We start from the raw sequence: 57671 nt of genomic DNA, 5'->3' as shown, positions 1-57671 counted from the left end.
ATGTTCGCCCACGCTGCTACCGCCCTCAAAGAGGCGCGGGCCTTGAGCGAGAGTCTGGTGGTGGACGCGGCCCGCATGCAGGCCAACCTGCGGGCCTCCAGGGGCCTGATGCTGGCCGAGGCCTTGCAGTTTGCCCTGGCCCCCCATCTGGGAATGGAAGCGGCCAAGGCTCTTCTGAAGGAGGCCGCCAGGGAGGCCCTGGCCAGCGGGGCGCACCTGCTCGAGGTGGTGCGCCGTAAGGTAGAGATCCCTCTGGCCTGGGATTCTTTTCGGGAAGAAAACTACCTGGGCTCGAGCCAGCGCTTTGCTGAAGGGGTGCTGGCCTGGGCCGAGATGCAACTCAGGGAGGAAGCTTGAAGAAGGTTCCGCAGATTACCCCCGAAGAGGCCGCCGCTTTGGTCAAGGACGGCGACGTGCTCCTGGTGGGCGGCTTTGGTATGACCGGCAACCCGGTGCACCTTTTGCACGCCCTGGCCGAGCGGCCGGTCAAAAACCTCACCTACGTAGGCAACAACGTGGGCGAGCCGGGCCTGGGTGGGGGCAGGCTGTTGCGCAACGGCCAGATCAAAAAGGCCATCGGCTCTTACTTCACCTCCAACCCCGAGGCGGTGCAGGCCGCTTTGCAGGGCCGGATCGAGGTAGAGCTGCTACCCCAGGGCTCTTTGGCTGAGGCCCTGCGGGCCGGGGGAGCTGGCCTGGGCGGCTTCTATACCCCTACCGCCGCGGGCACCCTGCTGGCCAAGGGCCGGGAGACCCGGGTTATCGGTGGGCGGGAGTACGTCCTGGTGGAGCCCATCCGGGGCAACGTGGCCTTTATCCGGGCCTGGAAGGCCGATACCGCCGGGAATTTGGTCTACCGCATGACCGAGCAGAACTTCAACAAGGCCATGGCCACCGCCGCCGACCTGGTGGTGGCCGAGGTGGAGCAGATCGTGCCGGTAGGGGCGCTCGAGCCCAACCAGATCCACACCCCCGGCTGCTACGTGGACTACCTGGTGGAGGCCAGGATGACCCCGGAGTTCTTGGGCTCCTCGGCCTCGGTGGAGGGCGGCAAAAAGGCCGATCCCAGGCGGCTGGCGATGGCGCGCCGGGCTCTACAGGAGCTGAAGCCGGGTGACGTGGTCAATCTGGGCATCGGCATTCCTACCCTGGTGGCCGACCTGATCACCCCCGAGATGGGAATCATCCTGCACACCGAGAACGGGATGCTGGGGGTGGGCCCGGCCCCCGAGGAGGGGGGGGCCATGGACTACCCGGTCAACGCGGGCAAGATTCCCGTTACCGCCCTGCCCGGGGCCAGTTACTTCGACAGCGCCGACTCCTTCGCTATGATCCGCGGGGGGCATGTGGACGTGGCCATCATGGGCGGCCTCCAGGTGGACGAAGAGGCCAATCTGGCCAACTGGGCCGTGCCCGGCAAGCCCCTTCTGGGGGTGGGGGGGGCCATGGATCTGGCCAGTGGGGCCCGGCGGCTCATCATCACCATGACCCACACCAACCCCGACGGCTCGCCCAAGATTGTACCCCGCTGCGACCTGCCCCTGACCGCCCAGGGGGCGGTGGATCTGGTCATCACCGAGCTGGCGGTCTTCGGTTATCCCGGGGGCCGGCTCACCCTGCTGGAATTGATGCCGGGGGCCACCCTGGAAGAGGTGCGGGCCAGAACCCAGGCCCGGTTTGCGGAAGCCCTGCGGGGCTGAGGCATCCACAACCTCCACCGGGGCAAGGGGAAGGGCCTGGAGCGGTAACAGGCCTGGCCGTGTTTTTTGCCATTGTGGGGGTGCTGGGTTATCGCCTGGCCATCAGCAAAACACCCCGAAGCATTGCCCAGTCGCCAGAGCAGCGCATCCTGGCCCTGGCCAAACAGCTCCAGGGTCGGGTGACCCTGGCCGAAGTGGTGTTGCACTGCCAGCTCGAGGTCGAGCGGGGCCGCAGTTTGCTGAAAGAGATGGTACGCAAGGGGCTGGCCGAGCTCCACCTGAGCGATCAGGGCGACGAGGTGTTCATGTTTGGCGGATTTGCCCCCGAGACCAAGGAAACCGCCAAAGACCCGCTGGATTGAGGAACAACCAGGCCGGTGGCTGATAGCCGAAAGCCCAGGGCTGAAGGCCAAAAGCCTATACGGATCACACTTCAGGTTGACAACGGGACTGGCCTCCATCACCAAGGGCCGGTTTATTTGCCCTTGCAAAAATCTGATGTTTGTATTATGTAATATACATAATCACTGAACCACCTCAGTGAGCACATCCCCTGCACCCCGGAGGTTTCTATGGGCATCCGCTACCTGTTCCTGGACATGAATTCCTACTTTGCCTCGGTGGAGCAACAGCTCAGGCCCGAGCTGCGCGGCAAGCCGGTAGCGGTGGCGCCCATGCTGGCCGAGACCACCTGCTGCATTGCCGCGAGCTACGAGGCCAAGCGCTACGGCATCAAGACCGGGACGCTGGTACAGGATGCCCGGCTTCTGTGCCCTGGGCTCGAGGTGGTCGAGGCCCGCCCCAAGGAGTACATCCGCATCCATCACCAGATTCTGCGGGCGGTAGACACGGTCTTGCCCGTGGAGGCCGTGCTCTCGATTGACGAGCTGGTCTGCAAGCTGATGGGCCGGGAACAGGAGCCCGCCGAGGCCCTGCGACTGGGGGAGCAGGTCAAACAGGCCATCTACCGGCACGTGGGGGAGCAGCTTCGCTGTTCGGTGGGCCTGGGGCCCAATCGGTTTTTGGCCAAGGTGGCCGCCGAGATGCACAAACCCGATGGTCTTACCCTGTTGCGGCTAGCCGACCTGCCCCATCGGCTCTACCCCCTGGCGCTGCGCGACCTGCCCGGCATTGGCCCCTGTATGGAGCAGCGCCTGTTCAAACACGGCGTAACCACAGTGGAGCAGCTCTACCAGCTTTCCGTGTTGCAACTCTCGCAGGTCTGGGGCAGCCGGGTACATGGCTTTGCCTGGTGGCATCGCCTGCGGGGGGCCGACCTGCCCGAAGCCCCCACCAGGCGGCGTAGCCTGAGCCATTCCCACGTGCTGCCACCGGTGTTTCGCAGCGAGGCCGGGGCTCGAGCCGTACTGTCCAGGCTGGTGCACCGGGCCTCGGCCCGCCTGCGCCACGAAGGCTACTGGGCCGGTTCCGTAGCCCTGTTCGTGCGCCTTCTGGACGGCAGCGAAAAGCGCAAATGGGACAGCTTTATGCGCATCCAGCCCAGCCAGGACACCCTGACCCTTCTGCGCGTGACCTTGCGGCTCTGGGAGCAAAAGCCGGAGGGCACCCCCTTCAAGGTGGGCATTGCCCTGGGCAGCCTGATCCCCGAGCAGGAGCTGGGCTGGCCCCTCTTTGAGTCCGAGCAGAAGCTGGTGCGGCTGGCCCAGGCCATGGATCAGGCCAACGGCAAGTACGGCCCCCAGGCCCTCTACTTTTTGGGCATGCACCGCACCGAGCAAAGTGCCGTCACCCGCATCGCCTTCAACCGCATCCCCGATCTGGATCTGCCGGATATTTAGAGCAAGTGCAGCAATGTTCATACCGACATTCTCGCTCCTCGAAGAGGCGCTCGGCTCTGGCTTTGCGCTTTAGGCTATGGGCCTTAAGCTAGAACCCGTGAGTGCCCTTTACCGCCAGGCCCGCCCCACCACCTTCGACGAGATGGTGGGCCAGGAGCACGTCAAAGAAGTGCTGCTGAACGCCCTGCGTTCAGGAAGGCTGGCCCAGGCCTACCTCTTTTCCGGGCCGCGGGGGGTGGGCAAAACCAGCAGTGCCCGCCTGATTGCCCAGGCCGTGAACTGTAGCCAGAACCCCAAGCCCTGTGGGGTCTGCGAGGGCTGCCGCCTGGTACGGGAGGGGCGGCACCCGGATGTGCTGGAAATTGACGCTGCTTCGAATAACTCGGTGGAGGACGTGCGCGACCTGCGCGAGCGGATTCTGCTGGCCCCCATCATGGGTCAAAACAAGGTGGTCATCCTCGACGAGGCCCACATGATGTCCAAAAGCGCCTTCAACGCGCTTTTGAAGACGCTCGAGGAGCCCCCTCCGCACGTGGTTTTCATCTTTGCCACCACCGAGCCCGAGCGAATGCCCCCCACCATCCTCTCGCGCACCCAGCACTTCCGCTTCCGGCGCCTTTCCGAGGCCGAGATTGTCGAGAAGTTGCAGCGCATCCTAGCCGGTCTGGGCCGCGAGGCGGAGCAAGAGGCCCTGCAACTGGTAGCACGGCTGGCCGACGGGGCCATGCGCGATGCCGAGAGCCTGCTGGACAGGCTCCTGACCCTCGAGGGCCCCCTCACCCTCCAGCAAACCGAAGACGCCCTGGGCCTGCCCCCCCAGGAGGCTTTGTTTGCGGTGGCCGAGGCGCTGGACAAAGGGCAGATTCGGCAGGCTTTGGAACAGGCCCAGCACCTTTACACCCAGGGGTTTGCGGCGCGTACCCTGGCCCAGGGGCTCCTGGAAGCGCTGCGAGCCGGACTGTACGGGCGTATGGGGTTGGGCACCGGCCCCCACCTGAACCAGCCCGAGGAGCGCATAGTGGCCGCCATGACCGCCCTGGACGAAGCCCTCGAGCGCCTCCTCAAGCGCTCCGATGCCCTGTCGCTGGAGCTGGCCCTCCTGAGCGCCTACCAGGCCCTCCACGCAGCCCCAGTGGCCTCTGCCGCACCTGCTGCAACCCCGGCCATTCCCGACTTTGACCCCAGGCCCAAAAAGGTAGAGGGTCGAGGGCCGAGGGTCGAGGGTCAGGAAAGGAGTTCCATACCCCCTAGCGCCCCTGTATCGAGTGTGGCCGACCTGGCCTCGGAGTGGCGGCGGGTCATGAACGCGCTCAAGATGACCATACGGGGCTTTGTACGCGAGGCCGAACCCCGCTTTGAAGAGGATCGGCTGGTATTGCTTTTCCCCGAGCGGGCCAGCTTCCACCACCAGGGGGCGCAAAAGCACCTCGAGGACATCCAGAAGGCCGTGCGGGAAGTGCTGGGCCTCCAGCAGGTCGAACTGCGGCTGGGTGGGAAAAAAAAACTAGCGGATGAGCCTTCGGCCCGTCCCTTCTCGCCTCCAGGCAAGCCCATCTCTCCAGCGGCCGCCAGCATAGCGCCCGCTGTACCCCCAGCCGAGCCTACCCCTGCGGCTCCAGAACACCCACAGCCACTACCCCCTGAAACCCTTCCGATACCCTCTCCAAGCAGCGCTGCCCCTGCCGACACGCCCTGGGAAGAACCCGATCCATCGCTGCTGCACCCCCCGGTGGCCGGGCCGCCCGAACCCGAGCCCTGGAACCCCGAAGCCTCGCTTTTGGACGAAACCCCGCCCGAGGAGAACGAAGCCAGGCCCGCCAACGAGGCCAGCCTGCTGGAAGACCCACGTTTTCAAAAACTGGTACAGCTATTTGGCGGAAGGCTGCGCAAGTTTTACCCGGATGCCCCGCGCGAAGCCGCCCTCGAGGCGCCGTCTGCCGACGCCGAGGGGGAGCTGGACTGACGTTTTGGGCTGAAGTTGTGAAAGAGGGGGCTCGAGGCCACCCTTCTTCTCACACTCAGAGAATACTGGTATAGACTTGGCCCTATGAACACCACCGATCTCAACGGGGAAACCCTGGACAGCATCCTCAAGCGCCTGCGCCGCATCGAAGGGCAGGTGCGGGGTTTGCAGAAAATGGTGGAGGAGGGCCGCCCCTGCGAGGAAGTGCTCACCCAGATGACCGCCACCAAGAAAGCCATGGAGTCCGCCTCTACTCTGATCCTTCAGGAATTCTTGACCCTCTGCGCTACCGATATCGCCAAAGGCGACAGCCAAAAACCCGCCCAAATTGCAGCGATGCTGCGCAAGTTTGCCGGATAAAACGATTGGTCTGGCAACAAAGTAACCAGCAAGTCTCAAATGAGCCCGAGCTCCTCGCTTGATTACTAGCGGTCATTCCGAGGCGCACGCAGTGCAACGAGGAATCACGTACAGCACAGAAATGGTGAATACAGGGGACTGAAGCGCATCGGATTCCTCACTTCGCTTCGCTCCGTTCGGAATGACAAAAAATAAACTTACCAGACCACTATCGCTTGAACAGGATGGAATCGGCAATCTCCAAACAGGCCTTTTCGACTTTCTGGGTCAGCAATGCACGCTCGGCCTGGGAAGCCACCACCCGGTCAATGGCATTTCGCCAGACCTGATCGCGCCAGCTCGCAATCAGGCGCGAAATCAACCATTCGTCCAGCGAACCCATCAGCTTGTCTACCAGATCCATCTCGGGGTCGTAGCGCTCGATCACCTGATCCTGCACGCTATCCATGGTTCGGGCAATAATTACGTTCACCTTGCAATGATCGGCATAGCGCACCTCGCGCTGCTGGGGGCTCAGGGCCTCCCATTCGTCTTGCAGCACGTCGCTCACGGCCAGCACCAAATCGTAGTTGATGTGGGCATTAACCCCCAACAACAGGTTTTGTAGGGCTTTCAGCCGGGGGCTCTTGCAGCAGTCGTGGGCAATCTGCCATACGGGCGGGGCTGTGGCCGGGTCTTGCTCGTAGGCTTCCAGCGCCACAAAGTAGTAGTCGGCAAAGTGGTGCAGAAGATTATTCACCCATACCGGATCCTGAAATTCGCCCCTGGCAACTGCGGTTAGCATGTTCTCGGTCATCATCGAATAACAGCGCAGAAACACCGCCCGGCGGTCACCAGCTTCTTCCCACCGGCGAAGGTGGGCTTGCATGCGTTGGATGATGGGCGCAGAGGACATGGGTTTACTCATCTTATGCCAACTCTGCGCGTGAGCGGCGCTAAACGCGCCCCTCACTTGCCGCGCCAGGGGGCGCGTCCGAGGGACTTATAAATCGCTTTTGGGTCACTGCTGAGCAGATTTGGTATTAGGGCGGTGAGGAGCGTTTTGTCATGTGCTACTTCGGCAAGCCGATTTCACGAATCTTGGCCACCACCCACTGCATGGCATCGCTATTGCGGGCCGTAACGCCGCTATGATCTTCGCGTGACCGGAAGCGGAAAAGGTTGGCCTGCGAACCATCGAGGCGGTAGTCGGGGTCGTCGTCGTAAATGAAGTTGAGCGAGGCCAGGTTGGCCGGGCTGCGGCTGACCACCTCGAGGCCCACCCGCACATTGGGTGGAACCACATCGTTCAGGTCTTGTCTAGCACTCTGGCCCGGCACCGCAATAACCTTGCAGGGGTTGCCCCCCTCATCGTCGTTGAGCGGAAAGGGGCGGCGCAGGCCCCGGACGTCGTAGTAATCCTGAATGATGCGGTTGTTACGCAGGTTGTCGGCATCCCAGAAGCTGCAAATGGCATCCAGGTAGATGAAGTAGTCGAAGCGCACCTCGGGGTGGTTCCAGGCCAGCAGGCTGGCCCAGACGGTGCCGTGGGAGTGGGCCAGCAGTACCACCCTGGTAGGGTTCTCGAATCCCTTGATCCAGTAATCGTAGACCCGCCGCAGGTAGCCTTGGGCCTCGAGGTAGCCGTTCTCCTGCTGCCTGGAGATGCCGCTGGTGTGGGCATACAGAAAAGCCGATACATCAAAATACTCCGTGCTATACCCCAGATTACGAAAAGCCCCAACCACAGCTTGGGCGGTCTGGCGCGAGGTACTGCTGCGGGGAAATACCTCGTCGTCCAGGTAGCCGTAGTTGTCAAACGGCGGGTTGCAGCCATCCCCCACCACCGGCAACGAAGCGCAGCGTCCTGCGAATCCGATCACCACCACGTCGGGGCTCCCGGCCGGGCGCAGGTTGCGCTGGGGTGGGGCCGGTATACAGGCTGCCAGCAGGAGAACCAGCCACAGTAAATGGCGCATGACCCCAGGGTACAATCCTTCTTCGCATTGAGGCTGCTTTTACGCTGCCACCAGGCTTTTGTCGTTTTCCCCTTTCCCTCTCCCCTTGCGGGAGAGGGTGGCGACACCAACGGCTAGTTGGATACCCATTTTGCCGAATAAAACTGCTCCGACGGCAACCCGGGGTCGCCGGGTGAGGGGTTGCACCGACCATGTTGATGCTAATGACAAGAGCCTGCGCTTCCACGAGAGGTGTTGTGGCGTTGCCTGCGGAAGGAATGCCGGGTAGGCCTGGTGATGACCCCAGCGGGGCTTGCAGAGTGTGGGCCGTCATGATTACGTTGGAAAACGTTTACATTACGTACTGGAGAAGTTCTCCTTTGGGCGAGTAGTTCTATGCCTGGCCACAAGCCCTCTTCCCTGGCTGGAGCCTGCGGAAATCGCGGCCCTGGTACAACAAGCCCTGGATCATGGGGGCAGGGTCAACTACAAAGACACCCCGGAGGGCCCGGTGCCCTATGAACTGTGCCTGACCCTGTTCGATGCCCTGAACCATCCCCACTCGGACGAGAGCGAAGACCTCAAAATAGACCGCTTCATGGCAGCCAACGCCATCCTCCTGAGCCTGCAAGGGGTGCCGGGCATCTACTTCCATAGCCTCCTGGGCTCCCCCTCCGACCACGTGGGCCTGGAAGAAAGCGGGATCAACCGACGCCTCAACCGTCACAAGTTCAGCGGGCCGGAGCTGGAAGGATTGCTGAGCAGCCCAAACACCCGCGCTCACAAGGTGCTGGCCCGCTATACCCACCTCCTCAAGGTGCGGGCCTCTCACCCGGCGTTTCATCCCGGTGCTCCCCAGGTGGTGATGGAGTCCAGAGAAGTGCTGCGCATCATCCGGGGCTACCGCGACCGGCAGGTGGGCTGCTATATCAACGTGACCCCCAGGCCCCAGCCCATCAACCGCGTAGGGCGCGACCTGATCAGTGGCAAATACTTTGCAGGCCAGATACCGCCGTATGGCGTGCTGTGGCTGGTTTGATACGGGCGCTGATCGTGGGGGCCCCGTCTCGTAACCCCAGACACCAGACCTGTGTTGGCTACTCTACCGCACCGCCCCGGCCAGCAAGTACTGGGCCGCGTAGTACAGCGGCAGCCCCAGCAAGGGGTTCAGGGGTTCTTGCACCACAAAGCGCTCCCGGGCCACAAACAGGTCGGACAGGTAAAAAAGCAGCGCCCCCAGCCAGACCTGGGGCAAGGGCACCCCCAGACCCACCCAGAGCATCAGGCTGATGATAGCCCCGTAGGCCAGCACCGGCCCCCGCCAGCCCGCCAGGTGCGGCCACAGCCAGCGCAACCAGAAATACCCCCCCAGCAACACCAACAGCAGGCCCCACAGGCTCGGCGAACCCACCTGTACAAAGGCCCCCAGGTAGGCCAGATGAGCCAGCAAAAAGGCCACCAGACCCGCCAGAAAGGCCCGGTTCGACCTGAACAGCAAGAGCACATCCCCCACCGCCGACAGCAGCAACCCCGTAAAAACAAACTGTGCGAACAAACCCTCGAGGCCCAGGCTAAGGGCGAAGAACAAGAACCCCAGCGAGCAGAGCACCTTAAAGAAGGCCCTAAAGCTGCGCCGCTGCCACCACTCGGCCCAGAGCAGCCCCCCCAGGCTCAAACCGCCCCATCCCAGCCAAAGCCCACTCCATTCATTCATCGCGTTCCACACCTACTTGAGACAGCCCTTATGCCAAATCTACATCATTCCTCTTGCCTTCTCCCCCAAGTGGGAGAAGGTGGCGACACCCAACCTGCTTAGGGCACAAAAACTTGACGGTTGCGCAATTTGTCAGGCCTGGGGGTGTCGCCGAATGAGGGGGCACCCCTGCACCTCAATGGTGGGTTAACTACAAAGTTGATTGAGGGCGACCCCTAGCTTACTTCGGCTCGCGCTACAATCGAAGTAGCCATGCGGCAAGGGGGCAATGTGCAGTGGGTGGGGCGACTCCTCGGATGGGTGGCGTTGGGGTTTTGCGGTTTGGTGCTGGCCGCATCCCTCAGCCCGGCCCGGCCCGACCTCTCCGACCTCGACCAGGACGGCTACCCCGACCTCGCCGAGTTCCACAGCACCGCCCAGCGCGAGGCTTTTCTGGAGTGGTTTGCGGCCATTGCCGAGGCGCAGTTCACCGCCCCCTCGCCTGCCTGGCGCCCCGAGGCGCAGGACTGTTCCGGCCTGCTGCGCTTTGCCTATGTGGAGGCCCTCAAGCCCAAGACCCCGGACTGGTTTCAGCAGTTCCCCTACCTGCCCAGGGTGCAGGCCCCGCCCCTGAGCGCTTTTCCCCTGCCGCAGATTGGCCGTGCAGTCTTCCGGGTGGCCCCCGGCCCCTACCGCCCCGACGATGTAAGGGAGGGCCGATTGGTGGGGTGGGCCAGCGCCATGTACCTGATGCGGTACTCGAGCGTCCTCCTGGGCCGCACCCCGGACAAGGCCCGGCGCGGCGACCTGCTTTTTTTCGTGCGCCCGTTGGCCAGGGGCTCGGCCTACCACAGCATGGTCTACCTGGGGAACGGCCTGGTGGTCTACCACACCGGCTACGCCCCCTCAGAAGGCGGAGAGGTACGGCTGGTAAGCCTCAAGACCCTGAACCAGCACCCCCAGAAATACTGGCACCCCAGGCCCGATAACCCCTATTTTCTGGGGTTTTATCGTTGGAAAATCGTGCATTAGCTCACCCCATCCGGAGGCCCCATGAGACCCCATCCCCAGTCCGCACTCGCTCCTCCTGCCGAACCACTACCCACGAAACAGTACCGGTGGCAAGCCAAAGATCAGGAAATGGCATCCCAGTGAGGTGGTATGAAAAGCAACGATTGGCAGGGTCTGAAGCGTATTATTCAAGCCGGGATAGGGTGGCTGGGGCTGGTCTTGATGGGCCTGATTCCCAGCTCGGCCCAGCGCCAGGAGCCCCAGTTGTATGGGGGCGGCACCTATAGCCCCACCCAGCAGGTACGGCTGGAGTATTACCTGCCGGGGGGCGGCAGCAGCCAGATCCGCCTCCTGCGGATAGAGAACCCCGAGAAGGTGGTGGAGCTGGGAGGGCCGCGCGATTTTCAGCGTACCCGCGAGCTCAGTCTGTCGCCGGTGCGAACCGTACCGGTCTTTCGCACCCGGAATAGTCCCTATGGCAGCGTGACGATTGGGCGCTTGCCCGAAGGGTTGTACCTGGCCCAGATTGGCACCCCACGCCCCACCTCGGCCACCCTGGTTCTGGTGACCAGCCTGGGGCTGGTGGTCAAGTCTGACCCGGAGAGCTTGCTGGTCTACACCGCCGGCCTGAACAACGGACAGCCCCGCACCGCCCAAATTTTTGTTTCCCAGGACAAGCGCATCGTGCAGCGGGTGCGGGCCGAGGGTGGGCTGGCTCAGTTTAGAAGCAACTTGAAAAGGGACGACAATCTATTTGTGGCCGCCCGCTCGGGCAGCTCCTGGGCTTTCAGCAGCGCCTACTGGCGAAGCTGGAACCAGGAGAAAAACCGGGTCTACCTGATCACCGACCGCCCCGTCTATCGCCCCGGCCATACGGTGTTTTTCAAGGGAACCGCCCGCAGCGCGAGCGGTTTGAGGCCGGTGGCAGGCCAGCCGGTGGATGTGGTGGTGCGCGACTACGACGATACCGAGGTGTTTTCGGGCCGCTTCACCACCGACGCCTACGGCAGCTTTAGCGGGCAGTTCCGCATCGGGCTGGATGCGCGGCTAGGCACATATACCCTGGTGGCCCGGCTGGGGGGTGAGGAGCATTCGGGCGAGTTCGAGGTACAGGAGTATGTCAAGCCCGAGTACCGGGTCAGCGTAAGCGCGGAGAAAAAGGTAGCGGTGCAGGGGGAGAAGGCCCGCTTTGTGGTGAAGGGAGAGTATCTGTTTGGTGGGCCGGTCTCGGGGGGCAGGGTGAGTTACTCCATCATCCAGCGGCCCTACTACCGCTTTGCGTACACCTCGAGCTACGGCTTCTACCAGAACTACGAGTTCGAGGACAGCTACGAGGGCAAGATTATCGAGCGGGGCGAGGGACGGCTCAATGCCCAGGGAGAGCTGGTGGTGGAGGTGCCCCTGAAGCCCGAGGCCGAGGACTACCGGCTGACCCTCGAGGCCGGCGTGACCGACGAGGCCGGGCGGGAAATCAGCGGAACCGGCTTTCTAACCGCCTACCGCTCGGGGATTGTGCTGGATATCCGCACCGACCAGTACGCCTACCAGACCCAGGACACCCTGATCGCTACCGTGCGGGCCGAAGACCTCGAGGGCCACCCCGTCTCGGTGCCCTTTACCATAACCGCCAGCCGCGCCTACTGGGTGCGGGGCCAGGGCGAGCAGCGCGAGCGCACCCTGCGCCTGCAAGGGCGCACCGATGCCAAGGGCCAGGCCACCGTGCGCCTGAAACTGCCCAAACAAGGCTCGTACGCCCTGGAGGTGGAGGCCCGCGACGGGGCCGGGCGGGCCACCCGGGCCCTGGACTGGGTCTGGGTCTCGGACGGCTCGTACTGGTTCTGGGACTACAAGAGCCTGAAGATTACCCCCGACAAACTCGAGTACAGGGTGGGTGAGACCGCCCGCTTCGTGGTGCAGTCGCCGGTTTCGGACGGCTGGGCGCTGGTAAACCTGGAAGGAGAGCGCCTGGCCCGGCCCGAAATTGTGCGCTTCCAGGGCTCCACCTTTACCTACGAACTCAAGCTCAGCCCCGAGATGGCCCCCAACGGCTACCTCTCGGTCACCATCCTGGGCCAGGGGGAGTACTACAGCGAGGTGGCGGGCTTCTTGCTACCCCCCAGCGAGAAATTCCTGAATGTAGCCATCGCCTCGGATCAGACCACCTACAAGCCCGGCGAGACCGCCACCTACCGGCTAAAGGTGACCGACGCACAGGGCCGCCCGGTGAAAAGCCAGGTGACGGTGGGGCTGGTAGACGAGGCCATCTACCTGGTGCGCCCCGAGAAAGCCCCGGACATCCGCGGCTACTTCTGGGCCCTGAAAAATAACGTGGTCGGCACCCAGACCGCCGGGGGCTACTACTTTGGCAATGTGGCCCCCGCCCCCAGTACGGCGGCCCGGGCCCCCATGGACAAGGCCGTCTTCGGGCAGGCCAAGGAGTCCCTGGCCGAGCCCAAGCTTCGTGAGGACTTCCGCGATACCATCGTGTGGCTGCCCAGTGTGGAGACCAACGAACAGGGCGAGGCCACCCTCGAGGCCCGATTTCCCGACAACCTGACCCAGTGGCGCCTGACCGCCAGGGCCATCTCGCTCTCCGATACCGTAGGGCAGGCCACCCAGACCGTCACCACCACCCTGCCGGTGATTGCCCGGCTCAGTACCCCGCGCTTTCTGGTGCGGGGAGACGAGGCCACCCTCAAGGTCATCGGGCAGAACAACCTGGAAGAAAACCAATCGGGCCAGCTGCGCCTCGAGGCCACCGGTCTGAGCCTGCTCACCCCGCCCACCACCCTGGCCCAGCTCCCCGCCGGAGGTCGGGCCACTACCGGCTATCGGGTGCGGGCCGACCAGAGCGGCACCGCCACCCTGCAAGCCTCGGCCCTCACCCCCGCCGCTTCCGATGCCCTTCGCACCCGGCTCTCCATCTTCCCCAAAGGGCTCAAGCAAGAGCTAGGCTGGGCCGCTCAATCGGGTGAGAGCTGGAGGTTCACCCTGCCCGCGGGCACCGACCTCTCGCAAACCCGGGGCAAGCTCTACCTGACCCCTTCGCTGGCCGCCGCCGTTACCCCGGCGCTTGGGTATCTGGCCGGGTATCCCTACGGCTGCTCCGAGCAGACCATGAGCCGCTTCCTGCCCAGCGTGCTGGCCAAGCAAGCGGGGGCGCTGGCCGAGCTACCCCAGGCGGTTGCGGCCAACCTCGACGACTTTGTGGCCGCCGGACTGAAGCGCCTCTACGACTTCCAGCACGACGACGGCGGCTGGGGCTTCTGGCAAAACGACGCCTCCTCGCTCTATATCACCTCGTACGTGCTCACCGGGCTTTTGCAGGCGCAGGAGGCCGGCTACGCCATACGGCCCGAGGCCATCCAGCGAGGCCTTCAGTACCTGCTCAAAACCCTGAACCGGCCCGATGCCGACACCTACGCCGCCGACGCAGTGGCCTACGCGGGCTACGCCTTTGCCCTGGCCGGGAGCCGCTATCTGCGACAGGGCTTCAGACCGGGCCTCCTCCAGGCGAACCTTCCCCGGCTGACCCGCACCGCCTTCCGGCAGGACAAGCTCGACTTCAGCTACCTGCAAGAGTTCCTCAAGCGCCCCGACCTGACCCCCTACGGCCACGCCCTGATCGTGCTCACCTACCACCAAAACGGCGACCCAGCCCTGGCCCAGGCGGCCCTGGACGGCCTGCTGCGCAGGCTGACCGAACGCGAGCGCACCGCTTACTGGGAGGTGCGGGCCCCGCGCTTCGCCTGGAACGACGACCGCCTCGAGGCCACCGCCCGCGGTCTGGAAGCCCTGGCCAGACTGCGCCCAAACCACCCGGCTATTCCCAAAATCGTGAACTGGCTCTTGCAGGAGCGCAAAGGGGCGGGCTGGATTTCCACCAAGGACACCGCCGCCATCGTGGTGGCCGCGCTCGCCCTGGCCAAAGCCTCCGGCGAGCAACCCGGCGAGCAGGAGGTAGAGGTCTCGGTCAACGGACAAACCCAGACCCTGCGGGTTCCGGCCAGGGGCGCCGAACTCGCCCTGGAAGGCTTGCGGGTGGGCGCAAACGAAGTACAGGTTACGAGCAACAACCGCCTCTACCTGAGCGGCAGTGTGGGTTACTTTGAAGAACGCGAATACCTCCAACCCGAGTCCCGGGGCCTGCGGGTGGCCCGCACCTACGAGAAGCTCACCCCCCGCTACGACGCTAAGGCCGAGCGCTTCGTTTACGACCGCAGCCCGCTCAGTGGGCCGCTGAAGGTGGGCGAGCTTCTGGTCGTGACCCTGACGGTGCGGCCCGAGCAGGGAGCGGTGCGGTATGTGGTGGTGGAGGAGCCTACCCCGGCGGGCCTGACCGTGGTGGAGAACGACGACTCGTTCCGCATTGCTGGGGTGCGCTCCCGCTTTGGCGACGATTACTACGGCTGGAACTACTGGTTTGATGGGCGGGAGATCCGCGATCGGCAGGTGGAGTTCTTCTTCAGCTACCTGAGCGGCCCCGTCACGTTTACCTACGTCCTGCGGGCCGAGACCCCCGGCAACTTCACCGCGCTGCCCACCCTGGCCTGGATGATGTACGAGCCGGAGGTGCGGGGGGTGGGCACGGCGCGGCAGGTGCGGGTGAGCGAGTAGGGGGGCGTGGGGGCCTCGAGCGCAAAACGAGACCTGTGCAGTGTGCTGCTGTACCCACCCCTACGCGATAGGCTCGCGCCCTGCCGGGCCTCGAGCTTCACCCCAGGAAGGGGCGAGAGTGGTTCAATGAAGGCTTTTCTCTCCCTCCCACACCCCCACACCTCCACACCGCTGCTGGTGTGGCTGACCTTGGTCTGGTTGACTGCCCTGACCCCAGCCCTGGCGCAGAACTGGCAGACCGCCCAGGCCCCCGGCTTTGTGGTACGGTACGCCGGGGGTGCGGACGCCCTTCACCTGCCTGAGGTGTTCAGGGTTTTGCAAAAAGCCCGGCAGAACTTGCAATCGCGGGGCCTTGCACTACCGCCCACGGTTCGGGTGGTCATCCACCCCAACCTGGCGTCCTACACGGCCTCGACAGGGCTGCCGTGGTTTGTGCTGGCCGCCGCCCACCGGGGCCAAAACCAGATTGATACCCAACGCTTGCGGGTTCTTTTGGAGCGGGGAACCCTGGAACGCACCCTGCGCCACGAGCTCTTTCACCTGGCCCAGCCCGAGGGCTGGCCCCGCTGGAAAGCCGAGGGGATGGCCATGCGCTTTGCGGGCGAGCAGCCGGTTGCAAGGCCGCTCGAGGCCATTGCCGAGGCCGAGCTCGAGCGCCTGCTAGCCAACCCACCCGACCCAATGACCCTTCGCCGGGCCATGGCCACCGCCTACCGCTGGACAAGCCGACCCCAGCGATGAAGGCCCGCAAGCAAAATCCCCCGCCCTCAGTCAAATAGCTGGCCATCGGCCATCAGCTATCGGCTATTGACCATCGGCTCTCAGCTCACCACCTCGAGCATCTTCTCCACACTGGTCACCTTGACCCGTGGCCGGCCCTGGGCCTGCCCCAGGGTGGTTTCGTGAGCGTCCAGGCGCAGCCAGTGTTCGAGGGTCACATACCGCACCCCCCGCTCCCTCAGGAGCCGCGGGATGGCCTCGGGGTCGGGGTCGGGGGCCAGTGGCAGGTGGGCGGCATCCTCCAGCAGCAGTTTTACCGTCTCGGTAGCACAGGCTTTGTTGGTGCCAATCACCCCACTGGGGCCGCGCTTGATCCAGCCCGCCGTGTACTCCCCTGCCGCCACCTGGCCCTCGCGCAGCACCCGCCCGGCCTGGTTGGGGATAACCCCCTTGCGGCTATCGAAGGGCACCTCGGGCAGGGGTACGCCCTTGTAGCCCACCGAGCGCAGCACCATCCCCACCTCGAGCTCCTCGAACACCCCGGTACCCACCGCGTTCAGGTTTTCGTCCAGACGGTTCTTCTCCAGGCGAATCTTCTGCACCCGGCCCTCGCCCAGTATCGCCACCGGCGAAACCAAAAAGCGAATATGTATCCGGCGCGGCTTGCCCGTAAGCGGCCTGGCCGCAAACTCACGCAGAATTTCCAGGTTCTTCTGAAGGGCCGGTTCGTCCGCAATGGAGGCAGCGCTTTTTTCGTCGAGCTCGAGTTCCTCCGGCTTCACCACCACATCCGCGCTCGGCAGCTCGCCCAGCTCGCGCAGTTCTTTGGTGGTGAACTTGGCCTGCGCCGGGCCCCGGCGGCCCAGCATGTAGATGTCGGTGACCTGGCTCTCAGCCAGCACGCTCAGGGCGTGGTCGGCGATGTCGGTGGTTCGCAGTTCGTCTGCCGACTTGGCCAGGATGCGGGCAACGTCCACCGCCACATTCCCCATCCCCACCACCGCCACCCCGCGCACATCGAGGCGGATGGGCAGGTGCTTGTAGTCGGGGTGGCCGTTGTACCAGGCCACAAACTCGGTAGCCGAGAGGCTCCCCGGCAGGTCTTCGCCGGGGATGCCCAGATGACGGTCGCTCGAGGCCCCCACCGTATACACCACCGCATCGTAGTGCCGGCGCAGGTCGGCCAGGGTCAGGTCGCGGCCAAACTCGACATTGCCCCAAAAGCGCACCCGGGGGTCTTGCAACACCTTCTGCATCACCCTGGTCACCGACTTGATGGTCTGGTGGTCGGGAGCCACCCCGTAGCGCACCAGCCCATAGGGGGTGGGGAGTCGGTCAAACACATCTACCGAGACAGGGGTTTCGCTCTGCTTGATCAGGGCTTCCGCAGCATATATGCCTGAAGGCCCCGAACCGATGACTGCGACCCGCAAGGGGCGGTTTGCGTCAAACTGGTTTGCCATTTTCAACATCCTCCGGCCTGTTGGTGGAATACGGTGGCGGGTGGGCCCCGCACAGACAGCGCAAATCATATCCCATCGGCAGGGGGAAAGTAGTACCCGTACAGGTTAGGGCGGTTTGCAGTTAGAGCGCTCTTCATAAAAATCGAGCCATCCAGGATCAAGAATCCTTTGTTCTGGAAAGAATAGTGGCCGCCTGTAAACTCCTAGCACCCGTGGGCTGGGCCCGGCCCACGCTTGTCCCTTCTCGTTTTCGTGGGCGGCCACGTCTGTAAAGGACGCCGTATTCGCACAAGTGCCCGCAATGGTTCATTCAAACCGTACCCAGTTTGGCTTCATCGGCCAGATTGAGTTCGTCCTCTTCTTCCATCTTTTGAGTTTTTCTGCCCTTGCCAGGCTTACGATCCAGCTTGCGCACTTCCTCGATAAAGTTTTCCAGGCTATCGAACTCGCGGTAAACCGAGGCAAAGCGGATGTAGGCCACCGGATCCAGTTCTTTCAAGAATGCCAGGGAGCGCAGCCCAATCTCCTCGGAGGTAATCTCCATTTCCTTGACGGTGTCCTCAAAACCAAAGGCAAACTCCTGCAAGACCTCGGGGTCAATGGGGCGCTTCTGGGCGGCCAGGCTCAGGCCGCGCAGCAGTTTGTTGGGGTCAAAGGTCTCTTTGCGCCCTGAACGTTTGATCACCAGCAAGGGCTCTACCTGGGCCCGCTCGTAGGTCGTAAAGCGACGTTTGCAGGCAGGGCACTCCCGGCGGCGGCGAATGACCGATCCCTCGTCGGAAGGACGGGAATCCAGCACGCGGCTATCGGGGTTTCCACAAAACGGGCAGTTCATAGCTGTGTCGAGCGTCGAGGGCCCCATGTCAAGAGCCAAAGAACACCTCTTGATCTTAGACCTCCAACCCTGAACCCTTTCACGGTAGCTCCCTCAGCAAATCGTAGATTTCCGGCTGGTGCGGCGGCTCGGGCAGCAAAACCTCCAAAAGCTGGCCCCGCACCCCCTCCGAGACCATCGAGCCCAGGGCCACGGCTACCCGAACCAGGGGTCGGTCGTGCTCCTCGCCGACGGGATCGCGGCTGGGGATGACTCCATTGACCCGCACGTTGGTGGGGAAGATGCGGGTGGCCCCTTCAATCAAGCCGGCCACCGCCCCGCGAATCGCTGCGACATGGGGCTGCTCACGTTGCAAGGGGGGCAGTACCAGGGTCACGAAGCCCCCGCCGCTCAGGTAGCGCAGGCCCTGCTGCAACACGTAGAGGCTGGACTTCACGTCGGCGTTGAGCAGGTCGTACCACTCCCCCTCCAAAAGCTCCACAAAGGGGGTTTTGCTCTCGGCGCTGGTAACATGCACAATCCCGTCGAGCATCCCGAACAACTCCTCGATTTTCTCGAAGGTGTTCATCACGTCGAGCACCACCGACATATCCCCCCGGATGGGAATGGCAGTAGCCCCCAACTGCTCAACCTCGGAGGCAATCGCGGTGGCCATTTCCACATCGGGGTCTACGGTGATGACCGTGGCCCCATTACGGGCATAGGAGCGGGCCACCGAACGCCCAAACCCCCGCCCGGCCCCCGTCACCATGACGATACGCTGCTCCAGACCCAACAAATCTCGTGAAAATTCGACCATTGACCCCCATCATAGCGCAAAAGGCCGTGTGGAGCGAACGCTGGGCGCACCCTCCTCTCATTAGTCGGCAGCCTGGGAGACCCGCATGGCCTCCTCCAGCCCCTGGGTTCTGAGGAATACCTCCACCAGGCGACGATCGAGGTGGCCGCCATGAACGCTGCGCCATAGCTCCTGGGCTGCCATTTCCGGAGGCATGGCGGCCTTGTAAGGCCGCTCCGAACAGAGCGCATCGAACACATCGCAGATGGCAAAAATGCGGGCCGATAGGGGAATATTTTCAGCTGCCAGGCCATCCGGGTAGCCGCGGCCATCCCAGCGCTCGTGGTGGTGGCGCACTATCTGGCGGGCCGCCGGTGGTACAAAAGGCAGGTTGCGCACCAGGTCATCGCCCAGAGGGGCGTGGGTTTTCATGGTACTGAACTCTTCCGGGGTGAGCTTGCCCGGCTTCAGCAGGATGGCATCGGGGATGGTGAGCTTGCCCACATCGTGCAGATAGGCTCCCCAGCGCAAATCGCGCAACTCGGTCTCGCTCATGCCCAGGGCGCGTCCTAGCTGTTCGGCCAGGGCCGCCACCCGGTCGGTGTGGCCGGCGGTCTCGCGGTCGCGGGCCTCGAGGGCCAGACCGATGGCCCGCAAGGCTCCTTCGTAGGCGGCCTCGAGCTGCCGGGTGTGCTCCAGCCGCAAGAGCAGGGCCCCCAGGATTTGTGCCGCCCCTTCCAGCAAACGGTTTTCTGGGTCGTTCCAGCCCTGGCTGGGCTCATAGCGGAGTAGTACCATCCCGGCCCGAAGCTCCGTTTCGTTCACCACGCCGATCATGTACAGCCCGTGAACTCCGTCCACCGCAAGGGCCTGGAGTTCTGGCCGAGATGCAGTCTGACCGCACTGAAAAGGCTGGCCTGAGGCCATTTGCTGTACCACCGGGTGGTTGAGGAGCAGGTGCTTTTCAAGCAACCTTGCCAAGCCCGGACGCACATCTCCGGCAACGGCCCTGGTACGGAAAACCTCGCTCTCGAGCACACCCAGAACCACACAGTCGGCGTGCCCCATCTGGCGGATTTTCTCCAGGGCCAGAGGCAGCAACGAAGCGTCGTTGCCGCCCAGCATTTGCGAAAGCTCCAGGAGGGCAGTTTTTTCCGCAATCTCGGCCTCGAGGCTTTCATTGGCCCGCACCCGCTCCAGGGTATTGGCGGCGATGTTGCTGATCACCTGCATCAAGCGCATGTCCCGGTCGCTGAAGGTGCCCGCACCATTGCGGGCTGAGATTAAGACCCCCAGGGGATGACCTTTCGAGCTGAACAGGGGCATCACAATTTCCGAGAAGGGTGGACGGGGCGTTTTGAAGCGCCCAAAAGCCCGCTTGTCGAGGTGGGCCTGCTGGCTCCAGATGGGCGCTCGAGTTTCCACTGCAGCCCAGCTAAATCCCTGGCCCTGAGGAACCGGCTGATCCTTGATCTCCAGGAAAATGCCTGCCGCTGCATAACAGCGCATGTGCTGGCCGTCGGGTTCAATCAGAAGCAGGGCGGCATGCTCGGAGTTCATCAGGCGAATGGTCTCGCGCACCAGGCGCTTGGTAATCTCGCCGGTGCCCTTGAGACCCCGCAAGGCCGCGCTCAGGGCCTCGATCACTTCAAACTCGTGGATGCGGGCCTCGAGCTCGGCCTGCTGGCGGTGGGCCGCCAGCAACACCGTGACCTGCAAGGCATACTGGCGGGCTACCTCCACCGACTGCTCGCTAAAAGCCCGGTCCCGAAAGGCATCCAGGTTGATCTCGGCCACCACCTCGCCCCCCAGCAGGATGGGCATACACAGGGTGGAGCGAATTTGGCTGACCTTATTAGCGCTGGCCTGATCGAGCTGCCGGGCCAGTAGTTCGTTCTCCTGGTGCGCGGCCAGGATGCGCTGGATGTCGGCGTGGTTGGCAATGCGGGGCTGGCCCTGCCGCCAGGCCGCCGGGTTGCCGTGCCAGGCCATGGTTTCTAGCTCGCTGCTCCGTACCCCCAGGATGCCCTCCCCAAAACCCTGCTGGGCCACAAAGACAAAATCGGAACCCTGGCGCAGCCGGATGCTACCGGCCTGAGCACCCGGCACCACCCGCACCGCCGACTCCAGCAGCCGGGGCCAGAGCTCCTCTTCAGAACCCTGGGCCAGGGCTTCTACGGTACTCAGTAGCGCCGTGTAGGCCGTTTCGATGGGCCTGGTGTGCGTCTGCCGACGAGACCACTCGAGGTAAAGCCCCAGCAAGGGCCCTATCAGCACCGCTTGCAAGAGGAAGCTAGCAACCAGCTCTCCCAGCCCCTCGCGGGCTACCAGGAACAGGAGGCCCACGTTGAGCAGGTTGATGAGCGCCAGCACTACCACCAGCGCCTGGATACGGTTCCGCACCGCCAGCCTGGGGTAAAGCCACCAGACGAGCATTCCCCCCAACAACATGGCCAACCCCTGCGCCGCAATGCGAAAGTTGACGACGCTCATGGACTGGGCCACCTGCATGACCGGCACATCCAGGAAACGCATCAGATTATGCAGGCCCAGCGCCAGCACGCTGATCAGCAGTAAGCCCCCTAGGGTGCTTTTCCAGCGCTTTTCCCCCTCGAGCGCCACAAGCAATAGCCCCACCTGCAGGGTGAACACCAGGCCAAAATAAAGGCCCAGCACATCCATGAAAAAAGCACTCACCAGCGCAATCAGGCCCATAGCCGAGGCCAGCATGGTGAATGGCGTCATGCCCCAGCGTTCGCGCCCACCGTGCGCTGCTAGCAGCAGGGTCGTGGCAATTACCGAGATGAAGGCCCCAACCAGTCCCACAACACCTCGAGATTAACCTGAAGCCCCTCAGCGCGTCGGATATTTGCACCAATTTTGTGAGTAAAGCGTTACGGAAGTGCGGCAACCACCCAGAACCCGGTTCCCTAGCCCCTGTGGCCTCCCCTCGTGGAAGGTCGAAAACCCAGCCCACCTTGCGGGGCTTGTGAACCTTGTGCTACGCTACCTTGCGTTCATAAGCGCCGCGAAGGAGGTGGAGCCCTGATGATAATTTCCCGCTTTTCTCCCCCTGGAGCCCCATCTGTGGTCTGCCACCCTGCGGTTGCGTTGTTGCCATAGGCACCAGCGTATATCCAAGCTGGGGGCAAACCTGACACCCCCGGCTTTTTTGGGTGCTCCACCCGTTTCGAGATACCGCCCCACCCCTTTTATAGGAGAACTGCTTTGCATATCCATCCCTTCGACTTTTCCGAAGCCCACTACCGGGTCTACGCCGCCGTGCGCGAGGCAGCTCACCCCGAGGTACTGCTGGACATTGCTGTTTTGAAGCACCTGGATCAGACCCGGGCCCAAAGCGATGTGCTGGAGCGCTTTCTGGTGGAGCAGGGCGGGCAGGCGGTGGGGGTAATGGAGTTCGCAACCCCCTATTACGACCCCAAACCGGGGGCGCTCGAGGTACGTTATCACCTGCGCCCGGAGGCACATTCGCTGGAAGATGCGGTGTGGGGCTTTTTGATGGAGCGGCTGGCTCCTCACTCGCCCAAAGAACTGCTGGCACAGGTGCGGGAAGACTGGCCCGAGTACCGCTATCTGCTGGCCCAGGGCTTTGCCGAGGTGGAGCGCCGCTGGGAGTCGGTGCTGGACTTGCACGGTTTCGACCCTGCCCCCTTTGAGCGCCCCCTGCCCCCTGAAATGGCCCTGCGGCCTCTGAGTGAGCTACCCTGGCAGGAGGAGGGCTTTCAGCGGGCCTTGTACGCCCTCGAGACCAGCCTGCTCCAGGATGTGCCCAGCACCGAGCCCATTAACCTGTGGCCCTTTGAGGTCTGGCAGGAGCGCACCCTGAACGACCCCAACCTGCTGCCGGAGGGCTACTTCCTGGCGCTTCAGGGAGAGCAGATGGTGGGCGTGACCATGCTCTTCAAGTCCAGCCGCCCCCAGACCCTGCGCACCGGCCTGACCGGGGTGCTCAGAAGCCACCGCCGCCGGGGCCTGGCCCTGGCCCTCAAGCTGCGGGCCCTCGAGTTTGCCCGGCGCTACGGGGCTCGCTACATCCGCACCGCCAACCACCAGATCAACCGGCCTATGCTGGCCATCAACGAGGCCCTGGGCTTCATCAAAGAACCGGCCACGGTGCTGTTGCGCCTCAATCCCGTACGCCAAAAGCCCGGCTAATGGTGTAGTCGATGATCAGGAATAGCACAATCAGCATCAGCAGGGCCCCCCACCAGGGGGTGTTGACCCAGATCAGCACAAAGGTGCGCTCGAGCAGTTTGAAGAGCAGAAAGCCAAACACCACCGTGGTCACGATGGCGGCCAACTTCTGGCGAATCTTTTTGCTCACGGTTCTAGCTTAGCACTCCAGGAGCAACGCATGTTAGCAAACCCGAAAATAAGGCCCTTTGAGGAACGCGACTACCCCGCCATTGCCGAGGTGCTGGCGGCGGCCTGGCCCGACCAAGTGCACACCGAAGCGGGGCTGCGGGAACACGACGACCACGCCCCCGAGGTCAGGTGGGGGCGCTTTGTGGCCGAGCTCGACCACCAGATTGTGGGGGTGGGCGAGTACACCCAGTTCGAAGGCATGTACCACCCGCAGAAGTTCGGGGCCTGGGTAACGGTAAAACCTTCGTTTCGCGGGCAAGGCATCGGCAAAGCCCTGTATGGGGCGGTGCTCGAGGCCCTGGAGCCCCACCACCCCATCTCGATCCTGAGCAGCACCCGCGAAGACCAGCCCCACGCCCTGGCCTGGCTGCACAAGCTGGGCTTTGCCGAGAAGATGCGCTACTGGGAGTCGCGGCTGGATGTGCAAAACTTCGACTTTGCCCCGTGGGCAGGCAAGATTGAAGCGGTAGAGGCCGCCGGTTTCGACCTCAAAAGCCTGAAGGAACTGGAGGGCGACCCCGACTACAAGCACAAGCTCTACGACCTCTGGCTCGAGGCCCGCCTGGATGTACCGCGCCCCGAGGCCATCAGCGAGGTGCGCTTCGAGGATTATTGCAAGTGGGTTTTCGAGAGCCGCTACTACCTGCCCGAGGGCCACTTTGTGGCTGTGGACAAAAACACCGGCCAGTATGTGGCCCTTTCCACCCTCTGGAAGACCGACGGCCCCTACCTTAGCACCGGCCTCACCGGCACCCGCCGGGTCTACCGCCGCAAGGGCCTGGCTCTGGCCCTCAAGCTCAAGGGCATCCGTTTGGCCCAGGCCTACGGAGCCAGGGAAATTCGCACCGGCAACGAGGCGAACAACCGCGCCATGCTCTCCATCAACGAGGCCCTAGGCTTCGTGAAGCAGCCGGTCTGGATTGATTTTGTGAAGCAGCTCGAGGAAGCCTGATGCGGCAAGCTCGTTCAGCTCGATGCGGTAGTTCTGGATCGCGGCGGTCTTGAGCCGCTCGGCCACGTGGCGCTTCACCTCCCGCGTGGTCTGGCCGATCTTCAAACAGTCGCGCATGCGCAGCATCGGCAATCGAGTAAGCGTAGATGCGCGGGCGAGTCTCGGGCTTGGGCGCGAGGATGGCTTCGATGGGACGGGTCATGGCACCATGAGGTTAGTACGTCTCGACAGTCCAAGGGTTGACGACCTCAAGACCGGGGATGTGCTCGAAGTCGGCGGTGTTGCGTGTGGCCAGATGCATCTTGTACTTTAGTGCAATCGCCGCGATCTGGGCATCCTCCACACTGATGGGTCGGCCTACCTTGAGACGGGTGGAGACGATACGCGCGTAGTGGCGAGCCGCTCCCTCATCAAATGGCAGGCATCGGCCGGCGAAATCTTCCTCGAACATCGCTCGAGCCGCCTTGCGCAGGGCCTCCTGCCGTTTGCTCTCGGGCATCAGGGCAAGCCCCAGCTCGATCTCGGCGCGGCTGATGGCGTTGGTGTAAACCTTTGCGGCTGGCTGTTCGTCCAGCCAGGCTACAACCCTGGCCGACGGCTGCGGACGCATGAACTCGGAGAGTACGTTGGTATCTAGCAGGATCATGCCAGTTAATCCCATCGTGGCGGCTTACGTGGTGCATGGCGGTCGGGAAGCTTGAACTCTTCACTGGCCGACTCTGCGAATCGGCTGAGCAGGTGTTGCCCCAGCTTTGCGGGAGCAGTTGAACCCAATGCCTCCTTCAGGATGCGTCTGGCTTCTTCCTCCATCGACAGGCCGTGTATCGCGGCCCGAAGGCGCAGCCTCTGTTTGGTGAGCTCATCGAGATTGCGAATGGTCAGGCTTGCCATGAGCACCCTCCTTGCTCGGGTATTGATGAAATCATTGTATGCAGTGATTGCGTTGCTGTCAAATCGCTTGTGATCCTGGCCTAGCTTGGAGAGCCAGCTCGAGTACGTGCTGGTACGCCCCCCGCAGAACCCACCGAGCGGCTCGTGGCGGAGAACTGGGCTACCTGAGCGGCCAGAGCGCCGCCAGGAGCCCCAGCGCCGCACCCCCGCCAATCACCCAGACCACGTTCACCCCCCGGTATATCAGCCAGGTGGCGGCGGCCATCAGCGCAAACCAGCCCAGCCCATCCACCCCCAGCTGGATCAGCACCAGCACCATGCTGGCGCTAAGGCCCATGCTGATGGGCACCAGGGCCTTGCGCAGGGCGCGGCTCCAGCGGGCCCGGGCCATCCAGGCCCAGCCCTTCACCAGCCACATGGCCCCCACCGCACTGGGCAGAAACATGCCCAGCAGGGCGGCCAGCGCCCCCGGCATACCGGCAGCACTCAGGCCATAAAACAGCACCGCCAGCATGTTGGGCCCCGGCACAAACTGCCCCAGGGCAAAGCCGTCGGCGAACTGCTGGCCGGTTACCCAGCCGTTGGAGATGATGACCCGCGCCATCTCCGGCAGGTTGGCCATGCCCCCGCCAAAGCTCAGCACCCCAAAGCGCAAGAAGGCCAGGAAGACCTCGAGCACCTCAGCCACGGGGCTCCACCTCCGAGCCCGGCCAGGCTTCGGCGGCCTCCTGCCAGTAGAGGGCCATGCCCACCGGCACAAACAAGAGCAGCACCAACAGCAACGGCCAGTGCAGCAGGCCATAGGTGACAAAAACCCCCAGCGCCAGCCCAACGGCTTTGAGGGCGTCCAGCGCAATGGGAGCCTGGCGCAGCATGGTGGCCAGAATCAGCCCGATGGCCGCCGCTGCCACCCCATTCAGCGCACTCTCGGCCAGCGAGCCCGGCACCGCGCCAAAGCGGAAATAGGCGAAGCTCAAGAAGAGCATCAGCAGGGCCCCAGGGGTCAGCACGCCCAGAAGGGCCAGCACCCCCCCGGCCACGCCCCCCAGGCGCATCCCCAGGTGGGCCGCCGTGTTGGCAAACACCGGCCCCGGCAGAATACGGCAGAGCGCGGTGGTCTCCAGAAACTCCCGCTCGGCCATCCAGCCCCGCCGAAGCACCAGGGCCTGGTAAAGCTGGGCATTGCCGCCCCCGCCAAACGCCACCAAACCCACCTCCACAAACGCATAAAACAGCTTGGCCAGCGGTACTTTCACGGTTGGATGATACACTTTGGCGGTGCACTACGTGGTGGGGGACATTCACGGCTGTCTGCAAACCCTGATCCGGTTGTTGCAGCGCGAGGGGTTTTTGGGAGAAGCCCTCGAGTGGACGGGCGGGCAGGCCCAGCTCTGGTTCCTGGGCGACTATACCGACCGGGGCCCCAATGGCATCGGCGTGATTGAGCTCTTGATGCGCCTCGAGGGCGAGGCTGCCGCTGCCGGGGGGGGCGTACATGCCCTTTTGGGCAACCACGACCTGATGCTGCTGGCCGCACACCACTTTACCCAGGTCGAAATTCCCAGCTTCAAGCGCCAGGGGCAGCGCATTACTTTTTACGAAATCTGGCAGCGGGTGGGCGGCAAAGAGCCCGACTTCGAGCGCCTGAACGAGACCCATATCGAATGGCTGCGCCAGCGCCCGGCCCTGGCCCTGGTGGGGGGCACCCTTCTGATGCACGCCGATAGTCTGTTTTACCTGGAGTACGGCGACAACCTGGAGCAAATCAATCGCAGCCTGGGCGATATTTTGCGCTCGGACAGGGTCGAGGCGTGGGACACGCTGGCCGAGCAGTTTGCCAGCCGGTTCTCGTTCCTGAACGGAGGCATTGCCCTGACCGAAGAATTCCTGGGGCAACTCGGCGCAAGCCGCCTGATCCACGGCCACACGCCCATCTACAGCCTGATTGGCTATGCCCCCCAGATGGTGCTCTACCCGCTCGAGTACAACGATGGCCTGTGTTTTAACGTAGACCACTGCCTGTGGAACGGGGGGCCGGGCTTTGTGTTTGGGCTCGAGGAAAGCAGGTAGGCAGGTCTACGTGCAGCTGTAGAGCGTCTATGGGCCATAATGGGAGCACATGTTGCCCTACCTTCAACTTTCGGGTTCTCCTTACGATCAAGGCCTGAAACAAGGCGCTGCCCTGGCAGACCGGATTGCCCACAACCTGGAGGTCTACTTCCACCGTTTCGAGGTTGAGTGCAAACTTTCTCCGAACCAAGCCCGCGAACGGGGTGCGCGGTACCTCGAGGCCATCCGGCAACAAAGCCCGGCCTATGCAGAGGGCATCGAAGGCATTGCGGCGGGGTCTGGCCAGCCCCTGGTGGATATCGCCACCCTCAACGTGCGCTACGAGATTGTTTATCACCAGTTTGGCCACGAGGCCCCCAACGGCTGTACGGCGTTTGCCCTGCTGCCCGGCCACAGCAAAGATGGCAACCTGTGGATGGGCCAGAACTGGGACTGGATGGAAGGGGTGCAGGGGGCGCTGCAACACATCACCGAGCCCGACGGTACACGGGTGCTGGCCTTTACCGAGGCGGGCATCTTTGGTGGCAAGATTGGCCTCAACTCCCACGGGCTGGGGCTGTGCATCAACGGCCTGGTCTCGGTGGGTGACAACTGGGCCGGGCTGGGCAAGCCTTTTCACCTGCGAACCTATCAGGCCCTGCGGCAAAAAACGCTGGAAGAGGCCAAAGCTGCTATTCTCGAAAGCCCCCGCACGGCTTCGGGCAACTTTCTGATCGGGCAGGGAGCGCAGGCAGTGGATATCGAGGTTTCGCCCAGCGCGGTTGCCCTCTGGGAGGACGAACGCCAGCTGGTGCACGCCAACCACTACCTGGCCCCCGAACGCTTTGGCATCGAGGTGCCGCCCATCGAGTGGCTCGACCGCTCGCACCACCGGGCCCTCCGCCTGAGCCTGCGGCTCGGCGAAGTGGAAAAGCCGGGCCTGGACGACCTGAAAGCGGCCCTCTCCGACCGGGATGGTGCACCTTATGCGGTCTGCCGCACCGCCAGCCCGGAAGAGTACGCGCTGGGCGAGCCCTATCGCACGGTGGCCTCGGTCATCATGAATCTGGGTACCCTGGAGCTGTGGGTTTCCGACGGCCCGCCGCACGAGAACCCCTACGTGCGCTATAAGGTTTAGAGCCCCCAGGCTACACTGGTAGCATGGCCCAGGTTCACATTGCTCAGGGCGACATTACCGAGTTCGTGGGCGACGCCATCGTGAATGCCGCCAACAATCACCTGATCCTGGGCGCCGGGGTCGCAGGGGCCATCCGGCGCAAAGGCGGCCCCAGTATCCAGGAAGAGTGCAACCGACACGGCCCCATACGGGTTGGCGAGGCCGCCCTGACCGGGGCCGGGCAGTTGCCGGTGCGCTATGTGATTCATGCGGCGGCCATGGGCGATGAGCCCGCCAGCCTGGAAACCGTTCGCCAGGCAACCCAGGCGGCCCTGCGCCTGGCACTGGAAAAAAACCTGCACAGGGTAGCCTTTCCACTGCTTGGAACCGGCGTGGCCGGACTCCCCGTCCAGGAGGTGGCCGAGGTCATGCTGGCCGAGTTGCTCGCAGCCCCCAACTCACTGGAAGTGACCCTGTATGGTTTCACCGAGTCCGATGTGCAGACTCTAAGGCAGGTTCTCGAGCACTTCAAAATACCCTAGTGGCCCGTGCGGGCAGGCTCGAGCTCCTTTGCAACTTCCCCGACCCTCACCCCGGCTCACGCGGAAGCTTTGGCCTCCGGGGTGGTGTGAAAAAGCCGCACGGTATTGGTCACTGCGGTCAGATACAGCAAGGCCCCCACAAAAAAGGGCAGGCCCACCAGCCAGGGCGCAATCTCCGGCCTGGCGACCAACGAGAACAGGAAGCCCCCCAACAACCCCCCCGCCGCCACCGTGAGGCTCTGTGCGCCGGCCAGCGCACCCTGCAAAGTTCCCTGCTCCTTGGGCGAGACCTCGCGGGTCAGGAAGGATTGAATAAGGGGCTGGCCCAGGTTGCTTAAAGCTGCCAGGGCAATGATGGCGTACATCATCCAGCCCTGGGTGGCCAGGCCGTACAGGGTGAAGGAAAAAATGCCCATGCTCTGCGCCAGGATGAGCGCTCGGCGCTCCCCCAGCCGGGCCACAATGGGCTTGACCAGCCCGGCCTGCACGATCACCCCTCCCAGTCCCACCAGAAACAGCGAAAAGCCCACCTCTAAAGGCTTCCAGGCAAACTTGTAGGCCGTGTACAGCACCCACACGCTTTGCAAGGCCCCAAAAGCCAGAAAGATCAGCGAGAGGCTGAAGGCCAGGCCGCGCAGGATGGGGGTCTGGCCCAGAATCGAGAGGGCCGTGAAGGGATTGAGCGATCTGGCTTGGTGGCTGCGGTTTTCCGGTTTGAGCGATTCGGGCAGTACAAAGTAACCATACAGAAAGTTGAGAAAGGCCAGTCCGGCGGCAAAGTAGAAGGGCAGGCGCAGGTCAATGTTGCCCAGCACCCCGCCCACCACCGGCCCCAGCACAAAGCCCATCCCGAACGTGGCCCCAATCAGGCCAAAGTTGCGGGCCCGCTCTTCAGGCCTGGAGATGTCGGCAATGTAGGCGTTGGCAGTGGAGAGGCTGGCGCCCAGGGCCCCGGCGATGACTCGAGCCAAAAACAGCACCCAGATAGACTGCGTCAGGGCCGCAATCAGATAATCGATGCCGGTGCCCACCAGCGAGGCCAGCAACACCGGACGCCGCCCGTAGCGGTCGGAAAGCATGCCCAGAATGGGGCCAAAGGCAAACTGCATCACCGCATACACCGCAAAAAAGAGACCGTTGAGCCGCGCCCCGGCCTCCACACTGCCCGCCAGGGTCTCGATCAGCTTGGGCAGCACCGGTATAACCAGCCCCAGTCCCATCACGTTGATAAGCACCGAAATCAGGATGAACGATATGGAGGCGGTTCGAGCAGAAGGCATAACCGTGCCATTATGACACCTTCGCATTCGACCAATAGGAAGCGGGTACATTCTTCGCCTGAATCGGAGAAGCCGCACGTGCAGGTTCGGTTTGAGTGAATAGGGCCTTGCCATCGGCCATGGACTATCGGCTATCAGCTATCGACAGAGTAAGCTAAAAGCGTGCACCTGGAGAGCCTCGAGGACACCCGCACCCTTGCCCGACAACTCGTTCAGAGCTTGCCGGAGGGAACCCTGGTATTGCTGACGGGGCCGATGGGCGTCGGCAAGACTACCCTGGTGAAATTCATGGCCGAGGCCCTGGGATTCAAAGGCGAGGTGACCAGCCCCACCTATACCCTGATTCACGAGTACCCCACCCCCCAGGGCCTGGTGGTACATATTGATGCCTACCGCATGGCCGACCAGGAGGAGCTCTACAACCTGGGCCTCGAGGACTACCTGCCCGAGGCCCGCCTGGTGCTAATTGAGTGGGGCAGGCCCGAGGTGTTTCCCGATAGCCTGGAAGTTCATCTCGAGTCCACCGAACAAGGGCGCCGCGTCAAGTTGATTCCCCACGGCCATGCGCCAGCGGTAGTTTTTGGATAGCCCCGGAATCTAAAGTGCACGCCAAAACTTCACATAGCCCAAAGACGGCCGCTCCTGTCAGGTGTTTTGCTGTGGAAGCACAGGAAAAGAGTGGTTGCAATGATACAACGCTGGCAGAGTTTCTGGCCCCCCATTGGCGAATCCACCGACACAGACAGGTGTTTCTGAGAATCTCAATATTTTGAATCATCCGGCTTCAAAAAAGCCTTGCCCTGGACAGAGCGGTGGCCACCAGGAGGGGCAGCCACGTCTGTGAAGAGCGCTGTAGCATAGTCTGCATGAATGTGCGCAAAGCCCGCGTCACCTGTCCCCTGGACTGCCCCGATGCCTGCTCGTTGATTGCCACCATTGACGAGGCCCGCAATGCCCTCCTCCAAATTGAGGGCGACCCCCAGCACCCCATTACCCAGGGCTTTGCCTGCGTCAAGACCTACCGCTACCCTGAGCGCCAGCACCACCCTTTGCGGCCCCTGTACCCTTTGAAGCGGGTGGGCCGGAAGGGCGAAGGCCGGTTCGAGCGGGTGAGCTGGGAGGCGGCCCTGGACGATATTGCCACCCGGCTGAAAGACACCCTGAAGCAGCATGGGGCAGAGGCCGTGCTGCCCTATCACTACGCGGGCACCATGGGCCTGATGCAGTACGAGCACCCACTCACCTTCTTCCGCGCCCTGGGGGCCAGCGAACTCGAGACCACCATCTGCGCCACTGCTGGACGGGCCGCCTGGGAGAATACCTATGGCTACCGCTTCGGCACCGATCCTGAGGAGGTGCCCCAGGCCCGCTTTATTCTGCTGTGGGGCATCAACAGCCTGCACACCCACACCCACCTCACCCCCTTCCTAAAAGAAGCCCGGCACAACGGGGCCCGCATCGTGCACATTGACCCCTATGAAAACCTCACCAGCCGCTTTGCCGACGAGCACATCAAGATTCGCCCCGGAACCGATGCGGCGCTGGCCTACGGGATGGCCCGGGTGATCGTGAAAGCCGGGCTGCACGACGCGGCATACATCGCCCGCGTGACCACCGGCTTCGAGGCCTTCATGCAAGTAGCCGAGGCCTGGACACCGGAGCGGGTGGAGGCGGTCACCGGCGTACCGGCGGCTACGGTGGAGCGGCTGGCCCTCGAGTTCGCCCAGGCCAGGGCCGGCTTCATCCGCACCAGCTACGGCCTGACCCGGCATCCGGGCGGAGGCTCGGCTCTGCGGGCGGTCATTCTCCTGCCCGCCCTCACCGGGGCCTGGCAGTACCCAGGCGGCGGGGCCCTTCTGAGTACCAGTGGGGCCTTCGCCCTCAACCGAGAATTTCTGGGCGGCCAGCAGCTCCTAGCCCGGCGCCCCACCTCACCCCGCCGGGTCAACATGACTCAGATCGGCACGGCCCTCACTGCCCTGGAACCGCCCATCCGAACCCTGTTTGTCTTCAACTCCAACCCGGCGGTGATTGCCCCCCGCTCCGACCTGGTGCAGAAGGGCTTGCTGCGCGAGGATCTTTTTACGGTGGTGCTCGAGCAGGCCCTCACCGAGACCACCCGCTACGCCGATTATGTGCTGCCCGCCACCACCTTCCTGGAGCACCCCGACCTCTACACCGCCTACGGCCACTACTACCTCTCCTGGAACGAGGCCCTCCTGCCCCCCCAGGGCGAGGCCCGTCCCAACACCTGGGTCTTCGCCGAGCTGGGGCGAAGGCTGGGCCTGGACGAACCCACCCTCTACTGGGACGCCGAGACCCTGGCCCGTTCGCTCCTGGACTCCGAACATCCCTGGCTGGAGGGCATCACGCTGGAACGCCTGAAAGCCGAAGGCTTCGTGCGGCTGAACATCCCCAAAGACTACCGGCCTTTCACGGAAAAGGCGGGCACCCCTTCGGGCAAGGTGCAGTTCGACCCCCCACCCCAGGTCATCCTGACCGAGCCCACAAGGGACTTCCCCCTGATCCTGATGACCCCCCCGGCCAAGCACTTCCTGAACAGCACCTACGGCCACATAGAGCGCCTGGTGCGGGCCGAGGGAGGCGAGCCCCATCTGCTGGTGCACCCCGAGGATGCGGCGGCTTTCGGGGTACAGGATGGAGCCCTGGTGCGGGTGCGCTCCCAGCACGGCTCGGTGATCCGGCGGGTGCGGGTGAGCGAGGCCCCCATTCAGGGCACGGTGGTGCTGGAAGGCACCTGGTGGGAACAGTCGGCCCCCGACGGCAAGGGCATCAACTGGCTCACCGGCGAACACCTCACCGACATGGGCCAAGGCTCCACCTTCCACAGCAACCCGGTGCGCCTGGAAGCGCTGGATTAAACAGCGACACCAACCAGGCCCCAGACCTCTTTTTCCCGCATCGCCCAGGCCGGGTACTCCTCCTTTTGCAGGAAGTGCCGGGCGTACAGGGCTGCGAGCCTGTCATGGCGCTCGCTGCCGAGGTCGTACAGGAGGGCCACCGTGGCGGCATCGGCCAAGGTACGCAGGGCGTCCTTGGCCTGCCACTGGGCTTCCTCCGGGGAGAGGTTTTGCAGGCGAGCCAGGGTGCCTTGCAGGGCGGAATGGGCCAGACGGGCTTCCTCGCTGCCGATGGCCTCGAGCCTGGGCAGAAACTCCTCCGCAAAGGGCTCTGCGGCCCCCTTGCGGAAGAGCACTTCGAGGGTGTCCAGGGCCTGCACGTTGGCCGGGCCCTCCCAGATGGGGGTAATCAGGGCCTCGCGGGCCAGCCGGGCGATGGCGAAGTCCTCCACGAAGCCCACCCCACCGAAGAGTTCCATACCGAGCTGGGTGCAGTAGGTGCCGTGCTCGGCGGTGCGGGCCTTGGCCAGGTGGGCCAGCAGGCGGGCGTAGTGGTAGCGAGGGCTGTAAGGGGGGGTCTCCGTCCAAGCCTCTTCCCAGGCCGCCACCGCACGGAAGGTGAGGGCCAGGCCGCCCGCAATCCGCACCGAGAGGTCGGTCAGGTCGCGCCGGATCAGGGGGTGCTCTTCCAGCTTCTTGCCGAAGGCCGTGCGGTGCTGGGCGCGCAAGAGGGCCTCGAGCTGGGCTTTGCGGGCCAGGCCCAGTGCGCCTACCGCGTTGGCCAGCCGCGAGAGGGTGAGGGTTTCCAGGATGTAGTAAATGCCCTCCTCGGCTTTTCCGATGAGGTGGGCCTCGGTGTGGTCAAAGTCCACCTCGCCCGAGGGCACCGCGCGGGTGGCCAGCTTGTCCTTGAGCCGCCGCACCCGGTAGTTGAGCTCCCCTTGGCGGTTCAAGCGGGGCACCAAAAACAAGGCCACGCCCTTGGGGCCCGGCGGGGCCCCCTGGGGCCGGGCCGAGACAATCGCGTAGTCGGTAAGGCCCGCGCCACTGGAGAAGTACTTGTCGCCGTAAAGCCGCCAGACCGCCCCGTCGGGTACGGCCCGAACCCTGTTGGCCCCCAGATCCGAGCCCCCCTGTACCTCGGTCATCCAGGTAGCGCCAAAGGCTTGCCCGTTCAAGAGATCTTCTTTCCAAGCGGCAAACTGGGGAGCGTACTTGTGAATGGCGTAGACGGTGGCATTGGTGATGGTCTGGATGCAGTAGAGGCCGGGGTCGGCCAGCAGGAAGCCCTGGGCAAAGTGCTGGTGCCAGCTTCCCCCCTGGTAGGGGGCACGGTTGATGGCGGCCAGTTGGCGGTTCAGGCTTTCCTGAGCCGGCGAAAGCCGCACCCGGTCTATGCGGTTGCCATTTAGGTCGTGCATCACCAAGACCGGGCGGGCCTCCTTGTCCACGTGGTCGGCCACGCGGTAGGCCTCGCCCCCGGCCAGGGCACCGAAGCGCTGAAGCTCCGTCTCGTGGGCCCGCCAGCCTTTCCAGAAGCGGCTCAGGACGTGGGGCAGGTCGGGCTCGAGCGTCCAGTGATTTTTACCATAGGCGTAGGACTGGTGTTCCATAGGGAGACTCCACCCAAAGAGTAGCTCGAGAATTCCCGTCTTTCACTCTGGCTCAACCTCGAGGGCAACCAGGAACCTCGAGACCATGTTGTAAGCCGCAATCACCCCCACCAGCTCCACCACCTGCCGAGGGTCAGGCCACATGGCCTTCACCAGGGCAAAGGTTTCGTCGTCCACCCGCACGTTCCGGGTCATCTCAAACGTGAGCCGGAGCGTAGCCCTTTCCTGTGGGTCAAAGAGCGTGTCGTCTTCGGTGGCTTGCTCCCAGTTGCGCAGGGCCGCCAGCTGGGCTGGGGTACCCCCCGCTTGCAGGAATAACGGCGCATGGTGCTGAAATTCGTATTCGGCCCCGTTCAATACGGCCACCCCACAAATGGCCAGCTCGCGCAGCTTGGACGAGAGGCCAAGCTCGCTTCGCACCGCCCCCAAGAAGCTGTTCCACCCCATTGCCAGGGGCGGGCTGTGCAGGAGCATCCGATCCAGGTTGAGGAGTCGGCCCCCGCGACGCTGCCGGATTGCCTCCACAGCGGAACGGGGTTCATCGAGGTCGGGGGGTTGGTAGGGAATGCGGGCCATCCGGAGTAGCATAGAGCCTATGCGCGTGATTGACCTCCGCTCCGACACCGTAACCAAACCTACTCCCGCCATGCGCAAGGCCATGGCCGAGGCCGAGGTGGGCGACGATGTGTACGCCGAAGACCCCACCGTAAACCGCCTGGAGGCCCTGGCCGCTGAGATGCTGGGCCTCGAGGCCGCCCTCTTCATGCCCAGCGGCACCATGACCAACCAGGTAGCCCTGATGCTGCACCTGAAGCGCGGCCAGGAGGTGATTGCTCCCAAAGGCGCGCACATTTATGAATACGAGCCGGGTTCACTCGCGGTGCTCGCGGGCGGAACCATCCGGATTGTGGAAGCCCCTTACGGCGTACCCGACCCCGAGGCGGTGCGGGCCGCCATCCATACCTCGATCCACCAGGCCCCCACCGGCCTTATCTCCCTGGAGAACACCCACAACACCGCCGGGGGTACGGTGGTGCCCCTGGAGGCCCAGCGGGCCATCCAGCAGGTCGCCCAGGAAGCCCTCCTGCCCATCCATCTCGATGGAGCGCGTTTTTTCAATGCCGTCACCGCCCTGCATACCACCCCAATCGAGTTGGCCCGGGGCTTCCGTACGGTCTCGATCTGTTTGTCCAAAGGATTGGGGGCCCCAGTGGGCTCCCTGCTTCTGATGCCCAGGGAACTCCGTGCCGAAGCCTGGCGCTACCGCAAGATGCTGGGGGGTGGGATGCGGCAGGCCGGGGTGCTGGCGGCAGCGGGCCTCATCGCCCTGACCGAGGGCCCAAAGCACCTCGCCCGGGATCACCAGATGGCCCGCGCCCTGGCCGAAGGGCTGCTACGCCTGCACCTGGAGGTGGACATGCAAGCGGTGCAGACCAATATGGTGTATGCCCGGGTTCCGCAAGCCCCCGACTTTGCCCTTCGCCTACGCGAACTGGGGGTACTGATTAATCCGATGGCCGCCAACCGGGTGCGCTTCGTCACCCACCGCGACCTGCACGACGAGGACATCCCGCTAGCCCTCGAGCGCATCGAGCAGGCCCTGCAAATCGCCTAGCACTGCAGCTCATAGCAAATCCGTATAAACCCCTTGCCTTCTCTTGCGGGAGAAGGTGGCGATACCCCGCCGACAGTGTAAAATAATGGCGTCGCAAACGTTATTAACCGCGCCTGGGGTGTCGCCGGATGCGGGGATTCGGGAACGATTTTCAAAATAACGATCCAGGCAGGGTTGGTACTACTCCGTCCACTCCTCTACCGACTTGTACTGCACCAAAGCGGCGTACATGGTCTGTGCACCGCTGGTCGAGGTGGAAAACTTGATATCCACAATCAGCGCATCCTGAGGCAGGCTCTCCACAAAGCGGTTGAGCCGATCCTGGAACATATCCGGGTCGGCAGCGGCAATGAGTTTTAAACGCATCCCTTGCATGGCTCAAGCCTAGCGCAGAATGCCGAGCGGGGTTGTGCAATTTAGCGACCACCCGCCAGGAGCTCGGTGGGCAGGTCGCCGATGACGCCGTCCACACCCCACGCCAGAAGCTCGCGCACGGCGGCGGCTTGGTTGACCGTCCAGGTGGCCACAAACAGGCCCCGGGCCTTGAGGGCAGCCACCCGGGCCTCGTTCAGGAGGCCAAAATGAGGGTGCACGCCCAGCACCGGCAAACAGGGCACCAGTTCTTCCATCTCGGGCTCGGCATACAGCAAAGCCAGCGGAACACCTACCTTTAGCCGGTGCAGGCGAATCAGGGCCAGGGGATCGAAGCTGCTGATCCAGGCCCGTTCTCGCTCTGGCCAGGCCTGCAGGGCCTGGGCCAGCGCGACCTCGCGGCCATCCGAGGGGCCCGGCAGGCTCTTGAGCTCGAGGTTGAGCCGAGCCTGGGGAAACTGCTCGGCCAGCTCCAAAACCTGCTCCAGGCGGGGCATCCAGGGTGCCTGCTGCTGCAAAGCCGACCAGTCCGCTTCGGCGATGGGCTGCCCATCCAGCTCGAAATCGTGGTAAACCGCCAGAACGCCATCGCGGGTGCGGTGCAGGTCGAGCTCGAGGCCATCCAGACCCGCTTCCAGGGCCAGCCGGAAGGACTCGAGGGTGTTTTCTCTGGCCTGGCGGGGAGCGCCGCGGTGACCAAGAAGGAGAGGGCTGGAAAATGTCATTGGGTTACTCCTTGCTGTGCGGGGTTTTTCATCTCTTTTGAAAAACTTTCATGTCTGGGAGCCACGGTTATACTGCCCTTCGCCTGATTTTACGTGATGGATGCAAGCGGACTGTCCTCTGTATGTTGTAAACTGATAATTATGGGCAAATATGAAGCTCGCCTTTCAGAACTAACCCAGGCCGACATTATTGCTCGGCTAGAAGGCCCTGGAGGTCTTCTCGCACTGACCAGCCGAGAACTGTTTTACCTGGACGACCGCTCCCAGCAAAGCGCGCGGCTTTCTCACATCAAGCGTATTGGCGTCAACAAACAGACCGGCAATGTGGATGTGGTAGGCGAACAGGGCACCATGATGGAAATTGCCCCGATTGCCTTCCAGAAAGACGAGTTGAAACTCTTTCTGGAGTCGCTCAAAGGCCACGTACTCAAAGCCAAATCTGAGCCCACCCAGGTGATTGAGCGCCCCAAAACCGTCGAGCAAGCCCCAGCAGCGCCGACCGCTCCACCCCCCCAATCTGAAGAACCGGTTGCCGCTCCCAGCGCACCGATTGCCCAGCCCCCCAACCCCACCCCGCTGGACACGCCCCCTGCAGAGCCAGAACCTGCTCCTCCAGCCCAGATCCACATCGCCGAACCCCCCAAAACCCTACCGGACGAACCCAGCGACTCCATCTGGGGATATGACGGCTCCCCCAAACCCACCGCCGCGCCTGCTGTGGCCGAACCCATGCCCACCCCCGTTCCCACAGCTCCGGCGTCCAGAGGGGATGTCACCGTTCCACCAGCCCCCAGCGCCCCGGTTCGAAGCCTGAGCTCCACCCAGCGGATTATCTCGGCCTTGCTTAAGGTATCCGCGCTCATCACGGCGGTGGTCACGGTGGGGTATTTGGTGGTGAATATGGGCACCACCAGTGATATCTGGGTTCCGCTGGGCGTGATTGCTATTGGGCTGTCGCTCTCGCTGATTCAGTGGCGCTTGTCCGAGCCTTACTGATTTGGACGAAAAATAGGCTCTCCACATACCAGACCCCTGACGTTTTTTTCACCAGCCTAGCTCCTGTCAAATAACCCTGCCCTCACCCTCTTGAGAGCTAAATTAGGGCTTTGTGGAACGTTGGCTGAGCGTAGCCTATATTGCCTTTGTCCTTGGGCTTGGATTAGCAAGCATATGGCCCCAACTGACCGTTCGGTTCGCCCCAACCGAGGTTAGAACCCCCACTGCGCAGGGCTTGCTGGTGCAGCCGGGCGTGACCCCCTCCGCCCTACAACCCGGCCCTGCTACGCCTGGGGTTGCAAGGGTCAATCTCAACACCGCCAGCCAGGCCGAGATTGAAAGCCTGCCCGGCATTGGCCCCGCACTCGCCCAGCGCATTATTGAGGGCCGCCCCTATCGTTCGCTCGAGGACTTAGATCGGGTCAAGGGAATTGGCCCCAAGTTATTGGAGCGCTTGCGGCCGCTGGTCGCCTTATGATTCCTTATGCGCTGGGCCTAGGGGCGCTGCTGGGAGCCCTGACCCAGATCACACCCCTGGCGTTCCTGGGCTTGTTTGCAGGGCTTTGGCTGCCGCAGGCGGCGCGGTGGTTGGGCTTGCTAGCGTACACCCTGGTGATACTGCATCTGGGCTTGTCCAAAGACCCCTGGGCTTCGCAGGTAGGGCAGTGGGTGCGGCTTCAGGGCACCCTGCGAGAGGGGTTCCTGCACACCCCCCAGGGGCGGGTTTACGTGCGGTATTTTCCCCGTTTGCAGGATGGTAACTACATCCTGGAGGGCCATTTGCTCCGCCCCCAGGGCCGGCGCAACCCCGGTGGATTCGATCAAGCAACCTGGCTACGCGGTCTGGGTGTTCAGGCAGTCTTGCAGGCCCGGCAGGTGGTGCGGTTTGAACCTCCGGCCCCGGACGCCCGGCAGTGGTTTCGGCAGCAGCTGGTGGCCGGGCTCTCCCCCCCGGCAGCGGCTTTGGCGGCAGCCATGACCCTCGGTGAGCGACGGGAGCTGGGGGAGACCTATGGCGAGTTCCAGCGGGCCGGGCTGGCCCACGCGCTGGCCCTTTCCGGGCTCAACGTAGCCATTCTGGCTGGTTTTTTTGTGCTGGCTTTGTACCGGCTAGGACACTGGCGCTATCTGGTGACCCTGGGCCTCCTGCTACTGTATTTGCTGTTGGTCGGGCCGCAACCCTCGCTGGTGCGGGCGGTGATCATGGGGGGTTTGGTGCTGCTGGGCTTGTTTTTGGGCAAGGGTAAGGTAGCGGTGTTACCCGCCCTCTCGCTGGCGCTTTTTATTCACCTGCTGCTCGAGCCCCATGCCATCTTCAGCCTCTCGGCCCAGCTTTCCTACCTGGCCGTTTTGGGAATGGCCCTGGCGCTGCCCCGCCTCCCCAGGCTTCAGGGGTGGAAAAACTGGCTCTGGGCCTCGGTAAGTGTGACCTTCGCGGCCCAACTCTTTATCCTTCCGCTGCTGCTCCACCACTTCCACCAACTGCCGCTGGTCTCCCCCATCGCCAATTTGCTGGTGCTGCCGCTGCTTAACCTGCTGGTTCCGCTCGGCTTTATGAAGCTGGTGCTGGGCGGATTTTTGGCCTGGCCGGTGGAATGGCTTAGCCAGCTCGTGCTGGGGCTGGTGGGGTGGCTTTCCCACGGGCCGCAACTGCGCTGGGGCGAGATTGGCCTCACAGGTTTTGTGCTGTATTTTCTGGGCATTTTGCCCTTGCTGGCCGCACTCTATGGGCGCATCCATTGGTCGCGGGCCGGCGGACTGGCTGCGACCACAGTTCTGGTCTCGCTGTTGCCGCAAGCTTTCCCACGGGCCGAAATCTGGCAGCTCGACGTGGGCCAGGGCGATGCCACGCTGGTACGCTTGCCGGGCAGGGTGGAGATTCTGGTGGACGGGGGCCGGGACTGGGCCTATCCCAGACTGGAAGGTGCGCTACGCGCCCTGGGGGTGGACGACCTGGATCTGGTGATTGCCACCCACCCCGACGGGGATCATGTGCAAGCCTTACCACTGGTCATGCAGAACTTTCCGGTAGGCACACTGGTCACCGGCCCCAGGGTGCGAGGGGATGAACTAGACGATGCCTTGCACCAGGCCGCCCGACGTCACGGAGTGCGGGTAATACAAGCAGGGGCCGGTACGCAGCTCGAAATGGCCGGGGCCAGCTTGCGCTTTCTGGGGCCGCAGGGCCGCGAAGCGCTGGACAACGACCGCAGCCTGGTGTTTGTGCTGGAGTACCGAGGGCGCAAAGCCCTGTTTACCGGCGATGCGTCGATGTCTGCTGAGGCCCTTTGGAAAGCCGAAAAAGTGGACATTCTCAAAGTGGGACACCACGGCTCCGATACCAGTACCGGCGAACAGTTGCTACAAAGTTTTCGACCCAGGGTAGCCCTGATCGGGGTGGGCAACAACCCCTATGGGCACCCCACCCGATCCGTGCTCGAGCGGTTGCGCCAACATGGTGTGGAGATTCGCCGCACCGACCTCGAGGGTGCCATCCGAATTCCGCTCCACTAGCTGAGGAGCCTGGATTACTGCAGCGGAACGCCATACAGCACTCTTCACCCTTCCCCGGCAAGGGGATAAGGAAAGGGGTTCAGGTGAATTGGGTATCAGACCTCATACCCCAGTGCTTGTAGGATAGCGCTTAGCTCTTCTTCGGAGTGATAGCTGATTTCGATCTTGCCCCGCTTAAGCTGGGTAAAGCGAACCTTGGTGCCCAGTCGCTGTGAAAGGTGGCGAGCAATATCTGCATAGGGCTCTTCCTTTCCGGAACGATAGGCCCTGGCGGTAGGTTTGTCCTTAAGCTTCTCGGTTTCTCGTACGCTAAGCTGTCTGGATAGCACTTCCGCCAGGCCCCAGTTACGTTTTGATTCGGGGAGCATCAGGAGTGCTCTGGCGTGTCCTGCGCTAATTTTATTTTCCTCCAGTGCCTTGATGATCTCTGGACTCAACTGCAGCAGCCGCAGGGCGTTGGTCACGGTGACCCGGGCCTTCCCCACCGCCTTGGCCACCTCTTCCTGGGTCATCCCCATATCTACCAGCTTTTTGTACCCTTCGGCCTCCTCCAGGGGGTTCAGGTCTTCACGCTGGAGGTTTTCGATCAGGGCGATCTCGAGGGCCTCGCGCTCGCCAATGTCCTTGATGACCACCGGCACCTCGCGCAATCCGGCCATCAAAGAGGCTTTATAGCGCCGCTCCCCCGCCACCAGCTCGTACATATCCCCTTTAGGGCGCACCAGCAGTGGTTGCAACAGGCCTTTTTCCTTGATTGAAGCTGCCAGTTCATCTAGCGCCACCGGATCGAAAAGGCGGCGGGGTTGCCCGGGATTGGGTTTAATCAGGGCCAGGGGCAGTTTGGTCAGAGAGGCCGGGGTTTTGGGCAGCAGGGCCTCCAACCCCTTGCCCAGACCGCTAGGCTTCTTGGACACGTCGCATCACCTCCTCGGCCAGCCGTCGGTAAGCATGGGCGCCACTGCTGGTGGGGGCATACTGCCCAATGTCCTGACCGTGGCTGGGGGCCTCGGCCAGCCGGACGTTACGCGGAATCACCGTCCAGAAGACCTTCTCGCCCAAATTCGTCCGGATATTGCTTTCGACTTGCTGGGATAACAGGGTGCGCGGGTCGTACATGGTAATCAGCACGCCCAGGAGCCGCAGAGCCGGGTTGAGGCTGGAGCGCACCTGGTCAATGGTCTCCATCAAGCCCGCGATACCCTCCAGTGCATAGTATTCGGCCTGCACTGGCACAATCAGCCCCTCCGACGCCGAGAGCACATTGAGGGTGATGGGCCCCAGGCTGGGAGGCGCATCCAGCAAGATCAGGTCGTAGGCGGGCTCGAGCGGCCGCAACACCTCAGCCAGCCGGGTAGGATTCTCAATAAGTTCGGCCGAAGCCCCTACCAGATCGGGGCTCGAGGGTAATAAATCCAGGCCATCGGCAACATTGACCACGGCCCGCTGAACCTCACTGGAGCCGACCAGTACGGTGTAGATATTCTCTTCCTGCACGGTCTGGCCGACCCCAGAGGTTGCGTTGACCTGGGGGTCAAGATCCACCAGCAATACTTTCTGACCCGCTTTAGCCAGGTAGGCCGAAAGATTGACAGCAGTAGTGGTCTTCCCTACCCCCCCTTTTTGATTTACGATGCCAATGCGTTTCACCTTGCCCACTAGGATAACGGATTTTTAGCCGGCACCCCTGCCCTCCGGGGATAAGCGGGGGGTGTGGGACTGGTTTTCTCAATGACAACCAGGGTTCTGAGCTCCCCCAGACCGGGCAACTTGAAAGATATAACTTCCTGCACCGTGCCGCCCAGTTTCCGTATGGCGGCCTGGGCCTGCTCGAGCTCCCCCTCTACCCTCTGGCTTTTTTGGGCAATCATGAATCCCCCCACCTTGACCAGCGGCAGACACAGCTCGCTCAGGGTGTTGAGGGCGCTCACCGCCCGGCTCAGGGCTCGGTCGTATGTCTCGCGGTGGGCAGGGTTGTGGCCCAACTCTTCAGCGCGGCCCCAGATGCAGTGGGTCTGTGCCAGGTTCATCGCCCGGCAGACCTCCTCAATGAAAGCTATTTTCTTTTGGGTCGCATCCAGAAAGGTCATCTCCAGCTCGGGTCGAACCATTTTGAGCGGCAGTCCCGGAAAGCCAGCCCCGGTTCCCACGTCAATCACCCGCAGAGGGCCCTCGAGTTTGCTACTTTTTAAACAGCTAAGGGAGTCCACAAAGTGTTTAAGGACAATACCCCGCTCATCCCGGATAGCGGTCAGGTTGGTCGTGGCACTGGCCTCGACCAGGCGTTCGTAGAGCAACTCAAAACGGGGGAGGGCCGGCTCGAGGTTTACGCCAAACGCCATTGCCGAGTCCAGTAGCAGCTTCCTACCATCGGGCGTCATCACCCCTCGAGAATAACCCCTGTTTTACACCTCTTCAAAAGCCTTCAGGAAAAACCAGCCTCCAGGCTTAGAGCGCCAACCCTACGTTTCACGGGGAACCTTAAGCCGGAATCTTCGTCAGGTACACTAAAAGTGCGGTTAAATCTGAATCGCGAATACCCGGCACCCTCGAGGCCTCCGCCACCGAGCGGGGTCGAACCCGGCCCAGTTTTTCCACGGCCTCCCTGGAAAGGCTGGGAATTTTGCCGTAGTTCAGGGTCGCGGGTAGGAGGTAGGCCTCGAGCTCCTTCAGTCTCTCCCGGAGTTTGGCAGCCCGCTCCATATAACCGGCGTACTTGGCCCGCACCTCCACCTGATACGCTTCGGCCTTATCCAGCGGCGCTTCGGGATAACCGACCTGTTGCAGCACCTGCAGGTAACTGACCTCGGGCCGGCGCAGGTATTGCAAGGCCGATACCCCTTCTATCCGGCTATTTTGCAGGCGAAGCAGTTCGTTCTGTACTCGAGTGTACTTGCTTTGTACCGCTTTCAAGTCCTGTTGGGAACGCAATCCCCAGGCGGCTGCCAGGGGCACCAGGCGTTCATCGGCATTGTCGGAACGGCACAGCAAGCGCAGCTCCACCCTCGAGGTCATCATCCGGTAGGGTTCGTCCACGCCCCGATGCACCAGATCATCTACCATCACCCCGATATAGCCTGAGTCGCGCGGTAAATAAACCTCCTCAAACCCCATTGCATACCGGGCCGCATTCAAACCGGCCAGCAGACCTTGGGCAGCCGCTTCCTCATAGCCTGACGTTCCGTTGAGCTGCCCCGCTGTAAACAGGCCGGGCATTTTCCGGCTTTGCAGACCCGGGGAAAGCTCCAGTGGATCCACGGCATCGTACTCCACCGCATAGGCATAGCGTTGAATAATAGCTCGCTCAAACCCCGGGAGGCTTTGCACCATGCGTACCTGCAACTCCGGGGGCAGAGAAGAGCTAAAGCCTTGCAAATACAGCTCCGTAGTGTGCAGGCCGTCGGGCTCCACAAATAGCAGGTGCGTGTCCTTGTCGGCAAAACGCACCACTTTGTCCTCAATCGAGGGGCAGTACCGCGGCCCTACCCCCTCTATATCCCCGCCATACAAAGGGGAGAGATGGAGGTTTTCCTGAATCAGCCGGTGGGTAAGCGCCGTCGTGCGGGTCTGCCAGGTAGGCCTGGCGGTTGCATGGGGGCCTACCACGCCGGAAAAAGTCTCGGGAGGGTCATCGGCAGGCACTGTTTCCAGTTGTTCATAGTCGACTGAATCCGCCTGAATACGGGGCGGGGTGCCGGTCTTGAAGCGCAGCAAGCGGTGGCCTACCGCTTTCAGACTTTCGGAAAGAAACCGAGCGGGCGGTTCACCCTGCCGTCCGGCGGGCCTGGACTGTCGCCCGTACCAGACCACCCCCTGCAAAAAAGTGCCGCTGGCGACCACCACCGCCTGGGCGACTATTTTTCGCCCATCTACCGTCTGAACCCCTCGTAGCTTATCCCCCTCCAGCCACAGCGCGGCCACCTCAGCCCGCACACTTTCGATGTTGGGATGGGCCAGCAGTACGCGTTGGGCTTCCAGGGCATAGCCATCCCGATCTACCTGTACCCGCAGACTCTGCACGGCAGGGCCTTTGGAACGGTTGAGTACCCGCGTGTGAATCGCGGTGGCATCGGCTAGCTTGCCCATCAACCCGCCCAGGGCTTCTATTTCCGCCACCAGCTGGCTCTTGCCCGGCCCCCCCACAGCCGGGTTACAGGGCATGAGCCCAATGCGTTCGGGGTTGGAAGTAACCAGCCCCACCTTGGCCCCCAGCCGAGCTGCGGCCCAGGCGGCTTCGATGCCGGCGTGTCCCCCACCCACCACGATTACGTCAAAAACCTTCATCCAAATCCAACTCCTGACCCCGCATTTTAGCAGAGGATCCGTCACATTAGAAAACCACCCATTCAAATCAGCCAAGGTACGGCTGGGGAAAATAGCCGTTCAGTGAACGGTTTTTGAACCGCAAAGGGCTATTTTTATTCGCCTGTACGGGATTATCCACAGGGCATTTTCTACCTGTGGATAACTCTGTAGAATATGCAAACTTGTCTATTGTAGGAGGATTGGCCTTGACCCAAAATACCGTCTGGCAAAACGTACTCGAGTATGTGCGCCAAAGCATCACCGAGGTGGAGTACCACACCTGGTTTGAAAAGATTCAGCCACTCGGAGTTGTCAACGGCTCGCTCGAGCTCGGCGTTCCCACTAGCTTTTTCAAAGGCTGGATCGAGGATCATTACGCCGAACTTCTTACCGAGGCTCTGACCCGCCTGGGAGCCCAAACCCCACGCTTCGAGCTCAAGGTAGTGCCAGGAAAACCCATACAGGAAGATATTTTTTCAGCTTCTACCCAAGCCAAACCCCAGGAGCAGCGCTCCCGGCTAAACCCCAAGTACATCTTCGAGAACTTTGTGGTGGGGCAGAACAACAACCTGGCCCATGCCGCTGCCGTTGCGGTGGCCGAGTCCCCCGGCAATGCCTACAACCCCCTCTTCATCTACGGCGGGGTCGGGCTCGGTAAAACCCACCTGATGCATGCCGTGGGGCACTCGGTAGCTCAGCGCTTTCCGGATAAAAAAATTGAGTACGTTTCCACCGAAACTTTCACCAACGAACTGATCAACGCCATCCGCGAAGACCGCATGACCGAGTTCCGCGACCGCTACCGCTCGGTGGATCTGCTGCTCGTAGACGATATCCAGTTCATCGCCGGCAAGGAACGCACCCAGGAGGAGTTTTTCCACACCTTCAATGCCCTCTACGAGGCCCGCAAGCAGATCATCCTCTCCTCCGACCGGCCTCCCAAGGACATCCTCACCTTAGAAGCCCGCCTGCGCAGCCGCTTCGAGTGGGGTCTGATCACCGATATCCAGCCGCCCGACCTCGAGACCCGGGTAGCCATCCTCAAGATGAACTCCGAGTACCGCAACATGCGCATCCCCGAGGAGGTACTCGAGTACATTGCCAAGCAGATCACCTCCAACATCCGCGAACTCGAGGGCGCCCTGATGCGGGTGATCGCCTATGCCTCCCTTAACGGTGTCCAGCTGAGTAAGGCCGTAGCGGTCAAGGCGCTTTCCGATGTATTTGCAGCTACCGAGGCCAACCTGACCCCCGAGGAGATTCTGAAAGCAGTGGCTGAATACTACAACCTGAGGCTCGAGGAAATCCGCGGCGCAGGTCGGCGTAAGGAGGTGGTAATTCCGCGTCAGATGGCTATGTACCTGATCCGCGAGATGACCCATGCGTCCTTACCGGAAATCGGTCAGTTCTTTGATGGGCGCGACCATACCACGGTGCTTTACGCCATACAGAAAATCCAGGAGAGCATAGCCAGCGACACCGCCTTACAACAAGCCCTCAAGGGCATCAAGGAACGGCTGCGCTAACCTGTAAGCCTTCGTTGTGTGTAGCCTGAAGATTCGGGTTGCTTCAGAGCATCACCAGGTGACCCAAGAACCCTGTGTTCAGTTTCTTCTGAGTAATTGAATAACATAATTGGGGGCTCAAAAACTGTGGATAAATTAATTCAACCTGTGGATAACCCTGTGGATAAAATGTGGATAACCCTGTGAATAATCCTGTGGATAAATGCGTTCGTGACGGGTCTGTGGATAAGTACCCATTTCGTCCACAGCTTATCCACAGCTTATGCACAATTTTTCAGACCCTTTATCCACAGGCTCAATTCGATACCGATGCAGGTTTAAGCCCCCTTATCCACATATCCACAGGCCCTACTACTACTACTACTAATTCTTAAAAAAATTTTTTAAGAGAAGAAGGATTTTTAATTTCGGCCCCTTCATCAACCAGTACAAAAAGCAAACAACCCTAAAAGACTCGGATCCCAGAAGCTACACCACCCGGCCCACTTATCCCACGGCCCGATTTCGGCAAACTGGGTTGGCTGTTAGAATGTTTGGGCTTACCGGGGCCAGACCCCGGCTAGTTGCCCGATACGGAGGCCAGCGTGGAAGTTCGCATCCCCAAACGTACCCTTGCCGAAGGACTCGCAATCCTCGAGCGGATCATTCCCAGCCGAAGTTCCAACCCCATCCTGACCTATTTACCCATCGAACTCTCCGAGCAGGGCCTGGTTTTACGGGGCACTAACGGTGAAGTGGACATCGAGGTTCGGCTGCCCGCCGAGATCCAGGGCTCGGGGCAGGTACTGGTGCCGGCCCAGACCTTCGCGCAGATTGTGCGAAGCGCTCCCGGCGAACTGGTCGAGCTGATTTTTGGGGCGGGTGAGCGCACGGGGGAGCGCCTCGAGCTGCACTCAGGTGCCTTCAACACCCAGCTTTCCACCACCAGCCCCGATGGCTATCCCGAACTGGCCTTCAAAGCCCCCGGTTCCGAAAAGATCGCCGCCTCGCGCCTGGCCCAGGCCATCACCCGCGTCCGCTATGCGGCCAGCACCGAGGAGTACCGGGCCATTTTCCGGGGGGTACAGCTCGAGATGTCTCCCACCAGCCTGCGTTCGGTGGCTTCCGATGGGTTCCGGCTGGCCCGCTACGACCTTCCCATGCAGCTGCAAACCCGCAAGCTGGTGATTCCTGCCAAGAGCGCCGACGAGATTGTGCGGGTCTTCAAGGATGCCCCCGGCGAGGTGGCTTTTGTGGTGGGGGAGGGCACCCTGACCCTGGTAGGAGAAGCCGTTCGCATGTCGGTCAAACTGATGGAAGGCGAGTTCCCCGATTATGCCCGGGTAATCCCGCAAAGCTTTGTCCTGGAGGCCACCCTGGCCGCCGAGGCCTTGCGCGAGAGCCTCAAACGGGTGGCGGTGCTCTCGGATCGCAACAACCACCGCGTCAATCTCCTGTTTAACAACGACAAGCTCGACATTGATGCCGAGGGGGATTATGGACGGGGCAGGGAAGAGCTGGCCATCGAGTCTTCGGGCGAGTCCCAGCTGATGGTGGCCTACAACGCTCAGTATCTGATTGATGCCCTGGCTCCCATCGAGGGCGCGGTGCGGATCAAGCTGTCCGGCCCCACCAGCCCCAGCGTGTTGCAAGCCGTCGAGGATACCGGCTACCTGGCCGTAGTGGTTCCCCTGCGGGTTTGAGGCTGTATGGATCGTAGGTGAGTCTGTCCCCACGGAGCGTCGAGAATCACCCTTCTATCCAGCCTAGATGGGGTGGATAACCTAAACCCCCTATCGCTTCCTGGTTAAACCCTGACGCTGGGGTGTAGACTCTTAAGCGGCTTGTGCGGAAATAGAAGCGTTTCCAGCAAGGAGGCTTTTTCCATGACCACAATCGTTGAAGTCAAAGGACGGGAAGTACTCGACTCACGCGGCAATCCCACCGTTGAGGCCGAGGTGGTGCTGGAGTCGGGGGCTCGAGGGCGGGCCATGGTGCCCTCCGGGGCCTCGACGGGCGCCCACGAAGCGGTTGAGCTGCGGGACGGCGGCCCCCGCTTTGGTGGCAAAGGGGTATTACGGGCGGTGGCGGCCATCAATGAGCGCATTGCCGATGAGGTGATCGGGCTGGATGCACTCAACCAGGAAGCGGTAGACAAGACGCTGCTGGAACTGGATGGTACAGAAAATAAGGGCAACCTGGGGGCCAACGCCATCCTGGCGGTTTCGCTGGCCACCGCCCACGCGGCCGCCGAGGGGCTGGGCCTGCCGCTCTACCGCTACCTGGGCGGGGTGCAGGGCGTGACCCTGCCGGTGCCCCTGATGAACGTAATCAACGGAGGGAAGCACGCCGATAACAATGTGGACTTCCAGGAGTTCATGCTGGTGCCCGGCGGCCTGCCGACCTTCAGTGAGGCCCTGCGGGCGGGGGTGGAGACCTTCCACGCCCTCAAATCGGTTTTGAAGGCCAAGGGCTACAACACCAACGTGGGGGACGAGGGCGGCTTTGCCCCCGACCTCAAGTCCAACGTAGAGGCGGTGGAGGTACTCCTGACCGCCATCGAGAAGGCCGGCTACAAGCCCGGCCAGGATATCGCTTTGGCCCTCGACCCGGCCAGTTCGGAGTTCTATCAGGAGGGTAAGTACGTGCTCGAGGCCGATGGTAAATCGCTCTCCGGCCCGGAGATGGTGGCCTACTGGGAAAACTGGGTCAACCAGTACCCCATCGTTTCCATCGAGGACGGGCTAGCTGAGGACGACTGGGAAACCTGGAAACTCCTCACCGAACGGCTGGGCCAGCGGATTCAGCTCGTGGGCGACGACCTCTTCGTGACCAACCCGGCCATCCTCCGGCGCGGCATCGAGCTGGGGGTGGGCAACTCCATCCTGGTCAAGGTCAACCAGATCGGCACCCTCTCCGAGACCCTGGAAGCCATCCGGCTGGCCCACCGCAGCGGCTACACCACCATCCTCTCGCACCGCTCGGGCGAGACCGAAGACAGCACCATCGCCGATATTGCCGTAGCGGTCAATGCGGGCCAGATCAAGACCGGCTCGGCCAGCCGCTCGGATCGCCTGGCCAAGTACAACCAGCTCCTCCGCATCGAGGAAGAGCTGGGGCCGGGAGCCCGGTTCCTGGGCTTCGGGGCCTTCAAAAAATGATGTTGCGGGTCACGGATCGGGACAATCAATGGCCTGAGACCTGAGACTTGCGACCTGAGACCAGAAATATGGGACTTCCAAAACGAACCAAAATCGTCGCCACCCTGGGGCCCGCCTCACGCAGCCCCGAGATGATCCGGGCCCTGATCGAGGCCGGGGTGGATGTCTTCCGCCTCAACTTCTCCCACGGGATGCCCGATGACCACCGGCAGTCGGTGCAGATGATCCGCGAGGCCTCGAGCGCCCTGGGTCGTACGGTGGCCATCCTGCAAGACCTGCAGGGCCCCAAGATTCGCTGCGGGCGCTTCCGCGAGGGCGCGGTGGAGCTCCAGGCCGGGCAGAAGTTCATCATCACCGCTGAGCCGGTGGAGGGGGACGAGACCCGGGTCTCCACCACCTACCGGGGTCTGCCCAACGACGTGGAGCCGGGGCAGGTGCTGCTGCTGGACGATGGGAACATCCGCCTGCGGGTGGATGAAGTGCGCCTCAACGACATTCACACCACCGTACTGATTGGCGGGCGGCTTTCCAACAACAAGGGCATCAACATCCCCGGCGCCGACCTCTCGATACCGGCCCTGACCGACAAAGACATCGACGACATCACCCTGGGGGCCGAGCTGGATGTGGACTGGGTGGCCATTAGCTTTGTGCGCAGCCGCGACGACCTGCTCTTGGCCCGGCACTACCTGAGCCGCCACAACTCCCGGGCCCGGCTGATGGCCAAGATCGAAAAACCCAGCGCGGTGGCCCGCTTCGACGAGATTCTGGAAGAGGCCGACGGCATCATGGTGGCCCGGGGCGACCTGGGGGTGGAGATGCCCCTGGAGGAGGTGCCGGCGGTGCAGAAGCGCATCATCCTCAAGGCCGTGCAGGCCGGCAAGGCGGTGATTACCGCTACGCAGATGCTCGAGTCCATGATCAAGAACCCCAGCCCCACCCGGGCCGAGGCCTCGGACGTGGCCAATGCCATCTTCGACGGCACCGATGCCATCATGCTCTCGGCCGAGACTGCCGCAGGGCAGTACCCGGTTGAGGCGGTCTCGTTCATGAGCCGGGTGGCCAAGACCATTGAGGCCACCCAGGAGTACAAAGACCGTCTCAACGCCCTGCGCCCCCCGGCCAACCGCACGGTACAGGATGCCATTGCCCGGGCGGTGGACGATGTGGTGGAGTCCACCGGGGCCAAGGCGGTGGTGGTGTTTACCGCCACCGGTGGCGCGGCCCGCCGGGTGGCGCGTACGCGCCCGCCGGTGCCCATCCTGGCCCTGACGCCCAACCCCCACGTGCGCAACCAGCTCGCCCTGGTCTCGGACGTACTCCCCCTGCTGGCCCCCGACCCCAAGGACACCGACGATATGGTGGAGATTGCCGTGGCCAAGGCCAAGGAAACCGGTCTGGCCGAGGTGGGCGAGTATGTGGTGATTGCAGCCGGGGTGCCTTTCGGGGTGCGCGGCACCACCAACATGATCCGGGTAGAGCGGGTGAGCTGAAGCGAACTGCGATCAGAGAGGCCCTCTCCTAGGGGCCTCTATTGCATCCAGATAAACCGGCTCGAGGGGACGCATGCGAAAAATCTTTACAGCCCTGCTGATGCTGATCTTGAGCGGGGTCATGGCCCAAGGAGCAACGATGAAACGTCCGGACGCCCCTCCTCTGGCACTGCGGGGCAGTTGGGTGGTGGGGGTCAAGACCCTGCAGTTGACCGATGCCAGGCGCCAGAACCGAGCCATCACGGCCGAGGTCTGGTATCCCACCAGCGGAACCCAGCAGAGCCTCGTGTACGAAAGCGTGATAGGGCAGACCAGGGTTCGGATTGCTGGACAGGCGAACCGGGATGCTGCGCCTGCGAACGGCCGGTTTCCCCTGATTGTGGCCTCGCATGGACAGCCCGGCACCCGTTTTCAGTTTGCCTACCTGAACGAACACCTGGCCAGCCGGGGCTTCGTGGTGGCGGCCCTCGAGCACCCCGGCTCGACCTACCAGACCCTTACCCAGCAGAACTACCTCACCAGCATTGTGGACAGGCCGCTGGATATTCTGTTTGCCATTGGCGAGGTGGCCAAGCAGATGCCCAGCGCAGATGCCAGCAGGGTGGGCTTGCTGGGTTACAGCTATGGGGGATACTCGGTGATTAATGCGGCGGGCGCGGGCCTCGATGGAAACGCCTTGAGCGAATACTGCCGCAGCAACAACGAGGGGCCCTGTTTTGCCCTGCCTTTTTTTGCCCAACTGGAGGCCCAACGTGGCTTGAATATGGTCAAGCCCGACCCGCGCATCAAGGCGGTTTTTGCCATGGCTCCCTACGGCCAGCCCTGGATTGGGGCCCGCTCGCTGGCGAGCTTCAAGCTGCCCCTGTTTGTAGCGGTGGGCGAGGCCGACGACGTGGCCACCTACCGGCGCGACGGTCTGGAATACTTCCGCCAGGCAGGCTCGGCGGACAAGTACCTGCTGACCCTGGCGGCGGCCCAGCACAACCCCTTTGTGGAGTGCCCCCCCGAGGTGCGCAGCAGGGAAGAGGACTACTGGCGTTGCTGGGAGCCGGTGTGGGATCAGGAGCGCTCCCACGACCTGGCCCGGCATTTTGCCAGCGCGTTTTTCCTGTGCTACCTGCAGAATAACCGCGAGGCAGGCGCTTTTTTGAGCCCTGGCCTGCCCGGTTTCAAGCCGCGCACCACCGTGGGCGTGAAGCTAGAGACCCGCTAGTTTGCGCTGGCGGCGCAGCCGCAGGTACTGGCTGGCCCCTGACAGGGAGGTCACTTCCTGTTGGGTCAGCCCCAGGCCCTCGAGCAAGATCACCTGGTCGGCCAGCGCCTGGGCCTGTTCGGCTCGGCCTTTTTTCAGAAGGCTGTCCAGCTCGTCGGCCAAAGCCTCGAGCCCTGAGATATCGGTTGGACTTGCCAGCACCGCCCGCGCGGCCTCCCCCGGCTCCAGTTTGAGCATCCCCCCGCCCATGGCGTGGCCCTCGAGCTCCACACTCAGGCGCGTGAGCGAGGTCTGCCACAAGGCCGCCAGGGCTTTGGCGCTCAGTGGAGCGGTCGCCTTGAGCCTCAAAATGTGCAGGCTGTTGGGGGCCACGGCGCCAGCCTCGTTGGCCACCAGGTGCGGCGTGTGGCCGCTCATGTAGGTGAGGAAGGCATCGGGCCGGTGGACGTGGGGCACGCTGTACCAGGGCTGGCGCACCCGGCATTTGTACGCTTGGTGAACGCGGTTTATCTGGCCTTGTTGGAGATAAAGTCGCACCCCTGGGGGTAGCTCAGCCTCGGGTGGGATATGCAGCAAAAACCCCGCTTCGCCTATTTGTACCGCCCTGCTCCAGTCGGCCTTGGTAAAACGCAAACCCCTCAAGGCACCTCCGCGCCGCACTGCGGGCTTGAGGAACGCTTGAGGGATATTCCACTGCTCCGCCTGTGCCGGGCTCAGGTGAAAGAAGTCGTTGTTGCCGGTCACGTAGCCAATGCCTACGTCGGCGAGCTGGCCCAGGCGGAAGGTCTGGGGAGCGTCGCGCAGGCCCCGGTAGAGTTCGCGGGCTGCGGGGGGAATCCAGTACAGGGGCAGCCGCTCGCGTCCGGAGATGAGGGAAAAGACCTCGAGCGCTGCCTTGCTTGCGTAAGGCAGTTGGAGCGTTTCCAGATCGGCAGCGCTTTGCAGGTCAAGTAAGGCAACATGATCGACAGACTCAGCCCGTTCTTGCCAACCCTCGGCCAGCAGCAGCAGCACATCCTGGCTCAAGTGGGGAAAAAGTTTTTCGCGGAAGGTAATGAGCGAGACCTGCTTGAAAAACTCGGCCAGATATTCCAGTACGGGCCGGGCGTAAGCGGCATGGCCCAGCTCGGCTGGAACGACCATGCCGAGCCGTCCGCCGGGCTTGAGAAAGGCCGCTGCATGCACCACAAAGGCGGCCCACGAACCGGCCAGCTTGCTGAGCTCTACCCCCTGCTCGGCGGCCCGCCGGAGGGCCTTCTCGCGCGCGGTGCCGCTAAAGCGCTGGTAGCGGATGAAGGGGGGATTACCGAGCATGCAATCAACCCTCAAGTCTGGCGGCTTCAGCTCGAAAAAGTCCGCGCAGAAAAGGTGTTGTGCCGGGATGGAAAAATGAGCTTCCAGGACGGCTGCCGTGCGCCGGCGCACCGCCGGGTCTATTTCCACCCCATAAATCTGTTGCCCTGGATGGCCGCCCAGACGTTGCAGGTGCTCGCTGGCGGCGGCCAGAAACACCCCACCGCCAAAGGCCGGGTCGGCAGCGGTTTCGTGCGGTGCGCGCAGAGCCCAGCGCACCAGAAACAGCGCCACGGCGGCATCGGTGTAGTAAGCGCCCATAGCCTTGGCGGCTTCCCCGCGGGGGTTGTCCGGGAGCAGGGCCAGCTTCATGGCCCGAATGCTACGGGCCGCGGGGACAAACTGCAAGGCGCTTGGGTGGCTGTTTCAACCATTACGAGGCACGTGGTGCGTTGGGCTGTGGCAAAACTGCCCTACCGGGTATGTGTGGTAACCGCTCAGGTTTACAAGCGGACAAGGCCCATGATACAACCGTTGCACCGAACGGCCTCGCCCCGCGGGTCAGGCCGGGTTCTCTGAAAGTCCACCTCATGTCCCACCGACTGCAACTCGAGCACATCCTGGAGGCCAGCCGCATTGTTGATCCGGCCTTTCTGCACTCACCGCAGTTTGAAAGTGAGCCCTTAGGTGAGCGGCTAGGCTGCGAGCTACGGGTCAAGGTCGAGACCCTGAACCCCATCCGCAGCTTCAAGGGGCGCGGGGCCGACTACTTTGTGCAAAAAGCCCTCAAGCGGGGCCAGGCGCGCCCGATGGTCTGCGCCAGCGCGGGCAACTTTGGGCAGGCCATGGCCTACGCCTGCCGCAAGCACGGGCTGCCCCTGGTGGTTTATGCCTCGGTCAACGCCAACCCGCTCAAGGTTGCGCGGATGCGGGCACTGGGGGCGGAGGTGCGGCTCTTCGGAGAGGACTTCGATGCGGCGAAGCTCGAAGCCAAAAGGTACGCCGACGAAGCGGGCGCCTGGATGGTGGAGGATGGCAAAGAACCCGAAATTTCCGAGGGTGCAGGCTCCATTGCGGTAGAACTGCTGACCTACCCCAAGCCCCTGGAGGCAGTGGTGGTTCCGCTGGGCAACGGGGCCTTGCTGGGGGGTGTGGCCCGCTGGATCAAGGCCCAGGATAAAGGCGTTCAAATCATCGCTGCGGTGGCCAAAGGCGCCCCCGCTATGGAGCAGTCCTGGCGTTCGGGTTCCAGGGTGGTGCACGAGCGCATCCAGACCATTGCCGATGGCATCGGGGTGCGCGTTCCCATCCCCGAAGCGTTAGAGGACTTGCAGGGCCTGGTGGACGAGATGCTCTTGGTGGAGGATGCGGCCATGCTCGAGGCCATGCAACTGGCCCATCGGCACCTGGGGCTGGTTCTGGAGCCCTCCGGGGCTGCGGGGCTGGCGGCCATCCACCAGTACCCAGCCTTTTTCGCCCATAAACGGGTGGCCACGATACTCTGTGGCGGCAACCTGACCGAGGAGCAGATGAACGCATGGCTATGAGCCCCCCTTCTTCGCCCCAGGCGGCTTTTGGTCGGGGGGTGCTGATCTCGCTGCCCATTGCGGTGGGCATCGTGCCCTTTGGGCTGGTCACCGGCATCGCAGGTATCAAGGCGGGCCTGAGCACAGCCGAAGTCACCCTGATGTCGGGGCTGGTCTTCGCCGGGGCGGCCCAGCTGGTGGCCCTGCAACTAATGGGGGCAGGGGCCTCCATCTTCTTCGTGTGGCTGGCCACCCTGGTGGTGAACCTGCGCTACATCATGTACAGCAGCGCCCTGGCCCGGCCCCTGGAAACCCTGTCTGGGCGCATGAAATGGCTGGCCGCTTTTTTGATGGTGGATCAGAACTTCGCCCTGGCCCTGGGCCAGTACGGGGTGCTGGGCCCGCGCCTCACGCCCTGGTTTTATCTGGGGATTGGCGCGGTGTTGTGGCTGAACTGGGTGGTCGCTACCTACCTGGGAGCGCTGCTGGGGGCGCGTCTGCCCGAAGCCTGGGCGCTGGACTTCGCGGTGCCGCTGTGTTTTCTGGTGCTGCTGGTGCCGGCAGTGCAGAACCGCCCCAGCCTGGCCGCCGCCCTGGTGGGGGGGCTGGTCTCTACGGCCCTGATCGGCCTGCCCTACCGCTCGGGGCTCTTTATTGGGGCCATTGTGGGCATCTGGGCGGGGGTGTGGCTGGAGAACCGGCAGAACAGCGGGGGCCGGGATGGGTGACCTCGAGCGCTGGATCACCCTGCTGGGCATGACCCTGATTGCCTTTGCGCTGCGCTACGTGCCCCTGGTGATGCTGGAGCGCTTCCAGCTACCCCCCAATCTGCAACAGGCCCTGCGCTATGTGCCCGCCGCTACCCTGGCCGGCCTGGTGTTTCCGGCCCTGCTGGCCCCCGGCGGCCAGTGGGCTATTGGGCTGGACAACGAGCGCTTGCTAGCGGGCATGATTGCGGCCCTGGTGGCCTGGCGCTTCCGCAACATCCTGTTCACGCTGGTGGTGGGGATGGGGGCGCTGTGGCTCTTGCAATGGATGGGGGTTTAGGGTGCGGCTCGCAACCCTGGCCCCCATCCTGTTTGTGCTCCTGTGGAGCACCGGCTTTGTGGGCGCCAAGCTGGGCCTGCCCTACGCCGAGCCCTTCACCTTTTTGTGGGTGCGGATGGTCATCGTGGTGGGGCTCCTGACGGCCCTGGCTGCTGTGCTGCGCTCCCCCTGGCCCCGTGGCTGGGTGCTGAACCTGCACATTGGCGTCTCGGGGCTTTTGCTGCACGCGGGCTACCTGGGCGGGGTGTTCTTTGCCATCAGGGGGGGCCTCCCGGCGGGCCTGGCGGCGCTGATTGTGGGCTTGCAGCCCATCCTGACCGCCGTTCTGGCGCAGTTTTTGCTGCGTGAGCGGGTGAGCGGGGTGCAGTGGGCCGGGCTGCTACTGGGCTTTGTGGGGGTGGGGCTGGTGGTGGGGGAGAAAGCCCTCTCGGCCCACCTGCTCTCCATAGAGCCCTCGGCCTTTGTGGCCATTGTGCTGGCCTTGCTCTCGACCACCCTGGGTACCCTCTACCAGAAGCGCTTTGCGGTGCAGATGCCCCTGGTGGGCGGGACGGTGGTGCAGTACATCGCGGCCTCGGCGGGGCTTTTTGTAATGAGCCTGCTGTTCCGCGAGACCATGCACATCCAGTGGACGCTTCAGTTCACCCTGGCCATGGCCTGGCTGGTGCTGGTGCTCTCGATTGGGGCCATTTTGCTCCTGATGTACCTGATCCGCCACAACTCGGCCAGCACGGTGGCCAGCCTGTTCTACCTGGTGCCGCCCGCTACCGCGCTGGAAGCCTACTTTTTGTTTGGCGAGCGGCTGGGGGGATGGGCCCTGCTGGGCATGGGGCTTGCGGCGGTGGGGGTGGCGATGGTGGTGCGGCGATAGAACCTTCCCTTGAAGTAAAATATGTTGCACATGGCACTTTTCTCACAGCGCAAGGGCATTAGGCCACTTCAGAAGGCATTTCAAAGAGAATCTATGGATGATGAGCTCAAGAATCGCCTCTGGAGCGTTCTTCAGTTAGAAATTTTTGATAAGTGGCGGTATACGAGTTATCTAGATTACAAACACCAGGATACCCAGCTTGTCGAATTCCTAGTATCAAGATACTGGCTGGATTACTTCAAGTGGCCGACCGATACAATACCGCCGTTTAAGGACGTCAATCGAAAATCGGCTTATAACATATTACGAGAACACTTTTTCAAAGCTGATTGGTGGCAAGTCTAGGTAGTCATTTGAGATTATCACCGGTGGCTGGATGGAAAGACCTGATGGCGAAGGATGTCAGAGATAGACCAAATGCGGTCAGTGAGATGGGCAGCCATGGCCGGGGAACGGGGTTGGTAGCGTTTA

Annotated in this window: 53 protein-coding genes (1 of these 53 running past the window's edge); 30 read left to right on the top strand and 23 right to left on the bottom strand. The window is 62.9% G+C overall.

Translation table 11 applies throughout. The features are described from left to right. The 6 genes from pcaB to J3L12_RS09315 form a co-directional block, all read left to right on the top strand. Positions 1–357, top strand: partial view of a 3-carboxy-cis,cis-muconate cycloisomerase gene (pcaB, locus tag J3L12_RS09340; protein ID WP_208014784.1) — the 3' portion only. 993 nt of this gene lie to the left of the window's left edge; the window shows 357 of its 1350 coding nt (coding positions 994–1350); its start codon lies off the left edge, out of view; its stop codon occupies positions 355–357. Next, complete coding sequence (locus tag J3L12_RS09335; RefSeq protein WP_208014783.1) at positions 354–1700, top strand: 3-oxoacid CoA-transferase; 1347 nt, start codon at positions 354–356, stop codon at positions 1698–1700. Before pcaB ends, J3L12_RS09335 begins: the two co-directional genes overlap by 4 nt. A 59-nt stretch (positions 1701–1759) precedes the next feature. After that, positions 1760–2062, top strand: coding sequence for a hypothetical protein (locus tag J3L12_RS09330; RefSeq protein WP_243455100.1), 303 nt, complete (start codon positions 1760–1762; stop codon positions 2060–2062). 210 nt (positions 2063–2272) lie between these two features. After that, positions 2273–3499, top strand: coding sequence for a DNA polymerase (locus J3L12_RS09325; RefSeq protein WP_208014782.1), 1227 nt, complete (start codon positions 2273–2275; stop codon positions 3497–3499). 97 nt (positions 3500–3596) lie between these two features. Further along, positions 3597–5462: a DNA polymerase III subunit gamma/tau gene (dnaX, locus tag J3L12_RS09320; protein ID WP_208014781.1), complete on the top strand. Its 1866-nt coding sequence runs from the start codon at positions 3597–3599 to the stop codon at positions 5460–5462. A gap of 84 nt (positions 5463–5546) precedes the next feature. Then, positions 5547–5822, top strand: a complete 276-nt coding sequence (locus J3L12_RS09315) for a metal-sensitive transcriptional regulator (protein ID WP_208014780.1) — start codon at positions 5547–5549, stop codon at positions 5820–5822. 208 nt (positions 5823–6030) lie between these two features. On the opposite strand, the gene J3L12_RS09310 is transcribed toward J3L12_RS09315, so the two are convergent. Both J3L12_RS09310 and J3L12_RS09305 read right to left on the bottom strand, forming a co-directional pair. Then, positions 6031–6729 carry a DUF5995 family protein gene (locus J3L12_RS09310; RefSeq protein WP_208014779.1) on the bottom strand — a complete coding sequence of 233 codons (699 nt, stop codon included), beginning with the start codon at positions 6727–6729 and terminating at the stop codon, positions 6031–6033. Between the two features lie 145 nt (positions 6730–6874). After that, positions 6875–7780: a hypothetical protein gene (locus J3L12_RS09305; protein WP_208014778.1), complete on the bottom strand. Its 906-nt coding sequence runs from the start codon at positions 7778–7780 to the stop codon at positions 6875–6877. A gap of 301 nt (positions 7781–8081) precedes the next feature. On the opposite strand from J3L12_RS09305, the gene J3L12_RS09300 reads away from it, so the two are divergent. Next, on the top strand, positions 8082–8798 hold the full coding sequence (locus tag J3L12_RS09300; RefSeq protein ID WP_243455098.1) for a hypothetical protein: 717 nt from the start codon (positions 8082–8084) through the stop codon (positions 8796–8798). A 63-nt stretch (positions 8799–8861) separates the two neighbouring features. Here J3L12_RS09300 and J3L12_RS09295 read toward each other — a convergent pair whose 3' ends face one another. Beyond that, positions 8862–9473, bottom strand: coding sequence for a lysoplasmalogenase (locus J3L12_RS09295; protein ID WP_208014777.1), 612 nt, complete (start codon positions 9471–9473; stop codon positions 8862–8864). Positions 9474–9725: 252 nt separating this feature from the next. Here J3L12_RS09295 and J3L12_RS09290 point away from each other — a divergent pair, with 252 nt between their 5' ends. The 3 genes from J3L12_RS09290 to J3L12_RS09280 all read left to right on the top strand — a co-directional run bounded on the left by J3L12_RS09290 (position 9726) and on the right by J3L12_RS09280 (position 15821). Next, complete coding sequence (locus tag J3L12_RS09290; protein WP_208014776.1) at positions 9726–10484, top strand: DUF1175 family protein; 759 nt, start codon at positions 9726–9728, stop codon at positions 10482–10484. A 129-nt stretch (positions 10485–10613) separates the two neighbouring features. Continuing rightward, on the top strand, positions 10614–15080 hold the full coding sequence (locus J3L12_RS09285) for an MG2 domain-containing protein (RefSeq protein ID WP_208014775.1): 4467 nt from the start codon (positions 10614–10616) through the stop codon (positions 15078–15080). 126 nt (positions 15081–15206) lie between these two features. Then, positions 15207–15821, top strand: a complete 615-nt coding sequence (locus J3L12_RS09280; RefSeq protein WP_208014774.1) for a hypothetical protein — start codon at positions 15207–15209, stop codon at positions 15819–15821. Positions 15822–15901: 80 nt separating this feature from the next. Here the strand turns inward: J3L12_RS09280 and J3L12_RS09275 are convergent, their stop codons facing one another. The 4 genes from J3L12_RS09275 to J3L12_RS16710 all read right to left on the bottom strand — a co-directional run bounded on the left by J3L12_RS09275 (position 15902) and on the right by J3L12_RS16710 (position 21702). After that, the gene (locus J3L12_RS09275) at positions 15902–17263 is read right to left on the bottom strand and encodes an FAD-dependent oxidoreductase (protein ID WP_208014773.1); all 1362 of its coding nucleotides are present in this window, start codon (positions 17261–17263) and stop codon (positions 15902–15904) included. A 310-nt stretch (positions 17264–17573) separates the two neighbouring features. Continuing rightward, the gene (nrdR, locus tag J3L12_RS09270) at positions 17574–18098 is read right to left on the bottom strand and encodes a transcriptional regulator NrdR (protein ID WP_208014810.1); all 525 of its coding nucleotides are present in this window, start codon (positions 18096–18098) and stop codon (positions 17574–17576) included. 79 nt (positions 18099–18177) lie between these two features. Then, complete coding sequence (locus J3L12_RS09265) at positions 18178–18897, bottom strand: SDR family NAD(P)-dependent oxidoreductase (protein WP_208014772.1); 720 nt, start codon at positions 18895–18897, stop codon at positions 18178–18180. Between the two features lie 60 nt (positions 18898–18957). Next, the gene (locus J3L12_RS16710; RefSeq protein ID WP_347708872.1) at positions 18958–21702 is read right to left on the bottom strand and encodes an HD domain-containing phosphohydrolase; all 2745 of its coding nucleotides are present in this window, start codon (positions 21700–21702) and stop codon (positions 18958–18960) included. 402 nt (positions 21703–22104) lie between these two features. On the opposite strand from J3L12_RS16710, the gene J3L12_RS09250 reads away from it, so the two are divergent. Continuing rightward, a complete protein-coding gene (locus tag J3L12_RS09250; protein WP_208014771.1) occupies positions 22105–23052 on the top strand; it encodes a GNAT family N-acetyltransferase in 948 nt (315 codons plus the stop codon). Here J3L12_RS09250 and J3L12_RS09245 read toward each other — a convergent pair. Then, positions 23024–23221, bottom strand: a complete 198-nt coding sequence (locus J3L12_RS09245) for a hypothetical protein (protein WP_208014770.1) — start codon at positions 23219–23221, stop codon at positions 23024–23026. The genes J3L12_RS09250 and J3L12_RS09245 overlap by 29 nt on opposite strands. Positions 23222–23251: 30 nt before the next feature. On the opposite strand from J3L12_RS09245, the gene J3L12_RS09240 reads away from it, so the two are divergent. Continuing rightward, the gene (locus tag J3L12_RS09240; RefSeq protein WP_208014769.1) at positions 23252–24214 is read left to right on the top strand and encodes a GNAT family N-acetyltransferase; all 963 of its coding nucleotides are present in this window, start codon (positions 23252–23254) and stop codon (positions 24212–24214) included. Here J3L12_RS09240 and J3L12_RS09235 read toward each other — a convergent pair. From J3L12_RS09235 to J3L12_RS09215, 5 genes are all read right to left on the bottom strand, one after another. Then, positions 24155–24331: a hypothetical protein gene (locus tag J3L12_RS09235; protein ID WP_208014768.1), complete on the bottom strand. Its 177-nt coding sequence runs from the start codon at positions 24329–24331 to the stop codon at positions 24155–24157. The two genes, J3L12_RS09240 and J3L12_RS09235, sit on opposite strands and share 60 nt — an antisense overlap. A 97-nt stretch (positions 24332–24428) precedes the next feature. Beyond that, the gene (locus J3L12_RS09230; RefSeq protein WP_208014767.1) at positions 24429–24860 is read right to left on the bottom strand and encodes a type II toxin-antitoxin system VapC family toxin; all 432 of its coding nucleotides are present in this window, start codon (positions 24858–24860) and stop codon (positions 24429–24431) included. A 5-nt stretch (positions 24861–24865) separates the two neighbouring features. After that, positions 24866–25105 (bottom strand): hypothetical protein, encoded by a 240-nt coding sequence (locus J3L12_RS09225; protein ID WP_208014766.1) that lies wholly within the window; start codon positions 25103–25105, stop codon positions 24866–24868. A gap of 160 nt (positions 25106–25265) precedes the next feature. After that, positions 25266–25793, bottom strand: a complete 528-nt coding sequence (locus J3L12_RS09220; protein ID WP_208014765.1) for a chromate transporter — start codon at positions 25791–25793, stop codon at positions 25266–25268. Further along, positions 25786–26361 (bottom strand): chromate transporter, encoded by a 576-nt coding sequence (locus tag J3L12_RS09215; protein WP_208014764.1) that lies wholly within the window; start codon positions 26359–26361, stop codon positions 25786–25788. Before J3L12_RS09215 ends, J3L12_RS09220 begins: the two co-directional genes overlap by 8 nt. A gap of 22 nt (positions 26362–26383) precedes the next feature. On the opposite strand from J3L12_RS09215, the gene J3L12_RS09210 reads away from it, so the two are divergent. From J3L12_RS09210 to J3L12_RS09200, 3 genes are read left to right on the top strand one after another with little or no spacing between them, the layout of a single operon-like run. Beyond that, positions 26384–27175, top strand: a complete 792-nt coding sequence (locus J3L12_RS09210) for a metallophosphoesterase family protein (protein WP_208014808.1) — start codon at positions 26384–26386, stop codon at positions 27173–27175. A gap of 49 nt (positions 27176–27224) precedes the next feature. Beyond that, positions 27225–28292, top strand: a complete 1068-nt coding sequence (locus J3L12_RS09205) for a C45 family peptidase (protein WP_208014763.1) — start codon at positions 27225–27227, stop codon at positions 28290–28292. Positions 28293–28315: 23 nt separating this feature from the next. Further along, positions 28316–28813, top strand: a complete 498-nt coding sequence (locus tag J3L12_RS09200) for a macro domain-containing protein (protein ID WP_208014762.1) — start codon at positions 28316–28318, stop codon at positions 28811–28813. A 56-nt stretch (positions 28814–28869) separates the two neighbouring features. Here the strand turns inward: J3L12_RS09200 and J3L12_RS09195 are convergent, their stop codons facing one another. Beyond that, positions 28870–30093, bottom strand: a complete 1224-nt coding sequence (locus J3L12_RS09195; RefSeq protein WP_208014761.1) for a TCR/Tet family MFS transporter — start codon at positions 30091–30093, stop codon at positions 28870–28872. 162 nt (positions 30094–30255) lie between these two features. On the opposite strand from J3L12_RS09195, the gene tsaE reads away from it, so the two are divergent. Both tsaE and J3L12_RS09185 read left to right on the top strand, forming a co-directional pair. Continuing rightward, positions 30256–30681: a tRNA (adenosine(37)-N6)-threonylcarbamoyltransferase complex ATPase subunit type 1 TsaE gene (gene tsaE / locus J3L12_RS09190; protein ID WP_208014760.1), complete on the top strand. Its 426-nt coding sequence runs from the start codon at positions 30256–30258 to the stop codon at positions 30679–30681. A gap of 278 nt (positions 30682–30959) precedes the next feature. After that, the gene (locus J3L12_RS09185) at positions 30960–32975 is read left to right on the top strand and encodes a molybdopterin oxidoreductase family protein (RefSeq protein WP_208014759.1); all 2016 of its coding nucleotides are present in this window, start codon (positions 30960–30962) and stop codon (positions 32973–32975) included. Here the strand turns inward: J3L12_RS09185 and J3L12_RS09180 are convergent. Together J3L12_RS09180 and J3L12_RS09175 are read right to left on the bottom strand one after the other, a co-directional pair. Continuing rightward, positions 32972–34567 (bottom strand): acyl-CoA dehydrogenase family protein, encoded by a 1596-nt coding sequence (locus J3L12_RS09180; protein ID WP_208014758.1) that lies wholly within the window; start codon positions 34565–34567, stop codon positions 32972–32974. The genes J3L12_RS09185 and J3L12_RS09180 overlap by 4 nt on opposite strands. 42 nt (positions 34568–34609) lie before the next feature. Further along, complete coding sequence (locus J3L12_RS09175; protein ID WP_208014757.1) at positions 34610–35143, bottom strand: carboxymuconolactone decarboxylase family protein; 534 nt, start codon at positions 35141–35143, stop codon at positions 34610–34612. 19 nt (positions 35144–35162) lie between these two features. Here J3L12_RS09175 and J3L12_RS09170 point away from each other — a divergent pair, with 19 nt between their 5' ends. After that, positions 35163–36182 carry a GntG family PLP-dependent aldolase gene (locus J3L12_RS09170; protein WP_208014756.1) on the top strand — a complete coding sequence of 340 codons (1020 nt, stop codon included), beginning with the start codon at positions 35163–35165 and terminating at the stop codon, positions 36180–36182. Positions 36183–36362: 180 nt separating this feature from the next. On the opposite strand, the gene J3L12_RS09165 is transcribed toward J3L12_RS09170, so the two are convergent. Together J3L12_RS09165 and J3L12_RS09160 are read right to left on the bottom strand one after the other, a co-directional pair. Next, positions 36363–36557, bottom strand: coding sequence for a hypothetical protein (locus tag J3L12_RS09165; protein WP_208014755.1), 195 nt, complete (start codon positions 36555–36557; stop codon positions 36363–36365). A 41-nt stretch (positions 36558–36598) separates the two neighbouring features. Further along, positions 36599–37279, bottom strand: coding sequence for a glycerophosphodiester phosphodiesterase (locus tag J3L12_RS09160; RefSeq protein WP_208014754.1), 681 nt, complete (start codon positions 37277–37279; stop codon positions 36599–36601). Between the two features lie 141 nt (positions 37280–37420). On the opposite strand from J3L12_RS09160, the gene J3L12_RS09155 reads away from it, so the two are divergent. From J3L12_RS09155 to J3L12_RS09145, 3 genes are all read left to right on the top strand, one after another. Then, positions 37421–38275, top strand: coding sequence for a hypothetical protein (locus tag J3L12_RS09155; RefSeq protein ID WP_208014753.1), 855 nt, complete (start codon positions 37421–37423; stop codon positions 38273–38275). 112 nt (positions 38276–38387) lie between these two features. Next, positions 38388–38753, top strand: coding sequence for a ComEA family DNA-binding protein (locus tag J3L12_RS09150; RefSeq protein ID WP_208014752.1), 366 nt, complete (start codon positions 38388–38390; stop codon positions 38751–38753). Next, positions 38750–40789, top strand: a complete 2040-nt coding sequence (locus J3L12_RS09145) for a DNA internalization-related competence protein ComEC/Rec2 (protein ID WP_208014751.1) — start codon at positions 38750–38752, stop codon at positions 40787–40789. Before J3L12_RS09150 ends, J3L12_RS09145 begins: the two co-directional genes overlap by 4 nt. 95 nt (positions 40790–40884) lie before the next feature. On the opposite strand, the gene J3L12_RS09140 is transcribed toward J3L12_RS09145, so the two are convergent. From J3L12_RS09140 to mnmG, 4 genes are all read right to left on the bottom strand, one after another. Then, positions 40885–41703 (bottom strand): ParB/RepB/Spo0J family partition protein, encoded by an 819-nt coding sequence (locus J3L12_RS09140; protein ID WP_208014750.1) that lies wholly within the window; start codon positions 41701–41703, stop codon positions 40885–40887. Next, complete coding sequence (locus tag J3L12_RS09135) at positions 41687–42436, bottom strand: ParA family protein (protein ID WP_347708871.1); 750 nt, start codon at positions 42434–42436, stop codon at positions 41687–41689. The genes J3L12_RS09140 and J3L12_RS09135 overlap by 17 nt, the downstream gene beginning before the upstream one ends. 8 nt (positions 42437–42444) lie before the next feature. Next, positions 42445–43167, bottom strand: a complete 723-nt coding sequence (gene rsmG, locus J3L12_RS09130) for a 16S rRNA (guanine(527)-N(7))-methyltransferase RsmG (protein WP_208014748.1) — start codon at positions 43165–43167, stop codon at positions 42445–42447. A 100-nt stretch (positions 43168–43267) separates the two neighbouring features. Continuing rightward, positions 43268–45070, bottom strand: a complete 1803-nt coding sequence (mnmG, locus tag J3L12_RS09125) for a tRNA uridine-5-carboxymethylaminomethyl(34) synthesis enzyme MnmG (RefSeq protein ID WP_208014747.1) — start codon at positions 45068–45070, stop codon at positions 43268–43270. A 227-nt stretch (positions 45071–45297) separates the two neighbouring features. On the opposite strand from mnmG, the gene dnaA reads away from it, so the two are divergent. The 5 genes from dnaA to J3L12_RS09100 all read left to right on the top strand — a co-directional run bounded on the left by dnaA (position 45298) and on the right by J3L12_RS09100 (position 52463). Further along, positions 45298–46617 (top strand): chromosomal replication initiator protein DnaA, encoded by a 1320-nt coding sequence (dnaA, locus tag J3L12_RS09120; RefSeq protein WP_208014746.1) that lies wholly within the window; start codon positions 45298–45300, stop codon positions 46615–46617. A gap of 584 nt (positions 46618–47201) precedes the next feature. Then, positions 47202–48299, top strand: coding sequence for a DNA polymerase III subunit beta (dnaN, locus tag J3L12_RS09115; RefSeq protein ID WP_208014745.1), 1098 nt, complete (start codon positions 47202–47204; stop codon positions 48297–48299). Positions 48300–48482: 183 nt separating this feature from the next. Then, positions 48483–49757, top strand: a complete 1275-nt coding sequence (gene eno, locus J3L12_RS09110) for a phosphopyruvate hydratase (protein WP_208014744.1) — start codon at positions 48483–48485, stop codon at positions 49755–49757. A 68-nt stretch (positions 49758–49825) separates the two neighbouring features. Next, on the top strand, positions 49826–51250 hold the full coding sequence (pyk, locus tag J3L12_RS09105; protein WP_208014743.1) for a pyruvate kinase: 1425 nt from the start codon (positions 49826–49828) through the stop codon (positions 51248–51250). 73 nt (positions 51251–51323) lie between these two features. Continuing rightward, the gene (locus J3L12_RS09100) at positions 51324–52463 is read left to right on the top strand and encodes a prolyl oligopeptidase family serine peptidase (RefSeq protein ID WP_208014742.1); all 1140 of its coding nucleotides are present in this window, start codon (positions 51324–51326) and stop codon (positions 52461–52463) included. Here J3L12_RS09100 and J3L12_RS09095 read toward each other — a convergent pair. Beyond that, entirely contained in the window at positions 52449–54128 is a 1680-nt protein-coding gene (locus J3L12_RS09095; RefSeq protein ID WP_208014741.1) for an N-6 DNA methylase, read from the bottom strand. The two genes, J3L12_RS09100 and J3L12_RS09095, sit on opposite strands and share 15 nt — an antisense overlap. A gap of 218 nt (positions 54129–54346) precedes the next feature. Here J3L12_RS09095 and J3L12_RS09090 point away from each other — a divergent pair, with 218 nt between their 5' ends. The 4 genes from J3L12_RS09090 to J3L12_RS09075 are packed head-to-tail and all read left to right on the top strand — an operon-like array spanning position 54347 to position 57200. Continuing rightward, entirely contained in the window at positions 54347–55303 is a 957-nt protein-coding gene (locus tag J3L12_RS09090) for a pyridoxal-phosphate dependent enzyme (RefSeq protein WP_208014740.1), read from the top strand. Then, entirely contained in the window at positions 55300–56010 is a 711-nt protein-coding gene (locus J3L12_RS09085; protein ID WP_208014739.1) for an AzlC family ABC transporter permease, read from the top strand. The genes J3L12_RS09090 and J3L12_RS09085 overlap by 4 nt, the downstream gene beginning before the upstream one ends. Next, on the top strand, positions 56003–56329 hold the full coding sequence (locus J3L12_RS09080) for an AzlD domain-containing protein (RefSeq protein WP_208014738.1): 327 nt from the start codon (positions 56003–56005) through the stop codon (positions 56327–56329). The genes J3L12_RS09085 and J3L12_RS09080 overlap by 8 nt, the downstream gene beginning before the upstream one ends. Before the next feature lies 1 nt (position 56330). Further along, complete coding sequence (locus tag J3L12_RS09075) at positions 56331–57200, top strand: DMT family transporter (RefSeq protein WP_208014737.1); 870 nt, start codon at positions 56331–56333, stop codon at positions 57198–57200. Positions 57201–57671 lie beyond the last annotated feature (471 nt).

This window comes from Meiothermus sp. CFH 77666, assembly GCF_017497985.1.
Taxonomy (GTDB): domain Bacteria; phylum Deinococcota; class Deinococci; order Deinococcales; family Thermaceae; genus Meiothermus.
Note: the sequence above shows the minus strand (reverse complement) of the source record. Positions and strands in the feature narration are given on the sequence as shown.

Coding starts and splice junctions, on each gene's coding strand:
- J3L12_RS09235 (WP_208014768.1), bottom strand. CDS start 24,331: ATGCGCGACTGTTTGAAGATCGGCCAGACCACGCGGGAGGTGAAGCGC.
- J3L12_RS09185 (WP_208014759.1), top strand. CDS start 30,960: ATGAATGTGCGCAAAGCCCGCGTCACCTGTCCCCTGGACTGCCCCGAT.
- J3L12_RS09225 (WP_208014766.1), bottom strand. CDS start 25,105: ATGGCAAGCCTGACCATTCGCAATCTCGATGAGCTCACCAAACAGAGG.
- J3L12_RS09145 (WP_208014751.1), top strand. CDS start 38,750: ATGATTCCTTATGCGCTGGGCCTAGGGGCGCTGCTGGGAGCCCTGACC.
- pyk (WP_208014743.1), top strand. CDS start 49,826: ATGGGACTTCCAAAACGAACCAAAATCGTCGCCACCCTGGGGCCCGCC.
- J3L12_RS09290 (WP_208014776.1), top strand. CDS start 9,726: ATGCGGCAAGGGGGCAATGTGCAGTGGGTGGGGCGACTCCTCGGATGG.
- J3L12_RS09195 (WP_208014761.1), bottom strand. CDS start 30,093: ATGCCTTCTGCTCGAACCGCCTCCATATCGTTCATCCTGATTTCGGTG.
- J3L12_RS09205 (WP_208014763.1), top strand. CDS start 27,225: ATGTTGCCCTACCTTCAACTTTCGGGTTCTCCTTACGATCAAGGCCTG.
- J3L12_RS09175 (WP_208014757.1), bottom strand. CDS start 35,143: ATGGCCCGCATTCCCTACCAACCCCCCGACCTCGATGAACCCCGTTCC.
- J3L12_RS09315 (WP_208014780.1), top strand. CDS start 5,547: ATGAACACCACCGATCTCAACGGGGAAACCCTGGACAGCATCCTCAAG.
- J3L12_RS09095 (WP_208014741.1), bottom strand. CDS start 54,128: ATGAAGCTGGCCCTGCTCCCGGACAACCCCCGCGGGGAAGCCGCCAAG.
- J3L12_RS09100 (WP_208014742.1), top strand. CDS start 51,324: ATGCGAAAAATCTTTACAGCCCTGCTGATGCTGATCTTGAGCGGGGTC.
- J3L12_RS09155 (WP_208014753.1), top strand. CDS start 37,421: ATGGGCAAATATGAAGCTCGCCTTTCAGAACTAACCCAGGCCGACATT.
- J3L12_RS09280 (WP_208014774.1), top strand. CDS start 15,207: ATGAAGGCTTTTCTCTCCCTCCCACACCCCCACACCTCCACACCGCTG.
- J3L12_RS09285 (WP_208014775.1), top strand. CDS start 10,614: ATGAAAAGCAACGATTGGCAGGGTCTGAAGCGTATTATTCAAGCCGGG.
- J3L12_RS09305 (WP_208014778.1), bottom strand. CDS start 7,780: ATGCGCCATTTACTGTGGCTGGTTCTCCTGCTGGCAGCCTGTATACCG.
- J3L12_RS09265 (WP_208014772.1), bottom strand. CDS start 18,897: ATGGTCGAATTTTCACGAGATTTGTTGGGTCTGGAGCAGCGTATCGTC.
- J3L12_RS09165 (WP_208014755.1), bottom strand. CDS start 36,557: ATGCAAGGGATGCGTTTAAAACTCATTGCCGCTGCCGACCCGGATATG.
- nrdR (WP_208014810.1), bottom strand. CDS start 18,098: ATGAACTGCCCGTTTTGTGGAAACCCCGATAGCCGCGTGCTGGATTCC.
- J3L12_RS09085 (WP_208014739.1), top strand. CDS start 55,300: ATGAGCCCCCCTTCTTCGCCCCAGGCGGCTTTTGGTCGGGGGGTGCTG.
- J3L12_RS09090 (WP_208014740.1), top strand. CDS start 54,347: ATGTCCCACCGACTGCAACTCGAGCACATCCTGGAGGCCAGCCGCATT.
- J3L12_RS09295 (WP_208014777.1), bottom strand. CDS start 9,473: ATGAATGAATGGAGTGGGCTTTGGCTGGGATGGGGCGGTTTGAGCCTG.
- J3L12_RS09080 (WP_208014738.1), top strand. CDS start 56,003: ATGGGTGACCTCGAGCGCTGGATCACCCTGCTGGGCATGACCCTGATT.
- J3L12_RS09310 (WP_208014779.1), bottom strand. CDS start 6,729: ATGAGTAAACCCATGTCCTCTGCGCCCATCATCCAACGCATGCAAGCC.
- J3L12_RS09230 (WP_208014767.1), bottom strand. CDS start 24,860: ATGATCCTGCTAGATACCAACGTACTCTCCGAGTTCATGCGTCCGCAG.
- rsmG (WP_208014748.1), bottom strand. CDS start 43,167: ATGACGCCCGATGGTAGGAAGCTGCTACTGGACTCGGCAATGGCGTTT.
- J3L12_RS09200 (WP_208014762.1), top strand. CDS start 28,316: ATGGCCCAGGTTCACATTGCTCAGGGCGACATTACCGAGTTCGTGGGC.
- J3L12_RS09275 (WP_208014773.1), bottom strand. CDS start 17,263: ATGGCAAACCAGTTTGACGCAAACCGCCCCTTGCGGGTCGCAGTCATC.
- J3L12_RS09240 (WP_208014769.1), top strand. CDS start 23,252: ATGTTAGCAAACCCGAAAATAAGGCCCTTTGAGGAACGCGACTACCCC.
- J3L12_RS09180 (WP_208014758.1), bottom strand. CDS start 34,567: ATGGAACACCAGTCCTACGCCTATGGTAAAAATCACTGGACGCTCGAG.
- J3L12_RS09170 (WP_208014756.1), top strand. CDS start 35,163: ATGCGCGTGATTGACCTCCGCTCCGACACCGTAACCAAACCTACTCCC.
- J3L12_RS09160 (WP_208014754.1), bottom strand. CDS start 37,279: ATGACATTTTCCAGCCCTCTCCTTCTTGGTCACCGCGGCGCTCCCCGC.
- J3L12_RS09325 (WP_208014782.1), top strand. CDS start 2,273: ATGGGCATCCGCTACCTGTTCCTGGACATGAATTCCTACTTTGCCTCG.
- eno (WP_208014744.1), top strand. CDS start 48,483: ATGACCACAATCGTTGAAGTCAAAGGACGGGAAGTACTCGACTCACGC.
- mnmG (WP_208014747.1), bottom strand. CDS start 45,070: ATGAAGGTTTTTGACGTAATCGTGGTGGGTGGGGGACACGCCGGCATC.